Origin of the sequence: Brevundimonas sp. (genome assembly GCF_036732845.1) — a bacterium.
In the GTDB taxonomy this organism is placed as follows: Bacteria; Pseudomonadota; Alphaproteobacteria; order Caulobacterales; family Caulobacteraceae; genus Brevundimonas.
This window is the reverse complement of record NZ_DAINBO010000003.1, coordinates 1-56,665: the sequence shown is the minus strand read 5'-3', so window position 1 is coordinate 56,665 and position 56,665 is coordinate 1. Positions and strand designations below refer to the sequence as shown.

49 protein-coding genes, 1 tRNA gene and 1 pseudogene (1 of these 51 cut by a window edge) are annotated in these 56,665 nt (G+C 70.1%); 21 read left to right on the top strand and 30 right to left on the bottom strand.

Annotation, left to right across the window (positions count from 1 at the left end; genetic code table 11):
- The 10 genes from V7D63_RS02085 to V7D63_RS02040 form a co-directional block, all read right to left on the bottom strand.
- Positions 1–407 carry the beginning of a type II secretion system F family protein gene (locus V7D63_RS02085; protein ID WP_333590591.1) on the bottom strand. The gene continues 559 nt to the left of window position 1, outside the view, so the window shows 407 of its 966 coding nt (coding positions 1–407); the start codon lies at positions 405–407; its stop codon lies beyond the left edge, outside the window.
- A gap of 22 nt (positions 408–429) precedes the next feature.
- The gene (locus V7D63_RS02080; RefSeq protein ID WP_333590662.1) at positions 430–1,404 is read right to left on the bottom strand and encodes a type II secretion system F family protein; all 975 of its coding nucleotides are present in this window, start codon (positions 1,402–1,404) and stop codon (positions 430–432) included.
- A gap of 5 nt (positions 1,405–1,409) precedes the next feature.
- Entirely contained in the window at positions 1,410–3,008 is a 1,599-nt protein-coding gene (locus V7D63_RS02075; protein WP_442882106.1) for an ATPase, T2SS/T4P/T4SS family, read from the bottom strand.
- A gap of 9 nt (positions 3,009–3,017) precedes the next feature.
- A complete protein-coding gene (locus V7D63_RS02070) occupies positions 3,018–4,505 on the bottom strand; it encodes an AAA family ATPase (RefSeq protein ID WP_333590590.1) in 1,488 nt (495 codons plus the stop codon).
- A gap of 2 nt (positions 4,506–4,507) precedes the next feature.
- A complete protein-coding gene (locus V7D63_RS02065) occupies positions 4,508–5,185 on the bottom strand; it encodes a CpaD family pilus assembly protein (protein ID WP_333590589.1) in 678 nt (225 codons plus the stop codon).
- 8 nt (positions 5,186–5,193) lie between these two features.
- On the bottom strand, positions 5,194–6,732 hold the full coding sequence (locus V7D63_RS02060; protein ID WP_333590588.1) for a type II and III secretion system protein family protein: 1,539 nt from the start codon (positions 6,730–6,732) through the stop codon (positions 5,194–5,196).
- The gene (gene cpaB, locus V7D63_RS02055; protein ID WP_333590587.1) at positions 6,729–7,661 is read right to left on the bottom strand and encodes a Flp pilus assembly protein CpaB; all 933 of its coding nucleotides are present in this window, start codon (positions 7,659–7,661) and stop codon (positions 6,729–6,731) included. The genes V7D63_RS02060 and cpaB overlap by 4 nt, the downstream gene beginning before the upstream one ends.
- A gap of 112 nt (positions 7,662–7,773) precedes the next feature.
- On the bottom strand, positions 7,774–8,289 hold the full coding sequence (locus V7D63_RS02050; RefSeq protein ID WP_333590586.1) for an A24 family peptidase: 516 nt from the start codon (positions 8,287–8,289) through the stop codon (positions 7,774–7,776).
- A gap of 109 nt (positions 8,290–8,398) precedes the next feature.
- Positions 8,399–8,578 carry a Flp family type IVb pilin gene (locus tag V7D63_RS02045; protein ID WP_333590585.1) on the bottom strand — a complete coding sequence of 60 codons (180 nt, stop codon included), beginning with the start codon at positions 8,576–8,578 and terminating at the stop codon, positions 8,399–8,401.
- A 244-nt stretch (positions 8,579–8,822) separates the two neighbouring features.
- Positions 8,823–9,002: a Flp family type IVb pilin gene (locus V7D63_RS02040; protein ID WP_333590585.1), complete on the bottom strand. Its 180-nt coding sequence runs from the start codon at positions 9,000–9,002 to the stop codon at positions 8,823–8,825.
- 253 nt (positions 9,003–9,255) lie between these two features.
- Between V7D63_RS02040 and V7D63_RS02035 the strand changes: the two genes are divergently transcribed.
- From V7D63_RS02035 to V7D63_RS02025, 3 genes are read left to right on the top strand one after another with little or no spacing between them, the layout of a single operon-like run.
- Entirely contained in the window at positions 9,256–9,666 is a 411-nt protein-coding gene (locus V7D63_RS02035) for a pilus assembly protein N-terminal domain-containing protein (RefSeq protein WP_333590584.1), read from the top strand.
- Complete coding sequence (locus V7D63_RS02030) at positions 9,603–10,205, top strand: TadE/TadG family type IV pilus assembly protein (protein WP_333590583.1); 603 nt, start codon at positions 9,603–9,605, stop codon at positions 10,203–10,205. Before V7D63_RS02035 ends, V7D63_RS02030 begins: the two co-directional genes overlap by 64 nt.
- Positions 10,205–10,756: a TadE/TadG family type IV pilus assembly protein gene (locus tag V7D63_RS02025; protein ID WP_333590582.1), complete on the top strand. Its 552-nt coding sequence runs from the start codon at positions 10,205–10,207 to the stop codon at positions 10,754–10,756. Before V7D63_RS02030 ends, V7D63_RS02025 begins: the two co-directional genes overlap by 1 nt.
- Here the strand turns inward: V7D63_RS02025 and V7D63_RS02020 are convergent.
- From V7D63_RS02020 to V7D63_RS02005, 4 genes are read right to left on the bottom strand one after another with little or no spacing between them, the layout of a single operon-like run.
- Positions 10,753–12,027, bottom strand: coding sequence for an anthranilate synthase component I family protein (locus V7D63_RS02020; protein WP_333590581.1), 1,275 nt, complete (start codon positions 12,025–12,027; stop codon positions 10,753–10,755). The genes V7D63_RS02025 and V7D63_RS02020 overlap by 4 nt on opposite strands.
- Positions 12,027–12,821 (bottom strand): tyrosine-protein phosphatase, encoded by a 795-nt coding sequence (locus tag V7D63_RS02015; RefSeq protein WP_333590580.1) that lies wholly within the window; start codon positions 12,819–12,821, stop codon positions 12,027–12,029. The genes V7D63_RS02020 and V7D63_RS02015 overlap by 1 nt, the downstream gene beginning before the upstream one ends.
- A gap of 9 nt (positions 12,822–12,830) precedes the next feature.
- Positions 12,831–13,133, bottom strand: a complete 303-nt coding sequence (locus V7D63_RS02010) for a winged helix-turn-helix domain-containing protein (RefSeq protein WP_333590579.1) — start codon at positions 13,131–13,133, stop codon at positions 12,831–12,833.
- Positions 13,133–13,759, bottom strand: a complete 627-nt coding sequence (locus V7D63_RS02005; protein WP_333590578.1) for a hypothetical protein — start codon at positions 13,757–13,759, stop codon at positions 13,133–13,135. Before V7D63_RS02005 ends, V7D63_RS02010 begins: the two co-directional genes overlap by 1 nt.
- A 177-nt stretch (positions 13,760–13,936) precedes the next feature.
- Between V7D63_RS02005 and V7D63_RS02000 the strand changes: the two genes are divergently transcribed.
- Positions 13,937–14,671, top strand: coding sequence for a class I SAM-dependent methyltransferase (locus tag V7D63_RS02000; protein WP_333590577.1), 735 nt, complete (start codon positions 13,937–13,939; stop codon positions 14,669–14,671).
- A 199-nt stretch (positions 14,672–14,870) separates the two neighbouring features.
- Here the strand turns inward: V7D63_RS02000 and V7D63_RS01995 are convergent, their stop codons facing one another.
- The 5 genes from V7D63_RS01995 to V7D63_RS01975 form a co-directional block, all read right to left on the bottom strand.
- Positions 14,871–16,316 (bottom strand): AMP nucleosidase, encoded by a 1,446-nt coding sequence (locus V7D63_RS01995; protein ID WP_333590576.1) that lies wholly within the window; start codon positions 16,314–16,316, stop codon positions 14,871–14,873.
- A 66-nt stretch (positions 16,317–16,382) separates the two neighbouring features.
- Positions 16,383–17,225 carry a hypothetical protein gene (locus tag V7D63_RS01990; protein ID WP_333590575.1) on the bottom strand — a complete coding sequence of 281 codons (843 nt, stop codon included), beginning with the start codon at positions 17,223–17,225 and terminating at the stop codon, positions 16,383–16,385.
- A 30-nt stretch (positions 17,226–17,255) separates the two neighbouring features.
- Positions 17,256–18,164, bottom strand: a complete 909-nt coding sequence (locus tag V7D63_RS01985) for an alpha/beta hydrolase (RefSeq protein WP_333590574.1) — start codon at positions 18,162–18,164, stop codon at positions 17,256–17,258.
- Positions 18,165–18,182: 18 nt separating this feature from the next.
- Positions 18,183–20,321, bottom strand: a complete 2,139-nt coding sequence (locus tag V7D63_RS01980) for a S9 family peptidase (RefSeq protein WP_333590573.1) — start codon at positions 20,319–20,321, stop codon at positions 18,183–18,185.
- Positions 20,322–20,391: 70 nt separating this feature from the next.
- Entirely contained in the window at positions 20,392–22,482 is a 2,091-nt protein-coding gene (locus tag V7D63_RS01975) for a S9 family peptidase (protein ID WP_333590572.1), read from the bottom strand.
- A gap of 156 nt (positions 22,483–22,638) precedes the next feature.
- On the opposite strand from V7D63_RS01975, the gene V7D63_RS01970 reads away from it, so the two are divergent.
- The 7 genes from V7D63_RS01970 to trxA all read left to right on the top strand — a co-directional run bounded on the left by V7D63_RS01970 (position 22,639) and on the right by trxA (position 32,982).
- On the top strand, positions 22,639–23,523 hold the full coding sequence (locus V7D63_RS01970; RefSeq protein WP_333590571.1) for a GNAT family N-acetyltransferase: 885 nt from the start codon (positions 22,639–22,641) through the stop codon (positions 23,521–23,523).
- Positions 23,520–23,978, top strand: coding sequence for a tRNA (adenosine(37)-N6)-threonylcarbamoyltransferase complex ATPase subunit type 1 TsaE (tsaE, locus tag V7D63_RS01965; RefSeq protein ID WP_333590570.1), 459 nt, complete (start codon positions 23,520–23,522; stop codon positions 23,976–23,978). The genes V7D63_RS01970 and tsaE overlap by 4 nt, the downstream gene beginning before the upstream one ends.
- Positions 23,971–25,059 (top strand): N-acetylmuramate/N-acetylglucosamine kinase AmgK, encoded by a 1,089-nt coding sequence (amgK, locus tag V7D63_RS01960; protein ID WP_333590569.1) that lies wholly within the window; start codon positions 23,971–23,973, stop codon positions 25,057–25,059. Before tsaE ends, amgK begins: the two co-directional genes overlap by 8 nt.
- Before the next feature lie 29 nt (positions 25,060–25,088).
- Positions 25,089–25,793 carry an N-acetylmuramate alpha-1-phosphate uridylyltransferase MurU gene (gene murU / locus V7D63_RS01955; protein ID WP_333590660.1) on the top strand — a complete coding sequence of 235 codons (705 nt, stop codon included), beginning with the start codon at positions 25,089–25,091 and terminating at the stop codon, positions 25,791–25,793.
- 172 nt (positions 25,794–25,965) lie between these two features.
- Positions 25,966–29,064: a double-strand break repair protein AddB gene (addB, locus tag V7D63_RS01950; RefSeq protein WP_333590568.1), complete on the top strand. Its 3,099-nt coding sequence runs from the start codon at positions 25,966–25,968 to the stop codon at positions 29,062–29,064.
- Positions 29,061–32,573, top strand: a complete 3,513-nt coding sequence (gene addA, locus V7D63_RS01945) for a double-strand break repair helicase AddA (RefSeq protein ID WP_333590567.1) — start codon at positions 29,061–29,063, stop codon at positions 32,571–32,573. The genes addB and addA overlap by 4 nt, the downstream gene beginning before the upstream one ends.
- A gap of 82 nt (positions 32,574–32,655) precedes the next feature.
- Positions 32,656–32,982 carry a thioredoxin gene (gene trxA, locus V7D63_RS01940; RefSeq protein ID WP_333590566.1) on the top strand — a complete coding sequence of 109 codons (327 nt, stop codon included), beginning with the start codon at positions 32,656–32,658 and terminating at the stop codon, positions 32,980–32,982.
- On the opposite strand, the gene V7D63_RS01935 is transcribed toward trxA, so the two are convergent.
- The 5 genes from V7D63_RS01935 to V7D63_RS01915 all read right to left on the bottom strand — a co-directional run bounded on the left by V7D63_RS01935 (position 32,983) and on the right by V7D63_RS01915 (position 38,988).
- Positions 32,983–33,735: a cobaltochelatase CobT-related protein gene (locus V7D63_RS01935; protein ID WP_333590565.1), complete on the bottom strand. Its 753-nt coding sequence runs from the start codon at positions 33,733–33,735 to the stop codon at positions 32,983–32,985.
- A gap of 122 nt (positions 33,736–33,857) precedes the next feature.
- Positions 33,858–35,132 carry a bifunctional folylpolyglutamate synthase/dihydrofolate synthase gene (locus tag V7D63_RS01930; RefSeq protein WP_333590564.1) on the bottom strand — a complete coding sequence of 425 codons (1,275 nt, stop codon included), beginning with the start codon at positions 35,130–35,132 and terminating at the stop codon, positions 33,858–33,860.
- A gap of 78 nt (positions 35,133–35,210) precedes the next feature.
- Positions 35,211–35,576 (bottom strand): DUF1318 domain-containing protein, encoded by a 366-nt coding sequence (locus tag V7D63_RS01925; protein ID WP_333590563.1) that lies wholly within the window; start codon positions 35,574–35,576, stop codon positions 35,211–35,213.
- Between the two features lie 12 nt (positions 35,577–35,588).
- Positions 35,589–35,786 carry a YnbE family lipoprotein gene (locus V7D63_RS01920; protein ID WP_333590562.1) on the bottom strand — a complete coding sequence of 66 codons (198 nt, stop codon included), beginning with the start codon at positions 35,784–35,786 and terminating at the stop codon, positions 35,589–35,591.
- A gap of 64 nt (positions 35,787–35,850) precedes the next feature.
- Positions 35,851–38,988, bottom strand: coding sequence for an intermembrane phospholipid transport protein YdbH family protein (locus V7D63_RS01915; protein WP_333590561.1), 3,138 nt, complete (start codon positions 38,986–38,988; stop codon positions 35,851–35,853).
- A 395-nt stretch (positions 38,989–39,383) separates the two neighbouring features.
- Between V7D63_RS01915 and V7D63_RS01910 the strand changes: the two genes are divergently transcribed.
- On the top strand, positions 39,384–40,745 hold the full coding sequence (locus V7D63_RS01910) for a M23 family metallopeptidase (protein ID WP_333590560.1): 1,362 nt from the start codon (positions 39,384–39,386) through the stop codon (positions 40,743–40,745).
- A gap of 87 nt (positions 40,746–40,832) precedes the next feature.
- On the opposite strand, the gene V7D63_RS01905 is transcribed toward V7D63_RS01910, so the two are convergent.
- Positions 40,833–40,970 (bottom strand): entericidin A/B family lipoprotein, encoded by a 138-nt coding sequence (locus V7D63_RS01905; RefSeq protein WP_333590559.1) that lies wholly within the window; start codon positions 40,968–40,970, stop codon positions 40,833–40,835.
- Positions 40,971–41,071: 101 nt separating this feature from the next.
- Between V7D63_RS01905 and V7D63_RS01900 the strand changes: the two genes are divergently transcribed.
- Positions 41,072–42,757: a thiamine pyrophosphate-dependent enzyme gene (locus tag V7D63_RS01900; protein ID WP_333590558.1), complete on the top strand. Its 1,686-nt coding sequence runs from the start codon at positions 41,072–41,074 to the stop codon at positions 42,755–42,757.
- A 42-nt stretch (positions 42,758–42,799) separates the two neighbouring features.
- Here the strand turns inward: V7D63_RS01900 and V7D63_RS01895 are convergent, their stop codons facing one another.
- Positions 42,800–43,276: an Lrp/AsnC family transcriptional regulator gene (locus V7D63_RS01895; RefSeq protein ID WP_333590557.1), complete on the bottom strand. Its 477-nt coding sequence runs from the start codon at positions 43,274–43,276 to the stop codon at positions 42,800–42,802.
- Positions 43,277–43,421: 145 nt separating this feature from the next.
- On the opposite strand from V7D63_RS01895, the gene ald reads away from it, so the two are divergent.
- Entirely contained in the window at positions 43,422–44,540 is a 1,119-nt protein-coding gene (ald, locus tag V7D63_RS01890) for an alanine dehydrogenase (protein WP_333590556.1), read from the top strand.
- 46 nt (positions 44,541–44,586) lie between these two features.
- On the opposite strand, the gene V7D63_RS01885 is transcribed toward ald, so the two are convergent.
- Positions 44,587–45,267 (bottom strand): hypothetical protein, encoded by a 681-nt coding sequence (locus tag V7D63_RS01885; protein WP_333590555.1) that lies wholly within the window; start codon positions 45,265–45,267, stop codon positions 44,587–44,589.
- Between the two features lie 134 nt (positions 45,268–45,401).
- Between V7D63_RS01885 and V7D63_RS01880 the strand changes: the two genes are divergently transcribed.
- Genes V7D63_RS01880 through V7D63_RS01865 form a run of 4 tightly spaced genes read left to right on the top strand, consistent with a single transcriptional unit; the run spans position 45,402 to position 48,948 of the window.
- The gene (locus V7D63_RS01880; protein WP_442882105.1) at positions 45,402–46,553 is read left to right on the top strand and encodes an acyltransferase family protein; all 1,152 of its coding nucleotides are present in this window, start codon (positions 45,402–45,404) and stop codon (positions 46,551–46,553) included.
- Positions 46,554–46,590: 37 nt separating this feature from the next.
- The gene (locus V7D63_RS01875; RefSeq protein WP_333590553.1) at positions 46,591–47,124 is read left to right on the top strand and encodes a CHAP domain-containing protein; all 534 of its coding nucleotides are present in this window, start codon (positions 46,591–46,593) and stop codon (positions 47,122–47,124) included.
- 27 nt (positions 47,125–47,151) lie between these two features.
- Positions 47,152–48,120, top strand: a complete 969-nt coding sequence (locus V7D63_RS01870; RefSeq protein ID WP_333590552.1) for a magnesium transporter CorA family protein — start codon at positions 47,152–47,154, stop codon at positions 48,118–48,120.
- A gap of 24 nt (positions 48,121–48,144) precedes the next feature.
- Positions 48,145–48,948: a tryptophan 2,3-dioxygenase gene (locus V7D63_RS01865; protein ID WP_333590551.1), complete on the top strand. Its 804-nt coding sequence runs from the start codon at positions 48,145–48,147 to the stop codon at positions 48,946–48,948.
- A 1-nt stretch (position 48,949) separates the two neighbouring features.
- Here V7D63_RS01865 and V7D63_RS01860 read toward each other — a convergent pair whose 3' ends face one another.
- Positions 48,950–51,004 (bottom strand): S46 family peptidase, encoded by a 2,055-nt coding sequence (locus V7D63_RS01860; RefSeq protein ID WP_333590550.1) that lies wholly within the window; start codon positions 51,002–51,004, stop codon positions 48,950–48,952.
- A 157-nt stretch (positions 51,005–51,161) separates the two neighbouring features.
- Here V7D63_RS01860 and V7D63_RS01855 point away from each other — a divergent pair, with 157 nt between their 5' ends.
- Positions 51,162–53,921 (top strand): PAS domain-containing protein, encoded by a 2,760-nt coding sequence (locus V7D63_RS01855; RefSeq protein ID WP_333590549.1) that lies wholly within the window; start codon positions 51,162–51,164, stop codon positions 53,919–53,921.
- Positions 53,918–54,313: a response regulator transcription factor gene (locus V7D63_RS01850; protein WP_333590548.1), complete on the top strand. Its 396-nt coding sequence runs from the start codon at positions 53,918–53,920 to the stop codon at positions 54,311–54,313. Before V7D63_RS01855 ends, V7D63_RS01850 begins: the two co-directional genes overlap by 4 nt.
- A 22-nt stretch (positions 54,314–54,335) precedes the next feature.
- Here the strand turns inward: V7D63_RS01850 and V7D63_RS01845 are convergent.
- Positions 54,336–54,412, bottom strand: a tRNA-Arg gene (locus V7D63_RS01845).
- 154 nt (positions 54,413–54,566) lie between these two features.
- Here V7D63_RS01845 and V7D63_RS01840 point away from each other — a divergent pair.
- Positions 54,567–56,297, top strand: a complete 1,731-nt coding sequence (locus tag V7D63_RS01840; protein WP_333590547.1) for a gamma-glutamyltransferase family protein — start codon at positions 54,567–54,569, stop codon at positions 56,295–56,297.
- Positions 56,298–56,307: 10 nt separating this feature from the next.
- Here the strand turns inward: V7D63_RS01840 and V7D63_RS01835 are convergent.
- Positions 56,308–56,665: pseudogene (locus V7D63_RS01835) on the bottom strand (lipid A-modifier LpxR family protein); the annotation flags it as partial.

Below are 56,665 nucleotides of genomic sequence, written 5' to 3'. Positions count from 1 at the left end.
GGCAGGCCGAAATCATTGAAGACGAACAAATAAAAGGCCGCCACCCCCATGAAGATGAAGGGCGCGGCGAAGCGGAAGAAGTAGAAGGTCGTGATCGGGCGCGGCCCGCGAAAGCCCGCTTGGCTCATCTTTTCGACGACCTTGGGGTCTTCCAAGAGCTTGGTCAGGTTCAGGCGGTCGACGACCCGTTTCTTGAAACCCTCGTCGGTGTGACGCAGGCCGCCCGGCCCGGCCATGGCGGCGCGCGAGCGGCGCTTCAGCTCCTCGCGGCGCTCGCCGACGGCCTTCATGCGCTTTTCCAGGCTGACGCCGCCGCCGAAGGACCCCAGCACGGTCAACACCGTGGCGAAGGCCAGAAGGCCCACCACCATGCTGAGCAGGCTCTGCGGGTCGGTGAACAGGTCCATGATCGCTTTCATGTCCGCACCATCAGAACTTGAAGGAGATCATCTTCTTCATCATCAGGATGCCCAGCGTCATCCAGATGCCCGACCCCAGCAGCATGAACTGGCCGCGCGTGTCGGTGAAGAGAAGCATCATATAGGCGGGGGTGGTGATCATCACGAGGGTCATGACCACCGGCGGCAGCGAGCCGATGATGCCGGCCGAGGCCGTGGCCTCGGACGACAGGGCCTTGATCTTCTCGCCCATCATCCGCCGCGCGCGCAGCACGGTCGACAGATTGCCCAGCGCCTCGGCCAGATTGCCGCCGGTCTTCTGCTGAATGGCGATGACGATCGCGAAGAAGCGCAGTTCCGGCGTCGGCATGCGCTCGAACATCTTGTCCAGGGCCTGGCTGAGCGTCAGGCCGACGCCCAGACCCTCGACCAGCTTCTGGAACTCGGGACCCAGGGGGGCGGGGCTTTCGCGGGCGATGATCTTGAAACAGTCGTGGACCGGCAGGCCCGACTTGATGCCGCGCACGATGACATCGACGGCGTTGGCGAACTCGCCCGAGAATTTCTTCATCCGCCGCTTGCCCAGGAAGCCGACGACCCAACGCGGCAGGCCGAAACCGAACACCGCCCCCAGGCCCAGGGCCATGAAGAGGTTCATCCCGAACAACAGGGTCAGGCCGAAGGCGACGACGCCCATGACCACGCTGATGATGATGAAGGTCCGCAGACTGGTCGACAGCCCGGCCTGTTTCAGCTTGGCCGCCATGGTCATGCGCGCCTTGCGCTCGCGTCGTTCGGCCTCCTGAAGCTGGGTCAGGATCTGTTTGCGGCGCATCTCGGGCGTGTTGGCGGCCGGGGCGTTCTTGCGCGTCTGGGCGGCGCTGGGCTTGGCGAAGGTCTGGGCGCGCTTGACCGCCTGGGCGCCGGAATCGTCGCCGCCGACCAAGACCCAGCCGAGACCGCCGATGGTGATGAAGGCCAGAACGGCCGCGAGAATGGGCAACAGGCCGCTCATTCGGCCGCGTCCAGGGCTTCGGCCAGCTCGCGCTCCAAGCCGTAATAGCGGGCGCGGTCCCAGAAGCGGGGGCGGGCGATGCCGGTCGAACGGTGGCGGCCGATGATCTTGCCGTTCTCGTCCTCGCCGGTGATCTCGTAGATGAACAGGTCCTGGGTGACGATGACGTCGCCTTCCAGTCCCACCACCTCGGTGACGTGGGTGATGCGGCGCGAACCGTCGCGCAGGCGCGCGGCCTGGATGATGACGTCGACCGAGCCGACGATCATCTCGCGGATGGTCTTGGACGGCAGGCCGTAGCCGCCCATGGTGATCATGGACTCCATCCGGCTGATGGCCTCACGCGGGCTGTTGGCGTGCAGCGTGCCCATGGAGCCGTCGTGGCCGGTGTTCATGGCCTGGAGCAGGTCGAAGGCCTCAGGCCCGCGCACCTCGCCGACGATGATCCGTTCGGGGCGCATCCGCAGGCAGTTCTTGACCAGGTCGCGCATGGTGATCATGCCCTGGCCTTCCAGGTTCGGCGGCCGGGTCTCCAGGCGCACCACATGCGGCTGCTGGAGCTGAAGCTCGGCCGCGTCCTCGCAGGTGATGACGCGCTCGGTCGGGTCGATGAAGGCCGTCAGGGTGTTCAGCAGCGTCGTCTTGCCCGAGCCGGTGCCGCCCGAGATGACGACGTTGCACCGGCTGGCGCCGATGACGCCCAGGACCCGCGCGCCTTCGGGACTGATGGAGCTGAACTCCACCAGATTGCGCATCGTCAGCTTGTCCTTCTTGAACTTGCGGATCGTCAGGGTCGGGCCGTCGATGGCCAGCGGCGGGGCGATGACGTTGACGCGCGACCCGTCCGGCAGGCGGGCGTCGCAGATGGGGCTGCTCTCGTCCACGCGGCGGCCGACCTGCGACACGATCCGCTGGCAGATGTTCATCAACTGGGTGTTGTCGCGGAAGCGGACATTGGTCAGTTGCACCTTGCCGCCGACCTCGATGAAGACCCGCCCGGCGCCGTTGACCATGATGTCGGCGATGTCGTCGCGCGCCAGAAGCGGCTCCAGCGGACCATAGCCGAGGACGTCGTTGACGATGTCCTGGACCAGGTGCTCCTGCTCGGCCACCGACATGGAGACGTTCTTGATCGCCACCAGTTCGGCGACGATGTCGCGGATCTCCTCGGCCGCCGCCTTGGGATCGAGCTGGGCCAGTTGGGCCAGGTCGATCGTATTCATCAGGGCGTTGAAGATGGTCGTCTTGGTGGCGTGGTAATAGTCCGACTGCTCGCGGACGATCTCGGCTACGGCCTGGGCCTTCTTCAACTGCTCCAGACCGGCGGTCGGCTTGGGACCGGGACTGGGTTTGGGCGCGGCGGAGGCCTGCGGCTTGGGCCGGGCGGCCAGGGCGTCCAGGCGGTCGGCGCCGTCCGAGCGAGGGCTTTCAGCGGCCGGCGACGGTGCGGCGTCCGGCATCGGTTCGGCGCCGCCGAAGGCGAAGGCCTCGGTCTGGACGCCCGCGGGCGGCTGTTCGGGCGCGAAGGCGGGTTCGGCCGCCGGCCGCGGGACCGGGGCGTATCCGCCGGGTGCTGCTGTGCGCTTGCCGAACACGGGCTTTCGTCAGCCCTTCTTCTTGAACAGATTGGCGAAGATGGACTTGCTCTCGCCCTTGGCCTTGCCGGGCGCGGCCAGCAGCGGCATCTCGCGGCGCGAGACGATCTGGGCCAGGGTCTGGAAGGCCTCGGCGGCCTTGGTCTTGGCCCCGGCGTCCAGGATCATCTGGCCGTTGTTGGCCGCGGCGCCGAAGGTCTTGGCGTCGAACGGGATCAGGAGGCTGGGATGCACGCCCAGGGCGGCGCCGAAATCCTTGGCCGGAATCTCGGGGCGGCCCGGCATGCCGACCTGGTTCAGCACCAGGCGCGGCGGCGCGTCATTGGGGCGGCCATGGCGGATCAGGTCGATCATGTTCTTGGCGTTGCGCAAACTGGCCAGGTCGGGCGTCGCCACGATCACCACCTCGTCGGCGGAGATCAGCGTGCGGCGCATCCACGACGACCAGGTGTGCGGCAGGTCCAGCACCACGAAGGGGGCCGTGGCGCGGATGCGGGTGGTCACCTCCTCGAAGGCGTCGGGCGACACATCCCAGTCGACATCCAGGGTCGCGGGGGCGGCGAACAGGCTCAGCTTGTCGGTGCAGCGGACCATCATCCGGTCCAGCAGGGTGGCGTCCAGGCGATCCGGCTGGCCCAGGGCGTCGGCCACGCCCGACAGCGGGTCCTGGTTGAAGTCCAGCCCGGCCGTGCCGAACGGCAGGTCGTAATCGACGATCACGGTGTTAGCGCCGATCCGTTCCGACATCGCATAGGCGGTGTTGTGGGCCACCGAACTGGCGCCCGCCCCGCCGCGCGCGCCGACGAAGGCGATGGAGCGGCCGACGAAGGGCTGGGCCGGATCGGCGAACAGGCCGCCGATGGCCGAGATCAGTTGCAGCGGCTGCAACGGCGCGACCAGATATTCGCTGACCCCGCGCCGCATCAGTTCGCGGAACAGGATGATGTCGTTGGTCGGGCCGACGACGATGACCTTGGTGCCGACGTCGCAGCATTCGGCCAGACGGTCGACCTCGTGCAGCAGCGACTGGGGATCGGCCTGGCTCTCGACCACGATCAGGGGCGGGGTCGGCTCGTGGCGATAGGCTTCGATGGCGGCGGCGACGCCGCCGACGCGGATCTGGGTGGTGGCGCGCGACAGGCGGCGATCCTGACCGGCGCGCTCGGCCGCCGCCAGGGTGTCCTGACGCTCGGCGAAGACATGGATGGCGATGCGCGGAACCGAGACCTCGCCGATGGAGGGTCCGGCGGGGATCAGGGCCTGGGCCGCCCCGGCGACCAGGTCCCCGACCGGATTGAACCCGGCGACAGGCGCGGCGTCGACCGGCGCGGGCGCACCGCCCAGGGCCGTGAACTGCAGCGGCGCGCGCGCGCTGGCGTCGCCGTCGTCCATGCCCGACGCCGCAAAGGGGTCAGGCGTCGCCGGATCGGCGAAGTCCGTGTCCAGATCGAATTCGTCGAAAGCGTCGAAGGCTTCCGGCGCGTAGGCGTTGCTCATCCCTAATCCACCGCTCGCGAGACACGTCGGTTGGTCAGGAGTTCTTCCTGGGCGGCGGCCGTATGCCGGCCGGCGCGATAGTTGTCGAAGACGACCGAACGCCGGGCGGCGTCAGCCGGAGTCATGCCGCGCGGCTGTATGATGTCGCGCGGATTGGCGATCTGGGCCGCCAGATTGGCGGTCACGGCACAGCCGAAATTGATCGAGGAGGCGTTGTTGGCCGTGCGGCTGAAATTGCCCCATTGGGTCCCGCACTGCGGCACCACGGCGCGCACGGTCTCGAACCCGGCCAGGACCGGCGCGCGCGGATCGGGGGCGACATAGCTGACGATCTGGACGCGGGTTTCCGGCGCCCCGGCGGCGACCAGGGCCTGGCGGACCTTCCAGGCCATTTCGGTGGACACGGGATCGGCGCCGGCCGGGGCCTCGACCACGATGGCCGAGGCGCCCTCGACGGTGAAGCGGCTGACCAATTGGGCCAGGGCGGCGTCCTGATTGGGCGAGACGCCGGTCTCGTGCACGGCCAGGGCGATGCGGTCCAGACCCGGCTCGACCTGCAAGGTGTAGCGGCTGGTGGGCGTCAGGGGCTGCGGGCCGCCGCCGTCGACCGGCGCGCCCATGCAGGCGCTCAGGGCGGTCGTCGCGGCCAGGACCAGGATCAGACGGGAGGGACGGATCATGGGCGCGCTCATTCGATCACATAGCCGACGGGACCCTGCCATCCCGGACCCTGGGCGGTCGGGGCGGGCGAGCCGTAGGCCTGGTTCAACTGGCCGAAGAAGATGGTCTGGGCGTCGGTGGCGATGCGCAGGCCGTCGGCGGGCGTCTGCATCCGGCCCGGCGAGGTCGGGGTGACGATATAGGGTTCGACGATGACCACCAGCTCGGTCTCGCCGGACTGATAGTCGCGCGAGCGGAACAGACTGCCCAGCACCGGCACGGTCATCAGGCCGGGCAGGCTGTCGATGTTCTGACGCATCGTCTCCTGCAACAGGCCCGCGATCATCATCGAGCCGCCCGAGGGCATTTCGACGGTGTTGGTCACGCGCCGCACGTTCAGGCCCGCCAGGCTGATGGCGTTGGGCGTTCCGGCGCCGATGGTCACGGCGCCCGAATTGGTCAGTTCCGACACCTCGACCGAGATCTGCAACGAGATGCGGCCTTCCGACAGGACCACCGGCCGGAACGACAGATTGACGCCATAGGGCTTGTATTCGGTCAGGATGGTGCCGCGGTCGTCACGGCCGACGACGATGGGGAATTCACCGCCCGCCAGGAAGCTGGCCGACTCGCCGTTGACCGAGGTCAGATTGGGTTCGGCCAGGGTGCGGATCAGACCGGCGCGCTCGAACGCCTTGATCGTGGCCTCGCTCTTGTTCAGGCCGTCTGAGCCGGGACCGGTGCCGGGCTGGGCCGTGTCCCAGTTCGAGGCGTCGGCCGGGCCGCGCACGGTGAAGGGGCAGGTGGTGTCGGCCGGCAGACCCGCCGCGCAGGGACCCTGCATCTGATAGTTCCGCGTCGTGTCGCGCGAATAGCCGCCGGTCAGGCCGCCCAACAGGCCGCCGTTGACGCCGAAGGTCGCGGCCTGGCCCAGGATGAACTGGGTGTTGCCGAGCTGGCCGAACACGGCCGAGGTGTCGAAGCCCAACTGCTTGATGGCGTTGCGCTGAATCTCGACCACGCGCACGCGCAGCGTCACCTGGTCCGACCCGGCGACGTTGATCATGTTCATGACCTTCTCGGGCGCCGAGACGAAGGCGCGAGCCACCTGTTGGGCGCGGGCGGCGTCGGCCGGGCTGGCGGCGGTTCCGGTCAGGATGATGCTGTCGTTGACGGCCTCGGCGCGGATGTCGCTGCCGGGAATGACGCGGCTCAAGGTGTCCTGCAGCGCGCTGGTCCCCGCATCGACGCGCACGCGCACGGCCAGGATGGTGCGCCCGGCGGCGTCCAGGAAGACGGCGTCCGTCTCGCCCGGGGCCAGGCCGATGACGGTGATGCGGCGCGGCGAATGCAGCATGGCCTCGGCCACCTGGGGATTCGACACGATGACGTCGCGCGCATCGGCGGGCAGGTCGACGGCGAAGGAGCTGCCGCGCGGCAGATTGACCAGGCGCGGCTGTTCGCCCGCGGCCACGACCGAACGGCTCTGGGCCAGGCCGGTCGTGGGCGAAATCCCCGCCAGGGCGATCAGAGCGGCGCCGAGGGCGGCCTTGAAGGAACGGCTCATTGGACCACCACCACTTCCGGCGCGCCGCCGCGATAGACCCGAACCGCGCTGGACTGGACGCGAACCGCCTGCACCCGGCCGGACGGCCCGGCGGTGTCGGCGTAGGAGCGCAGCACCAGGCTGAGTTCGCCCTCGGACTTGGCCAGGGCCAGGGCCTCGGCGTCGCGCGGTCCCACCTCCAGCGTCGCGGTGGCGCCGACCACGGCCTGTTCGTCGTCGCCGGCGCGGGTCGACTGGTCGATGGCCAGGACCTTGATGTTCTGAAGCACGGTGGCCGAGGTGAATTTCGACCGATCCCCTTCCGAGGCGCCGACATTGCCCAGATTGGTCTCGCGCGTCAGGACCAGGTCGACCCGGTCGCCGGGCAGGATGAAGCCGCCCGCGGCCGTCTCCACGTTCACGCGAATGGCCATGGCCCGCATGCCCGGCTCCAGATAGGCGGCCATGTAGCCGCTGTCCCCGGCGCGGACGATCTTGCGGCCGATGATCGGTTCACCGGCCAGAATGGGTTCACGCACCACCGAGCCGAAATATTCGGCCTTGCCCCCGCTGGTGGCGACGTCGGCGGCGGCGCGGGCCACGGTCGCCACGGCGCCCTGCGGTCTCGCGCCTTGGGCCGGGGCGGCCTTTTCGGCGGCGGGCGCGGCGGCGGCTTGGGGAATGGCGACGGAGCCGTCGGTGATGAAGGCGGGATTGACCTCGTCCACCGGCCAGTCCTTCCAGGCCAGGTCCGCGTCGGTCAGGCGCTTGCCGGGGGCCAGGTCGCGGGCGGCGACCAGCACCTTGGCCATCGGCCGCGCGGCGACGGCGGGCGCGGCGGCGGCGGTCGACACCGCCTGACCCGACGATCCCATGGCGCGAACCACCAGCGCCAGGCCGATGGCCGAGACGGCGGCGATGCAGATGACGGCGATCTTGGCGGGCTTCATCGACACTCTCCGGCGGAGCGGCGATTCGCGCGGACGGCCCGCGCGGCTCCTACCGGTTAACGAGAGTGAGGCTCGCGGGTTAACGCGCTCCTAAACTGGGGCGCGCGGCCTCTTAAAGCCCGGAAGCGAAACCGGCCATCAGGCCGCAGGCCGGATAGGCCATCAAGGCTCCGACGGCGATGGCCACGCCGTAGGGAATGTCGCCCTTCGGCTCCATCAGCCGGGGGAACCAGCCCTCGGCGCCCATGACGTAGGGCCGGGCGTGGAAGCGCGCGAAGATCAGGGCCAGACAGAACAGGCCGCCCGCCAGGCCGGTCCACAACAGGAACAGGCCCGAGCCGCTCAGGCCCAGCCACAGGCAGGTGGCGGCCATCAGCTTGGCGTCGCCGCCGCCGATCCAGCGCAGGGCGAACATGCCCATCCCGACCAGAAGCGCGGCGAAGGCCACGCCCAGGTGGACGCCGACGGTTCCCAGGTCCAGCCCGGCGGCGAAGGCGGCCGGAAAGAAGCCGATGATCAGGGCGCCCGAAATCCAGTTGGGAATGGTCATGGTCGTCAGGTCGCGAAGACCCGCGGTGATGACCAAGGCCGGCATCACCGCCAGCAGCAGAAGCGTCAGCATGTCCATGAGCGTCACCCTGACACAGCCGCGTTAAGGCTGGGTTTCCGCCAAAGCAAAAGGGCCGGAGCGTTTCCGCTCCGGCCCCTCGCTGGTTTCAAGACGTTCCGTCGGGCGCTTAGGCGCCGGCAGTGCCGCCCATGCCGGTCACGACGGCGTTGAACTTGGTCTTGATGGTCGTGCCCAGGGCGGTCACGGCCGAGATGATCACGACGGCGATCAGGGCGGCGATCAGGCCGTACTCGATGGCCGTGGCGCCCGACTCGTCGTTCATGAAACGCGAAACAAACTTGGTCATTTTAATAGTCCTTCTCGATGAGGTTCAGAGCAACTGACTGGGGGAGAAGCCGGTCGCCCGTTGACCCCCAAAACGCACGATCACTATCGCCGCCATCGGTTAAGGCCGGGTCTTCGGGCGTGGTTACTTCGACGTTCACCACGAATATTTTAATCGGGCCGTTTTCAGACATGGCCGCACAGCGAAAGGGCCGGGGCGTTTCCGCCCCGGCCCCTTGCCGGTTTCAAGACTTTCCGTCGGGCGATTAGGCCCCGGCGGTGCCGCCCATGCCGGTCACGACGGCGTTGAACTTGGTCTTGATGGTCGTGCCCAGGGCGGTCACGGCCGAGATGATCACGACGGCGATCAGGGCGGCGATCAGGCCATATTCGATGGCCGTGGCGCCCGACTCGTCGTTCATGAAGCGCGAAACGAACTTGGTCATTGGATGTATCCTTCTGTCAGCGAGCTATTCGACTTCCACCACCGGGGTGGTCGGTTAGCCCGCCTTCCCCGTTGTAGGATCACAATGCACGGCCCAGCTTAAAACTGAGTAAAACGAAGGTAATCTAATCGTTGTCGTGAATGGTTTCCGGGGCGTTTACTTTCTGGCGGACGATTTCAGACTTTATTGAGGTTTGCAGGCGACCTTGCGCGGGTCTTCGCGCGCACGCGCCGCCTGTCAGAGAACCCGGCTCATGAAACGAACCGCCCTCATCCTCGCCCTGGCCGTCACCGCCGTCGCCACGACCGCGACCGCCCAGAGCGCGCCGTTGAACGTCGAGATCGATCGGTCGGCGCGCATCGCCCTGCGCGGCGCGGCCGCCTCGGTGATCGTCGGCAACCCGGCCATCGCCGACGTCACCGTGGTCGACGCCAACACCCTGTACATCGTCGGCAAGGGCTACGGCGTGACCGAGGTCGTGGCCGTGGACGCCATCGGCCGACCGCTGTTCCAGAACCAGGTCGTCGTCACCGGCGGCTCGACCGGCGCGGTGCGCATGTGGCGCGGCGGTCAGATGACCGAAATGGCCTGCGGCGGCTCGTGCGCGCCCAGCATCCGTTCGACCGGTCCCGGCGCCGCCGCCCCGGCCGTGACGCCGCCCTGACCGCCATGGGAAGCCGCCGCCTGAAGCGCCCGATCGACCGGCGCCGCACCCGCGAGGGTTCGGCCGCGATCGAATTCGCCATGGTGGCCCTGCCCTTCTTCTTCATGATGTTCGCCGTGCTGGAGCTGGCGCTGGTGTTCCTCATCGACTCCGTGCTGGAGAACGCCGCCATCGAGACCGGCCGCCTGGTCCGCACCGGCCAGGCCAACGCCCAGGATTTCAACGCCGCCTCCTTCAAGACCAGCCTGTGCACCCGCATGAGCATCTTCTCCAGCGACTGTTCGACGAAGGTGACGGTCGATGTGCGGCCCATTCCACAGTTCTCCAACCCGAACGTGCCCGATCCGCTGAACGGCCCGTCGTTCAATCCCAACACCCTGGGCTATGACGGCGGCGGTCCCGGCGACATCATGCTGGTGCGGGCCTGGTACCAGCACACCCTGCTGACGCCCTTCCTGGCCCAAGGCCTGTCCAAGCTGAACGACGGCAAGGCGGTGCTGACGGCCACCACCGCCTTCAGAAACGAGCCTTACGACTGATGGCCGCACCCGTTCGCCACACCGGAATCCTGATCCGCCTGGCCGGCGACCGGCGCGGCGTGTCGGCGGTGGAATTCGCCCTGCTGGCGCCGATCATGATCGCCTTCTATTTCGGCCTGGCCGAATTCTGTCAGGGCTTCATGGCCCAGAAGCGCATGGGCCACGCCTCGGCCATGGTGGCCGATCTGGTGTCGCAGACCGACATCATCACCCCGGCCCAGCTCGACGACGTCTTCGGCATCGGCGGCCTGATCATGAAACCCTTCTCGGCCACGCCCCTGAAGCTGCGGGTCAGCCAGTTGACGCGCGACAACAACGGCGTGGTCAAGGTCGCCTGGAGCCGAGGCAAGAGCTGGACCGCCCGCGTCACCGGCAGCACGGTGACCATTCCCGCCGGCCTGATCGACAACGGCGAGAGCATCATCTTCAGCGAGGCGACCTATGACTATGACTCGCCAGTCGACTATCTGATGCCCGCCATCACCCGGTTCTCGCACACCTATTATCTGCGGCCGCGCCTGACCGAACAGGTGACGCTGGATACGAACTAGGGTCCGATCAACGCCTGGCGCATCGCCGAGATCTTGACCTCGGTCTCGGCCAGTTCGGCGGCCGGGTCGCTGTCGGCCACGATCCCGGCCCCGGCCAGGGTGCGGAAGCGCCAGCCTTCCGCGTCCCGCTCGAACGCCGCCGTGCGGATCAGCACCGAGGCGGTCAGCGCCCCGCCCTCTCCCAACAGGAACAAAGACCCGCACCAGGGACCGCGCGGCGGTTCATGGCCGGCGATGACCTTCATGGCCTGATGCTTGGGCGCCCCGGTGATCGAGCCGGGCGGGAAGGCGGCGGCCAGCACCTGTCCCGGTCCCACGCCGCGCGGCGCCTGGGCCGTGACGGTCGAGACCAGATGATGCACCGTCGGCAGGGTCTCGATCTCGAACAGCCGCTCGACCCGAACCGAGCCGGGCCGGGCCGCGCGGGCCAGGTCGTTGCGCATCAGATCGACGATCATCAGATTCTCGGCCCGGTCCTTGCCGCTGGCCAGCAGTTCGTCGGCCAGGGCGGCGTCGGCGGCTGCATCGACGCCGCGCGGCCGGGTGCCCTTGATCGGCCGCGTCTCGATCCGCCGCCCGTCGAAGTCCAGGAACAGTTCCGGCGAGTTGGACACCAGCGCCCGCTCGCCCAGCCGCCAGAAGGCGCCATAGGCCGAGGCGCGGCCCGCCTGCAGCCTCAGGAAGACGTCGAACGGATCGGCGCCGGGCCGCAAACGCCCGGTCCAGGCGCGGGCGATATTGGCCTGGAACAGCTCCCCGGCCGCGATGCGGGCCACCACGTCGGCCACGGCCGCGCGATAGACGCCGGGTTCCGCTTCGGTCTCGAATGACGCGGCGGGCGGCGGAGGCGCCGGGATCGCCGCCTCGGCCCAGGCGGCGGCGCGCTCGGCGGCGGCCTGGGCGATGTCGGCCGTCTCGCCGCGTCCGACGGCCGTCAACGTCCGCTCGTGCAGATCAAAGCGCAGCAGGGCCGGATAGCGGGCCAGCATCAGATCGGGCCAGACCCTGGGTCTCGGTCCCGTGGCCGGACGGGCGCCCAGGTCATAGGCGGCCAGACCGACCGTGCCCGGCCCGAAATCATCCAGCACCCGAAAGGCGTCGTCGTCCGCCGTCTCGTCCAGGCGGACCCGATCCGGCGCGGTCCCGACCCAGGACCAACGCCCGCGCGGCCCGCCGTCCGACAGCAAGGCCAGGGCGCCGTCGCGATGCGCCAGCCCGGCGGCGACGCCCAGCGGGTCGCGCCAGGCCAACGGACGTTCGACGACCGCCATCAGGCCGACAGTCGCTCGACGATCCGCGACCGCAGGGCCGCGTCCACGCCCAGGGCCTGCTCCAGATAGGTCTCGATCGAGCCGTGACGCTGGGCCACGGCGGCGAAGGCGGCGTCCAGATAGGCGGGTTCGACCCCCAGGAAGGCGGTGACGGCGGCGTCCGAGGCGACCCGGCCGGTCATGGCGTGCAGTTGTTTGGCGATGGCCGGCGCGCGCCCGGCCAGGTCCACGGCGGCGTTGGTCAGCAGATAGTCCTGAACCACATCGTCGGGGTGCACCCCCAGCAGCCGATGGGTCAGGGCGGCCAACAGGCCCGTGCGGTCCTTGCCCGCCGCGCAATGGATGACGACCGCCCCCTGGCCCTCGTCCCCGCCTTCGCCGAGCGCCCGGAAATAACGCGCGAAGACGTCCAGGTGGCCCGGATCGAACGGCATGGACCGATAGGTGTCGATCATGAAGGCCCGGCCCGAGGACTCGGTCAGGTCGGTGGTCTTCAGAAAGGTCAGGTGCGGCGCCTCGCCGCCGTCGTCATGGGCGACCTCGATCACCCGCCCGGTGAAGCCCGCAGGCCTGCGCGACGGCTGGTGGGACCGTTCGCTGGGACGGCGCAGATCGACCACGGTCGCGACGCCCCAGGCCGCCATCCGCTCCAGATCCGCGTCGCTGGCCCGTGCGTGATGGGCGGTGCGGAACAGGACGCCCGGCCGCACGCGACGGCCCGCGGCCGTGGCGTAGTCGCCATAGTCGCGGGCGTTGTCGACGGCGTCGAGACGGAGCAGGCGGTTGGGGCGCATGCCCCCTTGTTAGCGCCCCGCGACGAGACCCGCCATGGCGTCCAGATAGGCGACCCAGGCGCGGCGGCCCGTCTCGGTCATGACCGCCTCGGTCAGGGGCTTCTTGCCCACGAACCGTTTGGAGACATCGACGAAGCCCGCCTCCTCCAGCTTCTTCAGATGCACCGACAGATTGCCGTCGGTGGCCTGGAGCCGCGCCTTCAGGGTGTTGAAGTCGGCGCTTTCGACGCCCGAAAGCACGGCCATGATCCCCAGGCGCATCCGGCCGTGAATGACGTCGTCGATGCGGCCGATGTCGAAATCGTCACCCATCAGGACCGCCCCGAGCCGCGCATCAACATGAAGCCCGGCAGCGCCATCAGCAGGATCAAACAGGCGGCGTAGGCCAGATACTGCTCGGGCCGTCCCGTCAGCAGGGCCAGGGCCGGCGCGGCCAGCAGGGAGGCGATCGCCAGGCCGCTCAACGGCCGCGACTTCTGCATGGCGCCCGTCACGCCCCAGCCGACGCCGTACAGGGCCATGATGACCGACGGGATCAGGGCCAGGCTGACCATGGCGGCCTCTTCGCCCATGCGGTAGCCGACCACGGCGATGGCGCTCATCAAGGCGAAGATGCCGTAGCCCACGCCGGTCCAGACCGCGCCGGTCGCGCGCCCGGCCCCCGTCTTCACCCCGCCGTCGCGGCCCAGCCGCATCGACAGGAAGACGACGACGATCAGGAACAGCACCGTCGCGGCCAGCCAGACGACGCCCTGGATCGGACCCGGCTCGGAGACCAGACCCGCCTGGACCGCCCAGTGGAACAGGCTGGCGGCGCCGTAGATCGTACCGGCGGCGAACAGGATGGAGGCGCCGCGCATGGGCGACTGGCCGCCCTCTTCGGCCAGTCGGCGCATCCAGGCGATATCGGCCTGGGCTTCGTTGTCGGACGTGTTCATTCGCATAACCCCTTGCATGGGCGGATCATCACCGGGCCGGAAATTCGCGCCATGGCGCGGCGGGCGTGACGGAGACTTCCCCCTTGGACATCGCCTGTCTCCCACAGTTACTTTGTGATGTAAAGTACTTTTCTCAATACGCTTGGGACGCCCCGCGCCACGGGCTAAAGCGGGACCATGCGCGCCAGTTTCCACCTCATCGCCTATCGGGCCTTGGACGTCTGCAACGCCCTGGAGATGGCGACGATCGAGGCGGCCGCGGCGCGCGCCGACCTGCCCGCCGGGGCGGCGGCGCTGGACATCGGCTGCGGCAACGGGGCGGTCGCGGCCATGCTGGCGCGGCGGTTCGGCCTGAAGGTCACGGCGGTCGAACGCGACCCGGCCATGGCCGCCCTGGCGCGCGAACGCACGGCGGGGTCGGGCGCGACGGTGGTCGAGGCGGGATCAGAGACGGTGCTGGCGGACCTGGCGCCCCAGGACCTGATCGTGGTCATCGGCGCGACCGAGGCGGCGGCGGCGGGCCTGCGCGACCCCCAGGCGGTGTTCGAGCGGCTGCGCGGCCATCTGGCGCCCGGCGGGCGGCTGTTGTGGGGCGATCTGTTCTGGAGCGCCGAACCGCCCGCGCCCCTGCGGATGCTGGTCGAGACCGCCAACACCTATCTGACCCACGAGGGCTGGCAGGCCGCCGCACGGGCCGCCGGGTTCGCGGTCGTGTCGGCGGATGTTTCGTCGCCCGAAACCTGGGACCGCTATACGGCGGCCATGGACGCCGCCGCCCACGCTTGGCTGGCCGACCATCCCGACGCGCCCGAAGCCCCCGGCGTCCGCGCCTCGGCCGGCCGGGTGAAGGCCATGTTCGACTTCGGCCGACCCTACATCGGCTTCGGCCTGTACCTGCTGAAGACGGAGTGACGGACAGCTCTCCCTCCCCTTCATGGGGAGGGTGGCTGAGCCGAAGGCGAAGTCGGGTGGGGGCGGCTTGGCAAGGCAAGCCCCGTGCTTCGTATCGCCCAGCCCTCCCCACCCGGCGCTTCGCGCCACCCTCCCCCGCGAGGGGGAGGGAGATCGGCGCCCTCAAGCAGCGAGCGCCCGCGGCGCGAGCGTTAGGGCGTCACCGGAACGGCGGCTCGTCGAACGCCCGCAGCTTCCGCGAATGCAGTTTCGACCCCTCGGCCCGCAACAGGTCGATGGCGCGGATGCCGATCTGCAGGTGTTCCGAGATCGAGCCTTCGTAGAAGCGGTTGGCCTGGCCCGGCAGTTTGATCTCGCCGTGCAGCGGCTTGTCCGAGACGCACAGCAGGGTCCCGTAGGGCACGCGGAAGCGATAGCCCTGGGCCGCGATGGTCGCGCTTTCCATGTCGATGGCCACGGCCCGGCTCTGGTTGAAGCGCAGGGCCGATTTGGAATAGCGCAGCTCCCAGTTCCGGTCGTCGGTGGTGACCACCGTGCCGGTGCGCAGGCGCCGCTTCACCTCTTCGCCCGGCGCGCCCGAGACGTCCTTGGCCGCGTCATAGAGGGCGCGCTGGACCTCGGCGATGCTCGGGATCGGAATGTCCGGCGGCAGGACGGCGTCCAGCACATGGTCGTCGCGCAGATAGGCGTGGGCCAGCACATAGTCGCCGATGGTCTGGCTGGGCCGCAGGCCGCCGCAGTGGCCGATCATCATCCAGGCGTGCGGACGAGTGACGGCCAGGTGGTCGCAGATGGTCTTGGCGTTCGACGGGCCGACGCCGATGTTGACCAGAGTCACCCCGTCCCAGCCGGGCGCGGTCAGATGATAGGCCGGCATCTGATGCTTGCGCCAAGCCTGGTCCAGGATGGCCAGCTCGGGGTCCGGGTTGTCGCGGGTGATGATGACGCCGCCCGCGCAGGACAAGGTCTCATAGGGGCTGTTCGGATCGGCCAGTTGGGCGCAGGCCCAACGCACGAACTCATCGACGTAGCGGTGATAGTTGGTGAACAGCACATAGTTCTGCGTGTCGTCGACCCGCGTGCCCGTATAGTGTTTCAGCCGCGCCAGAGAGAAGTCGGTGCGCAGACCGTCGAACTGGGCCAGGGGGAAGGCTTCGCCCGCATCCCACAGACCGTCCGAGATCTCGTCGCCGATATGGGCCAGGTCGGTGGTCGGGAAATAGCGGGCGATGGCCGCCGTCATGGAGCGGTCCAGCACCACGTCCGAGCCGTCCAGCACATAGGGGAAGGGGATTTCCTGATCCGAGGGTTCGACCTCGAACTTGGCGCCGTAGTCGCGTTCCAGCAGGTCCAACTGCTGGACCAGATAGGGTCCGAACAGGTCCGGCCGCGTGATCGTCGTCTCATAGACGCCGGGCCGCGACAGGCGGCCGAAGGCGCGCGTCTCCAGATGCGCCGGCCGCTCGCCGAACCAACTGACCCTGAGACGGGGATAGGCGAACAGGCCCCTGGCCCGCGCTTCGGCGTCGGGGCGTTCGCCGGTTTCGAGGAAGGTCTTCACCGCCCGACGCAGATCGGAGACGGAAGCGGTGTAGAGGGTTTCGAGGCGGTCCAGCGCCGCCCGTGCGTTCATCGTGTTTGTCATGGCCTCCTTTAACGGAGAAGCGTGACTTTGGCGAGACGAGGGGCGATCACACTGCGTCACCCTTCGTCACACGCCCTCCCCCGCGCGGCGCATATTGACCGAGGTCAGGGTCAGCCGGTCGTCGACGATGTCGAAATCCAGCCCCGCATCGCCGCCCTCGCCGCAGCAGTTGGCGTCCTGGGGCCGCCACAGGGGGGTCCAGGCGCTGAGTTCCGGGAAGCGCCAGCGCGGCTGGTGACGCACCTCGAACCCTTTCAGCAAGTCGCCCGCGCGGTCCTGCCAGTGGATGTCCACCGGCCGCCACTGGCCGTCGCGCCACAGCAGCATCACCGTCATGTCGCCCGAACCGGTGCCGCGCGACAGGCCCGGAACGATCAGCAGCCAGCGGCCCTCGCCGTTCGGCGTCAGCATGGGCGGGTCATAGCGCGACCCTTCGAAGGTCCAGTAGATGGGCTTGAGCGCCCCGCCTGCCTCCTGCTCGAAGATCACCACGCCGCCGCCGACGCCGTCCTCGTCGGTGAAGCCGTCCTGGATCTGGAACCACAGCCGTTTGTCGCCGCCCTGGACGAAGCCGCCCGCGCTGACCGAACAGCCCTTCAGCACGATGTCGACGCAGCCGTCCTTCAGCGCCTCGATCGTGACGCGCGCGGCGCGAGCCTTGCGGTCCTGGACGATGCGGCGTTGCAGAGCCTCGACATACCCGGTCTCGTCGCGCTGATCGGCCGGTTCGGACATCCAGTAGCGGTGAACGTTTTCGACGTCGTACGGCATGGGCGTGACCGCCAGGGCCTGGCGATAGGCGCCGTCCGCCGTGGTCGCCAGCGGTTCTTGCGCTTCGGCGGCGGGAGCCTGGCCGCAGGCCGAACCGGCCAGGGCCAGGGCGAGGATCGAAACGGTCAGCAGGCGCATGGGTCCCTCCAGTCGTCGGCCATCGTGCCCCTAGACGGCGGGTCGCGCCACTGACCGACCCTGACGAACCGCGCCCAGTTCGCGATGCAGAAAGGCCGTCACATCGGCCAGCACCGGCGCCTTGGCCCGGAACAGGGGCGAGAAGGCCGCGATCAGATCGGCGTGGTTCAGGCCGGGATAGAGCTTGGCCTCAGACCGCCCGCCGACGGCGTGCATCCGCTCGTTCAAAAGGACCGTGTCCTCGGCGTGGACCACCACGTCCGCCGTCCCGTGGCCCAGCCACAGCGGCGGGGCGTCGGCGCGCACGAAGGTGACCGGCTGGGTCATCAGGGGATCGGGCGCGCGGCCGAAGGCCTGGATCGAGGCGGGGACGTCGAACGGCAGGAAGTCGTACGGCCCGGCCAGGCCCGCCGCCGCCTTGATCAGGCCGGGTCGGCCCACGGCGGCCATGTAGCGCCGGTCCAGGGCGATCATCATGGCCAGGTGTGCGCCCGCCGAATGGCCGATCACGCCCAGCCGTTCCGGGTCGCCGCCATGGAGCGGCGCGATCTCGGCCGCCCTGGCCGTGGCCGCCGCTGCGTCCTCGACGAAGACCGGGAACAGGGCGTCGGGCGCGAGGCGATAGTCGGGCGTGGCGACAACGAACCCCTGGGCCGCCAGGGCCTGGGCGGCCCAGCCATAGAGGGCCTTGGACCCCGAATCCCAGCCGCCGCCGTAGAAGAAGACCAGCACCGGCGCGGTCTCGCCCCGCGCCAAGTCGGGGGCGTAGACGTCCATCGTCTGACGCGGTCCCGGCCCATAGGCCACGCCCTGGGCCACCCGCCGCGCGCCGCGATCGCGGGGACCGGCGGCGTTCAGCAGGCCCAGGGGCGAACAGGCCGCGGCCCAAGGGCTGAGAAGGGCGCCGAGAGCGGGGGCGAACAGGCCGCGCCGGGTCATGTCACCCCCGGTCGGCGATCAGTGCCGATCCTCGGAGCCGATGTAGTTGTACAGCCAGTTGAACACCTCATTGTGCCATTGCAGGCTGTTCTGCGGCTTCAGCACCCAGTGGTTCTCATTGGGAAAGACCAGAAGGCGGCTCTTGATCCCGCGCCGTTGCAGAGCGGTGAAGGTCGACAGGCCCTGGGCCGTCGGGATGCGGTAGTCGAGGTCGCCCTGGACCACCAGCATCGGCACGCGCCACTGATCGACGAAATGCACCGGGTTGAAGGCCTCATAGCCTTCGGGGTTTTCGTATTGCGTGCCGCCGTACTCCCATTCGGTGAACCACAGCTCTTCGGTCGCATAGCCCATGCCGCGGATGTCGAAGACGCCGTCGTGATTGACCAGGCATTTCCACGGCGTGTTCCACTTGCCCGCGATCCAGTTGACCATGTAGCCGCCGTACGAGGCGCCGAGCGCGCAGGCGCGGTCGCCGTTCAGGAAGCCGTAGGTCGACAGGGCGTAGGCCCAGCCCTTTTGCAGGTCCTCCAGCGGCCGGTCGCCCCAGTGCTGGCTGATGGAATCGGTGAAGGCCTGGCCGTAGCCGGTCGAGCCGTGGAAATCGATCATCACCACCGCATAGCCCGCACCCGCATAGGACGACGGGTTCCAGCGATAGGACCAGCTATTGCCGAACGAACCCTGCGGCCCGCCGTGGATCAGGAAGGCGACCGGATATTGGCGCCCCTCGACATAGTTGGCGGGCTTGATGACATAGCCGTGCACCGTCTCGCCGTTCCAGCCAGGGAAGCTGAACTGCTCGGCGGCGCCGAAGGTCATGGACGCCAGTTCCGGGTTCACCTCGGTCAGGCGGCGCGGCGTTTCGCGGCCGCGATAGGTCTTGAACCAGAGGTCCGAGGGCCGATCCAGGGCGTCCTGGGCGAAGACGATGCCCGTCGGCGTCAGCTCGAAGGCCGAGACATGGCCCGGCCCGGTGACCGGAACCACGCTGTCGCGCTGAATATTGACGGCGAAGATCCGCGTCTGGCCCACGTCGCCGGCGGTGACGTACAGGGTGCGGCCGTCCGCCGACCATTTCAGACTGTCGGCCGAACGGTCCCATTCGGGCGCGACCCGTCGCGTCTGGCCGGTCGCCACGTCGCGCAGCATGATGTCGTAGCGGTCGGCCTCGAAGCCCGGCCGGCTCATGGCGCGATAAGCCAGGGTCTTGCCGTCCGGCGAGAAGACCGGGCCGGTGTCCCAGGCGTCATTGGCGTCGGTCAGGTTCTCGAACCGGCCATTGCCCGACAGGTCGGCGCGGTACAGGTCGAAATTGGTGCTCCACGGCTCGGTCATGCCGGCCTGGCGGGCCGAGAAGACCACGCCCTGGCCGTCGGGGGTGAAGGTGAATTCGCCCTCGTCGCCGAACGGCTTGGACGGGGTGTCGCCGTCGAAGCCCTTGGTCACCCACACCGGATCGCCCGAGGCGCGGCCGTCGGCGCCGATAGACAGGGCGAACAGGTGGTTCTGGGTGTGGTCGTTCCACGTATCCCAGTGACGCACGAACATGCGGTTGAAGGTCATGCCGGTCGACTTGCGTTCACCGTCCCGCGCGGCTTCCTGAACCGCGGCGTTCAGGTCCGCCGCGCCCGGATAGACGGCCAGCGACACCATGACCCGGTCAGCCTGGGGGCTGAGGCGATAGGCGTTGACGTCGGTCGGCAGGTCGGTGACCTGGGCCGGGTTCGAACCGTCGGCCTCGGCGCGCCAGAGCTGGCTCGATCCCGAACGGCCCGACAGGAAATAGATGCGTCCGTCCGAACCCCAGCGGGCGGTGTTGGCGCCGCCGTCCGAGATCGCCAGGCGGCGCGGCTCGCCCGAGCCGTCGACGGCCCGCATCCAGATGTGGCCGGTGCGGCGGTTGGCGACCATGTCGGTCGTCTGGACCGAATAGAGCACCCATTTGCCGTCCGGCGAGACCTGCGGGTCCGACAGCCGGTTCAGGTCGATCATCGTCTCATAGGTGAAGGGGGTCCCCGCCTGTGCGGCCTGCGCGGCCGGGGCGGCGGGCTGGATGTCCGGGGCGGCGGCCGGGACCGCGGTCTCGGCCCAGGCGGGCGCGGCGGACATCAGCGCCAGGACGGCGCAGGCGGAAAGCAGGGAACGATGACGCATCGGACGGCTCCTGGAACTTCGACGGTGCTGGGGTAGCACCGTGCACGGCCCGTAGGAAGCGGCGGCCCGGTCAGGGCGTCGGCGTGGTCCAGCGTGCGGTCCAGGTCAGAATTTCGTTCTGCCAGTCGACCCAGTTGCGGGGCTTTGAGACCCAGTGGTTCTCGTCCGGCACAAGGACGAAACGGCTGGGCACGCCCTGGCGCTGAAGGGCCGAAAAGGTCGCTAGGCCCTGTTCGATCGGCACACGGAAGTCGCGCGCGCCGTGCAGGACCAGCATGGGCTTGCTCCAGTCCCCCGCGAAATCGCCGGGCGAGAAGGCGCGATACAAATCCATCCGCTCCCACGTCGGACCACCGAACTCCCAGATGAAATTGCCGATGTCCGTGGCGTTCATCAGTTGCGGCACGTCGAAGACCCCGGCGTGGTTGACCAGGCAGGCCCAGGGTCCGTTCCACTTGCCCGCGATCAGATTGACCATATAGCCGCCATAGGAGCCGCCCAGGGCGCAGGCGCGGCCGCCGTCGATGAAGCGGTTTTCGGCTAGGGCGGCGGCCCAGCCCTTTTGCAGGTCTTCCAGCGGCCGGTCGCCCCAGTGATCATTGATGGAATCGGTGAAGGCCTGGCCGTAGCCGGGCGAGCCATGAAAATTGATCATCACCACGGCGTATCCGGCCGAGGTGTAGATCTGGGGGTTCCAGCGATAGGACCAGCTCTCGGTCCAGGGCGATTTCGGCCCGCCGTGGATCAGATAGACGGCCGGATAGGTGCGGCCCTCGACATAGCCGACCGGCTTGAACACCCAACCGCGCACCGGCTCGCCGTTCCAGCCGGCGAAGGTGAAGGCCTGGGCGTCCGGCAAGTTCAGCCCGGCCAGAGTCTCGGCGTTATGATCGGTCAGGGCGCGGGCGGCGTCGCCGCCGCCGGTCACGATCTGGGTCGGGCCGTCGAAGCCGTCGCGGGCATAGACCAGGACCCCAGCCCGGCTCTCCACCCCCGAGATCGCGCCCCGCCCGGTCAAGGGGGCGACGGCGCCGGTGCGGGCGTCGATGCTGAACAACCGATTTTGGCCGTCGTCGGCGGCGGTGGCCAGCAGCGTCCGCCCGTCCGAAGACCAGGTCAGGGAGGCCGGACCTCGATCCCAGTTCGGGGCCAGGGGGCGGGGATTGGACCCGTCGGCGTCGGCCACCATGATCACGGCCTGGTCGCCGCGGAGGTTCTCACGCTTTCCCGCCAGCCAGGCCAGGCGGCGGCCGTCGGGAGAAAAGGCGGGCGAGCCGTCAGGGGCGGGATTGGCCGGGGTCAGATTGACCGCCACCCCGCCGTCGATGGAGACGCGGAACAGGTCGGTGTTGTCGGTGAAGGTCTCTCCGACGCCCTGGGTCTGGGTCGAATAGACGATGGCGCGCCCATCGGGTGAGATGACGAATTCGCCCTCGACGCCCTGGGGCTGGGACGGCGTGTCGGCGTCCAGACCGGCCATCAGGTCGCGCGGCGGGCCGTCGGCCAGGCCCGAGCCGTTCAAGGGCTGGACGAACAGGTGCTGGCGCCGTCCGTCGTTCCAGTGATCGAACTGGCGCAGCGGCATCCGGTCATAGCCGGTCACGGTCGAGGGCGAACGGGCGTCGGCGTCGATCCGGTCCTTGGTGCACTGAAGCGTGTCGCAGTCGATGAAGACCGGCAACGACAGGATCAGGCCGCGCCCGTCCGGCGAGACGCGGAAGGCGACGACATCGACCGGCAGGGCGGTGACCTGGACTGCCGCCTGGCCCTGGGCGTCGGCGCGCCAGACCTGGCTGGAGCCGCCGCGCGACGACAGGAAATAGACCGCCTGACCGTCCGCCGCCCAGCGCCCGGACGCGGCGCCGCCGGCCGATATGTCCAGCTTGCGCGGCTCGCCGCCGTTCAGATCGGCGACCCACAGGGCCGAGACGCCGCGATTGCCGTCCCAGTCGGTCGAGCGGACGCCGTACAGGACGCGCCGCCCGTCCGGCGAGACGCGCGGGTCCGAGACCCGGTCCATCATGGCCAGCGTCCGCAACGACAGGCCGCCCGGCAGGGCCGCGACATCCGCGCCCGACGGCGAGGCCGACTGCGCCGAAACGCTGGCGGGAACGGCCGCGAGCATGAGGGCCGCGACGGCGGCGGCGAGGTTGAATCTCATCGAAGTCCCCCCAGGACGTTTCGCCCGCACCGTGCACCCCGGCCCGGGTCGCGGTCCAGTCGGAAAACGGCGGTATGAGGCCTGCCCAGACGCCGGGACCGAGGGCGCCTGCCTGTCACTTGCCTGTCTCTGGCGCAGCGGCGACAAGGGGGTCGGATGACCGCTTCGCCCCCCGTCCCGCTCGACGCCCCGCCCGCCGCCCGCACGCGACGGGCCGATCACGTCGTCGACGTGCTGATCGCCGAACGGGCGCCGCGTCTGACCGGCTCGCCGCTGTGGCCGCTGGTCCGGCCGCCGCTGTACGCCCTGCTGGGCTATAGCGAGGCGCGCGCCATGGCCGACGCCATCGCCCCCCTGTCGGGCCAGGCCGCGCTGGACCACGTCGCTGATCTGCTGGACCTGAGGGTCTCGGCCCTGAACCTGGACCGCGTGCCCGCGACCGGGCGCTGCGTCGTCGTGGCCAACCACCCGACCGGCATCGCCGACGGCGTGGCCGTGTTCGACGCCCTGAGACAGCGTCGCCAGGACAGCATCTATTTCGCCAACGCCGACGCCCTGCGCGTCTCGCCGCGTCTGGGCGAGGCCGTCATTCCGGTCGAATGGGTGGTCGAAAAGCGCACCCGCGAAAAGACCCGCGCCACCCTGGAGGCGGCCAAGGCCGCCTTTCAGGCCGAACGCTGCGTCGTCCTGTTCCCCGCCGGCCGCCTGGCGCGGGTGGGCCGGGACGGTTCTCTGACCGACCCGGAGTGGGCCGCCACCGCCGCCTCGCTGGCGCGCAAATACGACGCCCCCATCGTGCCGATCCACGTCAGCGGTCCCTATTCCCGCCTGTTCCACCTGTTCGACCGCATCTCGCCCGAGCTGCGCGACGTGACCCTGTTCCACGAGATGCTGAACAAGAAGAAGCAGGCCTTCCGCCTGACCGTGGGCCTGCCGATCCCGCCATCGCGGCTGGACATCGACGCGGCGCGCGCCACCTATGCGTTGAAGGCCTTCACCGAGCGGGTCCTGCCCAGCCAGCCGGACGCCGAATTCGCATGATCCTGGACCTGACCGACGCGGACGCCACGACCCGGCTGGGCGCGGCCCTGGCGCCCCTGCTGGGCGTCGGCGACGCAGTGCTGTTGCGCGGGCCGCTGGGCATGGGCAAGTCGACCCTGGCGCGCGGCCTGATCCGCGCCCTGACCCGACCGGACGAGGACGTGCCCAGCCCGACCTTCACCCTGGTCCAATTCTATGAGGCCGAGCCGCCCGTCGCCCATTTCGACCTGTACCGCCTGACCCAGCCGCAAGAGGCGGTCGAAGTGGGGCTGGACGAAGCGCTGGACCGGGGCGCCGTCCTGATTGAATGGCCCGAACGGCTGGGCGACGACCCCGCCGCCTGGCTGGGGGTCGAGCCGCTGACGATCGATCTGGCCGAGCACGGCGAGGGTCGTCGTGCGACCGTTTCCGGCGCGGGCGGCTGGAAGGCGCGACTGAGGGATCTGAATGTCTGACCGCGAAACCTTGCGTCTAAGCTTCCTGGCCGCCGCCGGTCTGGCCGAGGCGGCGCGCGCCCCCTTGCCCGGCGACGCCTCGACGCGGCGGTACGAGCGGCTGACCACGGCCGACGGCCGCTCGTTGATGCTGATGGACCAGGCGCCGGCGGCCGAAAGCCCGCCGTGCGACCCCGCCTGGCCGCCCGAGGAACGCCACGCCCAGGGCTGGAACGCCGTCGCCCGCCTGTCGGCCGGACGGATCGAGGCCTTCGCCGCCGTCGCCGCCCATCTGAAATCCCTGGGCCTGTCGGCGCCCGAGGTGATCGCCCTGGACGCCCCGAACGGCCTGGCCGTGCTGGAGGATTTCGGCGACGCCCTGTTCGCCCGCGTGATCGAGGCGGGGGCCGACGAGACGCCGCTGTACCTGGCCGCCGTCGAGGCCCTGGCCGTCATCCACGACGCGCCGACGCCGGAGGTGCTGCACGGTCCCGGAGGCGACTGGCCGCTGCTGGCCTATGATCAGACGGCCTTGCAGGGCGGGGCCGACCTGTTCGTCGACTGGCTGCCGAGGCTGAAGCCCGAACTCGATTTCGACGACGACGCCGTCTCCGCCTGGCGCGCGGCCTGGGCGCCGGTGGTCGAGCGCGCAGCCCAGGGCGCGACCGTCATGGCCCATCGCGACTATCACGCCGAGAACCTGATCTGGCTGCCGGATCGCGCGGGCGCCGCCCGTGTCGGCATGATCGACTTCCAGGACGCGGTGCGCGCCCATCCGAGCTGGGACCTGCACTCGCTGCTGCAAGACGCCCGGCGCGACGTCTCGCCCGAGCTGGAGCAGGCCGCGCTGGACCGCTATTTCGCCTTGCGCCCCCAGGTCGGCCGCGACGCCTTCATGCGCGACTACGCCGGTCTGGCGGCCCTGAACGAGGCGCGCATACTGGGCATCTTCGCCCGGCTGATCGTGCGCGACGGCAAGCCGCGATACGGCGCCTTCATGCCGCGCATGTGGACGCATCTGGAACGGAACCTGGCCCAACCGGGGCTGGAGCCGGTCGCCGACTGGTTCGCCCGCCATGTTCCGCAGGAGGCGCGGCGATGACCGGCCCGACGACCGCCCCAAAGACCGCCATGGTGCTGGCCGCCGGTCTGGGCACCCGGATGCGCCCCCTGACCGACGACCGGCCCAAGGCCCTGGTCGAGGTCGGCGGCAAGGCCCTGATCGACCATGTGCTGGACCGGCTGGCCGAGGCCGGGATCGAACGGGCCGTGGTCAATGTGCATTGGTTCGCCGACCGGCTGGAGGCGCATCTGGCGGGCCGGACGCGCCCGGCCGTGGTCATTTCAGATGAGCGCGCCGAACTGCTGGAGACCGGCGGCGGCCTGAAGAAGGCGCGCCCCCTGCTGGGCGACGATCCGGTGTTCGTGGCCAATATCGACAGCGTCTGGATCGACCGGAGCGATACGCCAGGCGGGGCCTTGGGCGATCTCGTGAAACTGTGGGATCCCGAGCGGATGGACGCGGCCCTGCTGCTGGCCCGGCGCGAAGGCTCCATCGGCTTCGAGGGCGACGGCGACTTCTTCCTGGACGAACAGGGACGTCTGACCTTCCGAGGTCAGGCGGCCAGCGCGCCCTATGCCTATATGGGCGTGCACATCACCCGGCCCGACTATGTCGCCGACGGTCCCGAGGGGCCTTTCTCTCTGGCGACCCTGTGGCGCGGGTCGGCCGCCCAGGGGCGTCTGTTCGGCTGCGTGTTGGACGGCGACTGGATGCACGTCGGCGACCCCCGGTCCCGCGACGAGGCCGAGGCGCGGCTGAAGGTCGCTCGGTGATCGACCCTGGCGCGACACGATCGGCGCGCGTCCTTAGATCCTCCCCCGTGCTTCACGGGGGAGGGGGACCGCGAAGCGGTGGAGGGGGCGACCCCGCGCACCGGCCGTGGCCCTCGCCCCCTCCACCATGCCATGCATGGTCCCCCTCCCCCGCTTCGCAGGGGAGGATCTGATGACCCGCTTCGATCCTTTCGCCGGGCCTGCGCCGCGCTGGTTCGCCATACCGGCGCACCGCCCGTTCCTGGAGGATCTGGCGGCGGGCGTTCTGGACTGGCTGGGCGACCATGCGCCCGAGACGCTGAGCGATGCGGTCATCCTGTTGCCCAACCGCCGGGCGGCGCGCGACTTCACCCGCGCCCTGGCCAAGACCGCGGGGGACCGGCCGGTGCTGCTGCCCCAGGTGCGGCCGCTGGGCGATCTGGAGGAGGACGAGCCGCCCTTCGCGCCCGGCGAACTGGGCCTGGACCTGCCGCCCGCCATCGCCCCCCTGACGCGGCGGTTCGAAATGGCCCGGCTGGTGGCCGAACACCATGACGCCGATCTGACGCCGCTTCAGGCCTTGGCCCTGGCCGACGCCCTGGGCGGCTTTCTGGACTCCTGCCAGTTGGAAGAGGTTCCCGCGCCCGAGCGTGTTCTGACCCTGGTCGAGGGCGAACTGGCCGAACACTGGACGCGGGCGGCCGAATTCCTGGCCGTCGGGGTCGAGACCTGGCCGAAACGGCTGGCCGAACTGGGTCTGGTCGATCCGGCCTGGCGCCGCGCGACCCTGCTGCGCCGCCTGGCCGAACAGTGGGACGCCCATCCGCCGAGCCAGCCGGTCATCGCCGCCGGTTCGACCGGCTCGGTCCCCGCCGCCGCCGACGTTCTGGGCGCCGTGGCCCGCGCGCCCCAGGGCTGTGTCGTCCTGCCCGGTCTCGACCTCGACCTGGACGACGCCGTCTGGCGCCAGATCGACGACGACAATGAACAGCATCCCCAACGCGCGCTGAAACGCCTGTTGGACCGCCACGGCGTCGCCCGCGACACGGTGCGGCCCTGGTTTCGTCCGCCCGCCGATCCCGCCGCCGACAGCCGGGGCCGCGCCCGCCAGCGGCTGCTGAACGAGGCCCTGCGTCCCGCCGACGCCACCGGCGACTGGCGCGAGGCCATCCGCGACATCCGCGTCCGCGCCGCCGAGGCGGGCCAGGCCGTCGATCCCATCGCCCAGGGGACGCACGGCCTGTCCGTCCTGAGCCTGCGTCACGAGGAAGAGGCTGCCGCCGCCATCGCCCTGATGATGCGCGAGACGCTGGAGACGCCCCATGCCGATGGAACGCCCCGGACCTGCGCCCTGGTCACGCCCGACCAGGGGCTGGGCCGCCGCGTCGCCGCGCGGCTGGAACGCTGGGGGATCGTCGCCGACGTCTCGGCCGGGCGGCCGCTGAACCGCACGCCCGCCGGGCGGCTGGTCGATCTGTGCGCGCGCTGGCTGGCCGAACCGGCCGATCCGCAGGTGTTGTTAGGCCTGTTGAAACATCCGCTGGTCCGGCTCGACCTGGGCGAGACCGACGTCGCCCGCGCGGTCTCGGCCTTGGAGCGCCTGGCCCTGCGCGGGCCGCGCCCGTCCGGTTTCGACCGCATCCGTCGCCGCCTGGACCGCGCCGCCGCGGCGAGACGCGACGGAACGCCGCCGTCCGAAGGCGCCCTGGCCCAGGTCGATATGGCCCGCGCCCTGACCCAGCACCTGGCGCGCCTGCACGCCGACGCCGCCTTCGCGCCCGAGGCGCCGCTGGACGCCGCCGCCCGCGCCCTGACGATCCTGATCGAATCCCTGGCCGGCCAGAACGCCTGGGCCGGGGCGGACGGAGAGGCGGCGGCCGCCTTGTTGTCGGGCCTGATCGAGGGCGGCGCATCCTTGGGCGCGGTCGCGCCCGCCGACCTGGCCGAACTGATCCAGGATCTGCTGGCCGAGGCGGTCGTGCGCACAGGCGGGGCGACCCATCCGTCCTTGCGCATCCTGGGGGCCATCGAGGCGCGGCTGACGCGGGCCGACCGCATGATCCTGGCGGGGCTGGAGGAGGGCGTCTGGCCGCAGGGACCGCCGGTCGATCCCTTCCTGTCGCGGCCGATGCGCAAGGCCCTGGGCCTGCCGCCGCCGGAACGCCGCACCGGCCAGAGCGCCCAGGACTTCGTCCAGGCGGCCTGCGCCGAGGAGGTCGTGCTGATCCACACCGAGCGCCGGGGCGGCCAGCCCGCCGTGCGATCGCGCTGGCTGTGGCGGCTGGACATGCTGACGCGCGGCGCCGACGGCGAGACCACGCCCGTGGCCCTGAACGCGCCCGACCGTCTGGCCGACTGGACCCGCGCCCTGGACGCGCCCGCCCGGACCACGCCCGACTACGCCAGACGTCCCGCGCCGACCCCGCCGGTCGATCGGCGCCCGCGCACCCTGCCGGTGACCAGCGTCCAGAACTGGGTGCGCGACCCCTATTCGGTCTATGCCGACCGCATCCTGGGCCTGAGATCGATGGAGCGGCCCGGCGCCTCGGCCGAGGTGCTGGCGCGCGGCACGGCCGTGCACGACGCCATCGAACGCATCGTCGAGACCTGGCCCGACGCCCTGCCCGAAGACAGCGCCGACCGGATCGAGGGCTTTCTGATCGAGGCCCTGATCGAGGCGGGGTTCGAGGACGCCGCCCTGGCCCGCGAACGGCCGCTGGCCCGCAACGCCGCCCGCTGGCTGGAACAGTTCGAGCGTGAGCGGCGTGCGCGCGGCGTCGAACTGCTGATCGAACAGTCGGGCGCCCTGGCCGTCGACGCTCCGTTCGCGCCCTTCACCGTCACGGCCAAGGCCGACCGCATCGAGCTGGACGCCTCTGGCGCGGCCGTAATGGACTTCAAGACCGGCCGCACGCCCAGCCAGAAGGAGGTTCTGGCCGGTTTCGCCCCTCAATTGACCCTGACCGCCGCCATCCTGGCCGCCGGAGGCTTCAAGGCAGAGCCGACCGAGGCGGTCGAGCTGCTGTATGTGAAAATCACCGGCCGCAAGGCGCCGGGCGAGGTGACGGACGTCGCCCGCATCGGCCGCAACAACGCCCTGACCGCCGCCGAACTGGCCGAGCGCGAGCTGGAGCGGCTGAAGGTCGGGGTCGCCCGCTTCGACGATCCGGCCACGCCCTATCCATCCTGGGCCGCCCCCCAGTTCATGGGCAATTTCGGCGGCAACTACGACCACCTGGCCCGCGTCTGGGAATGGCATGTGGCCGGGGCGGACGAGGAGGCGTCGGAATGACCGACCTGTCTCCCGTCGATCAGGCCAAGGCGCATCAGGCGACCGCCGCCGATCCCGCCCTGTCGGTCTTCGTCACCGCCAACGCCGGGTCAGGCAAGACCACCACCCTGGTCAATCGCGTGGCGCGTCTGCTGCTGAAGAAGGTCCCGCCCGGGGCCATTCTGTGCGTCACCTACACCAAGGCGGCCGCCGCCGAGATGCAGGCCCGGCTGTTCGACAAGCTGGGCCGGTGGGCGGTCGCCGACAACGATGCGCTGACCCGCGAACTGGCCGAACTGGACGGCCGCGATCCCAAGACCCTGACTGATCTAGAGCTGTCCGAGGCCCGGCGCCTGTTCGCCCGCGCCCTGGAGACGCCGGGCGGGCTGAAGATCCAGACCATCCACGCCTTCTGCGAAAAGCTGTTGCGGCGCTTTCCGCTGGAGGCCGGGGTCCAGCCGGGATTCGAGGTGCTGGAGGATCAGGCGGCCCTGGCCCTGTCGCGGGCCGCGCGCGAAGATCTGGCCCGCGCCGCCCTGGTCGACGGTGACGGACGGCTGGGGTCAGCCTACGCCTATTTCGCGGTCGAGATGGCCTTCGACGCCTTCAAGGGCCTGCTGGACGAAATCGAGGCGAAGCGCGAGCCGCTGCTCGATTATCTGAACCGCATCGACGCCGGGACCGCGCCCGACCCGCACGCCCTGGTCGGCCTGGCGCCCGATGAACGGGCCGAGGACATCGAGACCGGCTTCATGGCCTGGCTGAACGCCGCCGACTGGCTGGCCGCCGCCGACGGGTTCGCGAGCGGAAGCGCCAACGATCAGAAGCTGGCCGCCCAGATGCGGGACGCGACGCCGCCCGCCACGACGTTGAGCGCCATGGCGCCGATCTTCACCGATTCCAAGGGCGTCCCGCGTGACAAGTTCGGCACCGCCAAGGCCCCGCCGGGCGCGGCCGCCTATCTGGCCGAGGTCTCGCTGAAATATCTGGCGGTGCTGGACCGCGTCCGCGCCGCCCACGTGGCCGACGAGACGCAAAAGGCCCTGACCCTGGCCCGCGTCCACGCGGCCTTCTATGACGCCGCCAAGCGTCGGCGCGGCGCGCTGGACTTCACCGATCTGGTGGCGCGCACGGTGGCGCTGTTGACCCGCAACGCCTCGGCCGCCTGGGTGCTGTACAAGCTGGACGGCGGCGTCGATCACGTGCTGATCGACGAGGCTCAGGACACGGCCCCGGATCAATGGGCCATCGTCCGCGCCCTGACCGAACCCTTCTTCGCCGGCGCAGGGGCCGAGCGGCGCGGCCCGGCCATCGACCGCACCGTCTTCGCCGTCGGCGACGAGAAACAGTCGATCTACTCCTTCCAGGGCGCCCGGCCGGAACGCCTGCGCGAGGAACGGCGCGACTATCTGGCCCTGGTCGAGAACGCGGGCCTGGCCTTCGCCGGGCCGGACCTGAACACCTCCTTCCGCTCGACCGAAGAGGTGCTGGCCTTCGTCGATGAAGCCTTCGCCACGCCCGAGCGGACCCGCGCCCTGGTCGGGGCGACCGGCGACCGCCTGCCTCATCTGCCCGCCCGCGCGGGCCAGCATGGTTCGGTCGATTTGTGGCCGCTGTTCCAGGACCCGGAAAAGGTCGAGCGCGAGGCCTTTGATCCGGTCGACAAGGAAGACGCCAGAAGCGCCCGCAAGCAACTGGCCCAGGCCCTGGCCCAGGACATCAGACGCCAGGTCGAGACCGGCGTCGCCGTTTGGACCGTCGATAAGGACAAGCAGCCCGTCCATCGCCCCGTGCGCTGGGGCGATTTCCTGATCCTGGTGCGACGCCGCGACGCCACCTTCGAGGAGATCATCCGCGCCCTGAAGACCGAGGGCGTGCCCGTGGCCGGGGCCGACCGGCTGAAGCTGAAGGCCCATATCGTCTTCGACGACCTGGCGGTCCTGGCCCGGTTCGCCCTGTTTCCCGAAGACGACCTGTCCCTGGCGGAAATCCTGCGCGGCCCGTTCTGCGACGTCTCCGATTTCGGCGCGCCGGACAGCCTGTTCCCCCTGGCCGACAGACAGGTCCGCCAGGGCGGCCTATGGTCCGAACTGCGTCGCCGCGCGGACGAGCATCCGGCCTGGGCCGAGGCGCGCGACCTGATGAACGCCCTGATCGCCGCGCGCGACCGCGATCCCTTCGGCTTCTTCTCGCTAGCCCTGAACCGGGTCGGCGCCGACGGCCGCTCGGGTCGGGCGCGCATCCTGAACCGGCTGGGCCGCGAGGCCGAGGAGGCGATCGACGAGACCCTGGCCCAGGTTCTGGCCGCCGAGGAGCGGGGCGGCCGCGACCTGGAGACCTGTCTGGCCCTGTTGGAGCAGGCCGACGTCACGGTGAAGCGCGAGATGGAAGGCGCCCGCGACGAGGTCCGCGTCATGACCGTGCACGGCGCCAAGGGGCTGGAGGCGCCGATCGTCATCCTGCCCGACACCACCGGCAAGGCGAAGGGCCAGGGCGCGCCCCTGATGCCTGTCGCGCTGGATGAAGGCGGCGAGGCCTGGCTGATGGCGCCGTCCAGCAGGAAGGAAGACTGCCGCGCGTCGGCCCAGGCGCGTCAGGCGCGCCAGGACCGGGCCGACGCCGAATACCTGCGTCTGCTCTATGTCGCCCTGACCCGCGCGCGCGACCGGCTGGTGGTCATGGGCCGCGCGATGAAGACGCCCAAGGAGGGCTTCGAGATCGGAAGCTGGTGGGACGTGATCGCCCAGACCTTCGAGCGGCTGAGGGCCGCCGACGCCGGAAAGGACCCGCCGCGCGTGCGCGACAGCGGCGACGGCCGCATCCGTTTCGGGGTCGATCCCGGCGTCGCGCCCCTGACCGCCGACGCGTCCGTCACGGCCGCCGCCCTGCCCGGCTGGATCGCGCGGACGCCCGCGCCGGATCGAGCCGCCGGGATCGCCTCTCCATCCCAGATGCAGGGTGCGATCCGCATCCCCGCCCCCTCGCCGCTGGCCCGCTCGGGTCCCGGGGCGGCCCTGGGCCGGTTCCGGCGCGGCGACCTGATCCACCGGCTGCTGGAGCGCCTGCCCGACGCCCCGCCGGAGTTGTGGCCCGATCTGGCGCCGCGTCTTCTGGCCCGCGAGCGCGACCTGGACGAGGCCCAGCGCGCCGAGATGATCGCGGCGGCGCTGGGCGTGTTGACCGACGCCCGTTTCGCCCCGGTCTTCGGTCCCGGCTCACGGCCCGAGGCGGCGGTGACCGGCGGCGGCGGCGACCTGCCGCCCGGCGTGGTGGTGTCGGGCCGCATCGACCGGCTGGTGGTGACGCCCGAGCGCGTGCTGGTCGTCGACTACAAGACCAACCGCCCCGCCCCCGACCAGATCGAGGACGCCGACCCGGCCTATGTGCTGCAACTGGCGACCTATGCGGCGGTGCTGCGCCGCCTCTATCCCGACCGCCCGGTCGAGGCGGCCCTGGTCTGGACCGACGGGCCGAAGCTGATGGCCGTGCCGCGCGAGATGATGGACGCCGCGCTGGACCCCTTGCGTTGAAACCGGCGCCCTGGCCGCCCACATCCAACGCGAACACCGGCCGAATCGCCTATGCTGGGCGGCCGATCAGGAGACGAAGACCATGGCCACCGTGAAGGTCACCGACGACAGTTTTGATGGCGACGTGCTGAAGGCGTCCACCCCCGTGCTGGTGGATTTCTGGGCCGAATGGTGCGGTCCCTGCAAACAGATCGGCCCGGCCCTGGAACAGATCGCCGACGAACTGTCGGGCAAGGTCGTCATCGCCAAGGTCAATATCGACGACAGCCCCATGGTCCCGTCGAAACTGGGCGTGAAGGGCATCCCCACCCTGATGCTGTTCAAGGACGGCCAGATGACCTCGATGAAGGTCGGCGCCATGCCCAAGGGCAAGATCCTGGAATGGCTGGCCGAGGCGGGGGTTTCCTGACTACGTCTCACCGGCCGCGATAAGTTCTGTCAGAAAATCTGTAAGGCCCTTCTGTAGGTCTGCTGGCGAGTTGATCTTCGAGGATCTCGGATACCAACCGCTGACATCGTGGCCGACGCCGAGGGCGGCCAGTTCAATGCGGCCATCGACGGCGATGGCCGCGATGACCTCCCTCAGATGGACATCGAGGAAGAGCGGACCATTGGCCTGTTGCGAGGAATCGTCCACCGGCGAACCGTCCGAGATCACGACCAATATCCGCCGCGCCGCATCGCGCGCCAACAGCCGGTCGGCGGCCCACAACAGAGCCTCGCCGTCGATGTTCTCCTTGGGAAGGTCGGGCCGCAGCATGGCCCGGACCACGCCCTCGGCCAGGTCGGGCGAAATCTCGTCCGTATCGCGGTAGAGGATGTGCAACAGCTCGCACAGCCGCCCCGGACGCGCGGGTTGCAGCAACCGCTTCCACAAACGCCGCGGACGGCCGCCCCGCCATGAGGCGGTGGTGAAACCCAGCACCTCGACCCCGACGCCCCGGGTCGTCAGCAGACGTACGGCGCACATGATCGCCGCCGCCGCCAGGGCCATGGGCTGTCCGCGCATCGAGCCGGATTGATCAAGCAGCAGGGTCACGACCGTGGCCCCGGCGCGGCGCGGCTTGACCCGTCTCGTCGCCGGAACAATCAGGGCGTCACGAACCGTCGCCCAGGAGGCGTCCTGTTCCTCCAACATCTGTGTCGAAAGCGGGCCGAGCACGGCGTTGAGTTCATCCGCTCGAACTTCACGGTCGAACCAGGGCGTAAAGATGCGATAGGCGCTCCGTCTCGGGGCAAGGCTGGAGACCGGCTTTCGCCAGAGACCGTGCAGGATCGCCCCGATCATCCCGGCCACGTCTCGCGGCTGGCGCTCAGCACCTCGCCGGCCAGATACAGCGAACCGCAGATGACCACCCGGCCCGCGCCCCAGGCCAGGGCGCGGTCCAGGGCCTCCTCAACCGATCCCGCCGCCATGGCCCCCAGTCCATGGCCCCGCGCCACCGCCGCCAGGGCCGCCGGTTCGGCCGCCGCGCCGTCGAAGCCGACGGTCAGGACGTGGGCGCCGGTTCCGCGCAGCGCCTCGAAGAAGCCGCCCGCGTCCTTGTTGGCCAGCATCCCGGTGATCAGGGCCAGCGGCATCGGCGCCCGCGCCTGGCGCGCCGCCAGGAAGGCCGCCAGCGCCCGCCCGGCGTGGGGGTTGTGCCCGCCGTCCAGCCACAGCTCGGCCCCCGCCGCCCTGGCCGTCGCGCCATAGGGTCCCGTCGTCAGCCGCTGCAGCCGGGCGGGCCAGGCCGCCGTCTTCAGCCCCTCGGCGATGGCCGCCTCGGGCAGGTCCAGCTCCAGCGCCGTCGCCACGGCCAGACCGGCGTTGTCGTATTGATGCTCGCCCGCCAGGGCCGGGGCGGGCAGGTCCAGGAACCGTTCGGTCGATTGGAAGGCCAGGCCGCCGATCTCGGGCCAGGCGTCGAAATCCGTTCCCATGACCGTCAGGGGCGCGCCCACCGTCGCCGCCGTCCGTTCGATGACCGCCATGGCCGCGGGGTCCTGGCGCGCGATGACGCCCGGCGCCCCGGCCTTCAGCACCCCGGCCTTTTCCCCGGCGATGGCCGCCAGGTCCGTGCCCAGGAACTCCGCATGGTCCAGATCGACCGGGGCGATCACGCTGACCAGCGGCCGTTCGATGACATTGGTGGCGTCCAGCACTCCGCCCAGGCCGACCTCTATGATCGCCAGGTCGGCGGGGGTCTCGCTCATGGCCAGGAAGGCGGCGGCTGTGGTGCTTTCAAACACCGTCGCCTGGCCCGAGACCGCCTCGATCCGGTCGAGGATCTCGTTCAGTTGATCGTCTTCAATGAGCCGCCCGGCCAGGCGGATGCGTTCGTTGAACCGCACCAGATGCGGCGAGGTGTAGGCGTGGACCCGCAGGCCCGCCGCCTCGGCCATGGCGCGCAGAAAGGCCACGGTCGACCCCTTGCCGTTGGTCCCCGCGACATGGACCACCGGCGGCAGCCTGTCTTGCGGATCGCCCAGCGCCGCACACAGGGCGCGCATCCGATCCAGCGACAGGTCGATGCGCTGGGGGTGGCGCGCGCGCAGCCGAGCGGAGATCGGGTCCATCTGGGCTTTCGAGCCTATGGACGAGACCAGCGCAAGGGCCGCCGTAGCCCTTCTCCCCCGGAGGGGAGAAGGATGGGGTTATCTCTGCACCCACTGGCCCTGGGCGTTGCGGTACCATTGGCCCGTGGCGATGCGCGGGAACAACTGGGCCTCGAACATTCGGGCGGCGGCCACGTCGGCCGTGGTCCCGGCGTCGGCGGCGCCCTGGGCGTACACCCGGCGGCGGCCGTCGTTGGTGGCGGTCACGGCGGCGCGCAGGTCGGCCGAGGCCGAAGCCGGGGTGCGCACGCCCAGATAGCCGTCGGCCTGTTCGCCGACCACGCCCTCGACCTTGGCGGCGTCGATCATCGACTTCTGCTGGGCGGTCTGGGCGAAGGCCGCGCCGGCGGCGACGCCCAGGGCGGCGATGGCGGCGGCGGCGACGAAACTCTTGCGGAACTGCATGATCCTATCCCCTCAGAACAGGTTGGGGTTTTCCTGCAGCAACTGCTGCAGTTCGCGGTCCAGGCGGATGCGCACGTCGGCGTCCAGCTTGGCGTATATCTGAATCGGCGCGACCTCGACCCGCACCGTCGGCGTGCAGGCGGCGACCGAACCGGCCGCAGCCGCGATCAGGGCCAGGCCCGTCAGGGTGGTCGCTCTGGTTCGGCTCATGGGTCGACTCTCCGAAAGGTTCGCGGCGATTTAACGTCGCAGTGGGTGAACGGGTCCTGAACGATCATTCCGGGTCGGCCTCTCCGGCGCGGGCGCGGTTCAGGGCCAGAAGGTCGTTGACCAGTTGATCGGCGTTCAGCGTCGTATCCAGCGTCAGGTCCACCCCCGTGCCCGACGGCAGGGGCAGGTCGCGTTTCAGGAAGTCGCGGCTGATCAGCTCAGACAGGCTGAGCCGCAACTCCTGCCGTTGGGGCGGATCATGGCGGCCCTTGATGTGGAACAGCACGCCCAGCCGCCCCGCCTCCAGGCTGTTCACATCGGCGGTCAGCGTGTCGAAGGCCAGGTTCTCCATCGCCTGATAGGCCATGTCCTGAACCGTATTGGGCGGAACCTCGGTCCCGCCGCCGCCGGTCTGGACCGCGCTCAGGGTCTCGCGTTGGATCGACAGGCGCCCCGGCTGCACGGCCCGCAGGGCGCCGCCCGAGATCCGCACCCCGCGCCCCGGCGTCGAGGTGAAGGGCAGCCGCCCTGACACCACGGCGTCCAGGCTGGCCTTGTCGCCGAAACCCGATCCCGCCAGCAGTTCGCCCAACTGCACATTCTCCAGCTCGATCACGCCCGAGAAGCCCTGGGTCGGGTCCAGCGGCACGACGAACGGCAGCACCCGCACCACTCCGCCCGCCACATGGATGTCAGCCGCCGCGACCGAAACGCCCGCCTTGTCGATGGCGAACTGGACCTGGGCGTCGGTCAGGGGCGTCAGGCTTTCCAGACGGTCGGCGCCCAGTCTTTGGTCCGGCGCCGTGACCAGGGGGATCAGACTGGTGAAGTCGATCCGGCCCTTCAGCCCCTTCACCGGCCCGGCCGGGCTGACGAAGTCCAGCCCCGGCACGATCAGACGACCGCCGCTGGTCCCCTCGCCGTCGGCGCGCCAGTCGATCCGGCCGCTGAACTGAGCCGCGCCGGTCGCGGGCGGCTGGACGAAGCTCTGGACCAGGGGGCTGAGACCGCCCGGCTGCAAGCCCCCCTCGGCGAATTGCAGCATCGGCGTTTCGATCGCCATCCCGCCCAGGCCCGTGCGCCCGTCGTGCGCCAGGGTCAGACGGCCCACCGGCGTCTCGCCGGACTTCAGGTCGAAGCCGCCGCTCCAGGTCTCGTTCGCCAGCGCCGCCTCGCCCGAGACCATGAGAGGATTGAACCGGCGCGGCGTGGTGGCGTCCAGCGCCCGCGCCGCATCCATCCGCGCGTTCAGCGCCACGCCGCCCGGCCCGCCGGAGACCCGCAAGGCCCCTTCCGCCTCGCTGAACCGCATGGCCAGGAAGGGCGCCGAGGCCTCCACCCCCGCCAACCGCCCCCGCGCGCGCCAGCCGCCGTTCTCGACCGTCACCAGGGGCGCGCCTTCGGGGCAGAACCGGCCCGACAGGTCGGTCACGTCGTTCTGATCCAGCTCCAGCCGTTCGACCGCCACGGCGACGCAGTCCGAGACCGCATAGGTCAGCCGTCCGTTGGATGAGACCAGCAGCCCCGCCGTCCGCGCCGTCACGCCCCGGAACAGGTCGAAGTCCAGCGCCCCGCGTCCGTCGATCCGCGCCTGGAACCCGCCCGGCGTCAGCCGCCAGTCGGGCACGTCGACGGCCAGTTCCGGCAGGCCGCGCCCGCGCTGGGCCGTCAGCACCGCCGCCCCGCCGCCCGCCTCGCCCGGCCGGGCCGCGAACACCGGTCGGGCGCCCATGCGCGCGATACGCAGCACCCCGCCGTTGTCGGGCCGCAGTTCGACCGGCTGGTCCAGGGCGACGGTCGCGCCGGGGCTGCCGGTCGTCAGGCGGAAGGCCGGGACCGACAGGCGGAAATCGCCCAACGCCTGTTTCATCGCCGCCAGATCGGCGGGATCGTCGCGGCCCGTCGCCCCGAACAGCGGCCAGCGTCCGTTCGCGGCCTCCAGCGCGCCGCGCGCCTGGATCAGGGCCGCCCCCTCGAACCGCGCGTCCAGCGCCGCCTGTCCGGCCACATCGGTCAGCGCCAGATCGCCCAGGCCGAAACGCCGCGCCCCCAGGGTCACGGGACCGACCGCCTCGGCCGCCGCGCCGCGTCCGCCGACCGTCAGGGCCGAAGACGCCAGCCGCAGCCCCTCGACCGTCGTCTCACCCGCCGCCAGCCGTTCGGCCGAGACCGTCGTCGGCCCGTCCAGACGCCAGCCCAGGCCGTCCGGGCCGCGTTCCAAATTCAAGCGCCCGCCCGCGACCGCCAGGTTCAGGCCCGCGCCGCGCGCGCCCGCCGCGTCCAGCCCGGTCGCGCGCAGCGTCAGGTCGGAGCGCCCGGCGATGCGGAAAGCCTCGATCCAGCCGCCGACCGTTCCGTCGAACGCCCCGTCCGCCGCCAAGCCGCGCAGCCGCGTTCCGCCGGTTCCCAGGGCCGCCGCCGTCGCCTTCAGGGACAGCGCCGCCCGCCCGTCGCCCCGGCGGCGTTTCAAATCGGGATAAGGCAGGTCGCCGGTCAGGGTCGCCGCGACGCCCGACAGGTCCAGACCCGGCGCCGTCGCCTGATCGGCCGCGACATCCAGCCGCACCCGGATGCGGTCGCCGACGGTCGCCGCCGTCGCCGATCCGGCCAGATTCCGCGCCGATCCGTCACGTCCCTGAAGCCGCGTTTCGGGCAGACGCGCGTCCAGCCGCATCAGTTTTCCGTCGTCGACGCGGGCGTCCGCCGTCGCCGCCAGCCGCCCATAATCCGTGTCCAGACGGACACGCCCCCCCTCGACCAGCACCAGGGGCGAGCGGCTGTCGGGGCGGGGCGGACGGCGGGTGAACTCTTCGACGATCGGGTCCAGCGCACCCAGACTCAGTTTTCCGTCGGCCCAGCGCGCCTTCAGAACCGGGCGGACCAGCCGCACCCGGCTGGGCGTCACGCCCAGGCCGCGCGCCGACCAGGGCGCGCCGATCACATAGTCGACCTCGACCCGTTCGACGGCGAAGTCGGGGTCGCGCGGGTCGCCCGCCCGCACCCTGGCGACCAGGCCGTCCAGCTCGATACGCTCGATCTCGACCTCGGACGGAACGCCGCGCCGCTCCAGCCAGCCGGTCAGCAGCTCCCGCGCCGCCGCCCGCCGGTTCAGATACGCCAGGCCGACCAGCAGCAGGGCCAGCACCGCCAGCGCGGCCAGACCCAGCCCGATCCCGCGCGCGACACGGCGGGCGCGGCTCAAGCGCGCCTCGTACAGCGATGGGGGACGACCGAATTGACCTGCATGTTGAGAAACCTGAACGGCACACAGCGTTGCACAATGAACACTGCGTCGTGTCGTGGGGGACACTTACAGCTTTTTGTGGCGCTGTCACGGCCATGTCGGACACCAGCAGCCAAGCATAACGCCGCGATGCTTGAGCCTAGACTTTGAGAACCCGTCGCAGACATCATCATCGCCCAGCCGATGTCGTGATCGTTACGGCGCCGGTTAACGGTTTATATCCCTCATGCTTCCCATAAGGGGTGCGACGGGTTATAGGCGTGACCTTCGCGGCTCGGGGGGACCTTGGGCGCGATCCTTGCTTATGTGAGTGGTCAGGCGCCGGTTGGGCGTCGTTGTTTGTTCGGGGACAGATGGCTCAGTTCGATCCACGTCGCCAGCCGATGCGTCTCGCGCCGCACGCCTTCACGGCGCTGGCGGCCGTTTCGGTGGCCTTGCTGGCCGGGCGCGTCTATCAACCCGCGCGGGCCGAAGAGGTTCCCGCCCTGACCGCCGCCCAGATCGAATCCCTCGAAGTCCAGGCCTTCGCCGCCGCCGCCGCGCCCGCGGGCCTGACCGCGCCCGAAGCCGTCCCGGTTCAGATCCGTCGCGGCGAGACCTTTGAACAGGCCGTGCGCCGCACCGGTGTCTCGGATCAGGACGCCTCGGCCGTGGCCGCCACCGTCGCCAACGCCCTGGACGTCGATCAGATGCGCGCCGGTCTGCGTTTCGAGACCGCCATTTCGCGGCCCCGCGCCGGTCGCGGCGACGCCCGGCTGATCGGCCTGACAATGCGCACCGGCCCGGCCAGCCAACTGACCGTCTCGCGCAGCTTCGACGGCGCCCTGCGCCTGCGCGCGCTGGAGGAGAAGGTCACCCACGAGACCATGGTGCTGAAGGGCGACGTCGAGCGCTCCCTGTCGGCCAGCGCCCGCGAACTGGGGGCCACCGCCTCCATCGTCCGCGCCGCCAGCCGCCTGTTCGCCAGCAAGTTCGACATGCAGCGCGATGTGCGCGCCGACGACGAATTCACCCTGGTGTTCGACCGCCAGGTGACCGAGGCCGGCCGCACCGTCGATGTGGGCGAGCTGCTGTACGCCCAGTTGCGCGGCCAGACCTTCTATCGCTTCACCCCCAAGGGGTCGCGCACGGCCCAGTATTTCGATTCCAACGGCAAGAACCTGCGCTCGGCCATGATGCGCACGCCGTTGCAGAGCTTCCGCCGCGTCTCCTCGGGCTTCGGCTTCCGTCGCCATCCGATCGCCGGCTATCGCAAGATGCACCAGGGCATCGACTTCGCCGCCGGCACCGGCACGCCGGTCGTGGCCCCCGCCGACGGCGTGGTGGTCGAGGCGCGTCGTTGGGGCGGTTACGGCAACTGGCTGCGCATCCGCCACGCCAACGGGCTGGATTCGGGCTATGGCCACCTGTCGCGCTACGCCTCGGGCGTCCGCGCCGGTCAGCGCGTCAGCCAGGGCCAGGTGGTCGCCTATGTCGGTTCGACCGGCGCCTCGACCGGCCCGCACCTGCACTATGAGATCTGGCGCGGCGGCCAACGGATCAATCCGGCGGGCATCCGCACCACCGAGGGCACCGAGCTGACCGGCGCCGACCTGGCCGCCTTCCGCGCCGAAAAGGCCCGCATCGACCGCATCATCGCCGCCGGAGGCGAGCGCAAGCCCGCCCTGCAACAGGCGTCGGTCGAAGGCCTGCGCCCGGCCCAGACGGCCGAATAGGGGCCTTGGACATCAAACGACGAAGGCCCGCCGAGCGTTCGGCGGGCCTTTTTCATTCGCACCGGTTCAGGCGCGCCGGAAGCGGCTTTAGTTCTTGGCCTGTTCGGCGCCGCTGGTGACGGCCGAACCGGCGGCCGAGACGTCGCGGCCCAGGCCCGAAATGGTGTTGCAGGCCGAAACGGCCAGGGCGGCGGCGACGGCGGCCAGGGCGATGATCTTGCGCATGAGAACTCCCTCGGGGGTGAATTGAAACCTGGGCCGTAAACGCCAAGCGTGGCCGTTCGGTTGCATGGTCAAGGCCCGGAGGGTCTGCTAACGGCCACGCCATGACCCAAGCGCCCAAAAACCAGCCTGAAGGCACCGCCGCCCGCCGCCTCGTCGAAACCCTGGTGATGAACGGCGTCGACCGCGTCTTCTGCGTGCCGGGCGAAAGCTATCTGGCCGTGCTGGACGCCCTGGCCGACGTTCCCGACCGCATCCAGGTGATCACCTGCCGGCACGAAGCGGGCGCCGCCAACATGGCCGAGGCCTATGGCAAGCTGACCGGCAAGCCGGGCGTCTGCATGGTCACGCGCGGGCCTGGCGCGACCCATGCCTCGATCGGGGTGCATACGGCGCACCAGGACTCCACGCCGATGATCCTGTTCGTCGGCCAGATCGCCCTGACCGACCGCGGCCGGGGCGCCTTTCAAGAGGTCGACTACCGCGAGGTGTTCGGCGGCCTGGCCAAGTGGGCGACCGAGATCGAAAGCCCCGAACGCACCGTCGAGATCGTCGAACGCGCCTTCGCCACGGCCTTGCAGGGCCGCATGGGACCGGTCGTGGTGGCCCTGCCTGAAGACCTGCTGCACGCCCCTGGCGGCGCGGCGCCCATCCGTCCGGTGACGCCCGCCAAGGCCGGTCTGGACCCGGCTTTCGCCGATCAGGTGCGCGAGGCCCTGTCCAAGGCCGAACGCCCCCTGGTGGTGCTGGGCGGTTCGGGCTGGACCGAACAGGCGGCGACCGCCTTCGGCGACTGGGCCGAGCGCCTGGGCCTGCCGGTCGCCCTGTCCTTCCGCCGCAAGGACCTGATCTCCAACGACCGGACCAACTATGCCGGGGACCTGGGCCTGGGCTGCAATCCCAAGCTGACGGCGCGGGTCAAGGCCGCCGATCTGATCCTGGCCGTCGGCGCCCGCCTGGGCGAGAACCCGACCCAGGGCTACACCCTCTTGGACCGCGCCAAGACGGCCGAGACCCTGATCCACATCCATCCGGGCGCGGAGGAGCTGGGCCGCGTCTGGACGCCCCGGCTCAGCGCCGCGGCCGACAATTCCCTGGCCGCCCTGGCCCTGTCGAGCCTCGACCCCGGCCGGACCTGGCATGATCAGGCCCAGGCCGCCCACGCCGACTATCAGGCCTTCACGACCCCGGTTCAGGTCACCGGCGCGGTGAACATGAGCCAGTGCATGGCCCATCTGGCCGAGGTCCTGCCCGCCGACGCCGTGATCACCAACGGCGCGGGCAATTTCGCCGCCTGGCTGCATCGCTTTTATCGTCACCGCGCGCGCCACACCCAATTGGCCCCGACCTCGGGCGCCATGGGCTACGGCTATCCGGCCGCCGTCGCCGCCAAGGCGGTCCATCCAGAACGCGAGGTGATCTGCATCGCCGGGGACGGCGACTTCATGATGACCGGACAAGAGATCGCCACCGCGGCCCAGCACGGCCTGGGCGTCGTGGTGGTGGTGGTCGACAACGGAACCTACGGCACCATCCGCATGCACCAGGAAACCCACTATCCGGGCGCGCCCAGGGTCATCGCCACCGACCTGAAGAACCCCGACTTCGTGATGTACGCCCAGGCCTTCGGCGCCTTCGCCGTGCGCTGCGAAACGACCGAGGCCTTCCCGGCGGCCCTGGCGGCCGCGCGCGAGGCGGCCAGGGGCGGCCGCCCGGCCCTGGTGCACCTGATCACCTCGGCCGAGGACATCGCCCCCGGACGCACGATCAGCGGCCTGCGCCAGGCCTAGACGGGCCACGACCGGCCCGCGCCGTCGCGACGCGCCTCAGGCTCACACCGGCAGGGCCACGCGCTTGACCACCGTGCGCATGGCGATGCTGGACGAGACCCGCGTCACGCCGGGCAGGCGGGTCAGTTCGCGCGCGTGAATCCGCTCCAGATCGTCGATGTCGCGCACCACCAGCCGCAGCAGATAGTCGCTGGACCCGGTCATCAGATAGCATTCGACCACTTCGGGCGCCGTCGCCACCGCCGTCTCGAAGGCCGTCAGCACGCCCTCCGCCTGGGACGACAGGGTCACGGTGACGAAGACGCTGATCGGCAGGCCCACGGCCCGTTCATTGACCACGGCGGCGTAGCGGCTGATGACGTGTTCGGTCTCCAGCGCCCGCAGGCGGCGCAGGCAGGCGCTCTCGGACAGGTTCACCGTGCGGGCCAGGTCGGCGTTGGTCATGCGCCCGTCAGCCTGAAGCGCCCGCAGCATCTTCCGATCGATATCATCCAAGGCTACGGCGGAAACCGTCTTCATTCGACGCCTCATTCACAGATTCTGCGACTGTATGCCGATCAGTCAGCAAAAAGAACAGGAACCTGCGATCCGACCGCCGCTAGATTGCGCCGCGAAAAGGCGACCGTCCGACAGAGGCGGCGCTTCGGAACATAGGAAACGTCCCATGCGCGTCGGCGTCCCCAAGGAAATCAAGAAGAACGAGCACCGCGTCGGCCTGACTCCGACCGCCGTGCGCGAATATGTGGCCCACGGCCACACCGTCTCGGTCCAGACCGGCGCGGGCCTGGGCGCCGGCTTCACCGACCAGGACTTCAAGCGCGCGGGGGCCAAGATCGTGCCGACGGCGGCCGAGGTCTTCGCCGAGAACGACATGATCGTGAAGGTCAAGGAGCCGCAGAAGGTCGAGTGGGAGATGCTCCGCGAAGACCAGATCCTGTTCACCTATCTGCACCTGGCGCCCGATCCCGAACAGACCAAGGGGTTGATCGCCTCCAAATGCGCCGCCGTGGCCTATGAGACGGTCACCGACGCGCGCGGCGGCCTGCCGCTGCTGGCGCCGATGTCGGAAGTGGCCGGACGCATCGCCGTCTTCTCGGCCGCCGAGACCCTGCTGAAGCACAACGGCGGCATGGGCCTGCTGTTCTGCGGCGTGCCGGGCGTGGCCCCGGCGCGGGTGCTGGTGCTGGGCGGCGGCGTGGTCGGGCTGAACGCGGCGCGCATGGCCGCGGGCCTGGGCGCCGAGGTGGTGGTGATGGAACGCTCCATCCCGCGCATGGCCTATATCGACGAAGTCACCGGCGGCCGGGTCATCACCCGCTATTCCTCGATCGGCGCGATCGAAGAGGAACTGGTCAAGGCCGACGTCATCATCGGCGCCGTGCTGGTGCCGGGGGCCGAGGCGCCCAAGCTGATCAAGCGCGAGCATCTGAAGCAGATGAAGCCCGGCTCGGTGCTGGTCGACGTGGCCATCGACCAGGGCGGCTGTTTCGAGACCTCCAAGCCGACCACCCACGAAGACCCGACCTATGTCGTCGACGGCGTGGTCCACTACTGCGTCGCCAATATGCCGGGCGCGGCGCCGCGCACTAGCTCCGAGGCCCTGAACAACGCCACCCTGCCGTTCGGCCTGGCCCTGGCCGACCACGGCCTGGAGGCGCTGAAGAAGGACCCGCACCTGGCGCGCGGCCTGAACGTGCTGAAGGGCGAACTGACCTATCCGGCCGTGGCCGAGGCCTTGGGCCTGAGCTGGTCCGACCCGTTCGGCGTCTGGGCCAAGGGCTAAACTGAACGCTCTCCTCCCTGTCGCGGGGCGATGGGGAGGATAAGGATCAGATCGCGCCGTCCACCGCGCGTTCCAGCTCCTGCTGGGCCTTGTCCGAATCCTTCCACTCGTCGTCAGATGGCGGGTTCAGGTTCAGATGCGCCTCGCCGCGCACCTTTTCGCGCGCCTTGCGCAGGTCGCCGACCATGATCTTCACCAGATCGAAGAAGCCCTTGTCGGCGACCATGTCGGTTTCTTTCGCGGCCAGGGCCGACAACCGGTCTTCGGCCAGGGCCGAGGCGGCGGCGCCATAGGCCTGACGCCCCGCCCGTTCCGCTTCCGACGCGGCGGGGGCGGCGGCGGTCTCGGCCTGTTTGGCCTGGGCGTCGCGCGCCTGTTCGGCCTCGCGCCGGATCATGGCCAGATCGCCCTGGCTGACGTTACGGCCGCCCGCGTCCTTATAGGCCTCGACCGCCGCCTTCAGCTCACGCGCCAGCCCGGCGGCCATCTTCAGGGCCGCGCGCCCATCCAGCTTCAACATCATGCCCAACGTCTGCATCCGCTGCCAGACGGCCTGCATCTGCTGATAGGCCATGGCCTTCTTCTGCTCGCGGGCGGCGCGGCGCGTGTCCTGGACCGAGGGCAGGACGGCCGAGGCGGTTTCGCGAGCCTCCGCGCGCGGCCGCGAGGCGGCGATGATCGGGGGCGCGGCCGATGCGGCCGTCGTCAGCTTGGCGTTCGAGATCATTCTGATCTCCCGTGTTTCACGCGCCAGCCTAGGCGGCGGGGCTTTCGATCCGCTTAAGCCCCCGACCGGCCGTCCCCGACGCGGACAGGCGCCCGCTTAACGCGAAAAAAACGCGGCGCGTTCATCCTGCGAAGATGGACACGCCCTCACACGCCTCGAAACACGTCGGTCCCGCGGACCTCAAGCCGTTGACCGCGCTGCGATTCCTGGCCGCCCTGTGGGTGGTGCTCTACACCTTCTGGCCCAACCTCGACGTCGGCTTCATGCCCAATCTGGCGGCCAAGGGCTATCTGGGGGTCGAGCTGTTCTTCGTCCTGTCGGGCTTCATCCTCAGCCACGTCTATCTCGAAGCCGTGGGAGAGAGGCGCTACCGCTACGGCGGCTTCCTGTGGGCGCGGATCGCGCGGGTCTATCCGCTGCATTTGGCGACCCTAGCGGGCGTAGGCGCCCTGGGCGTGGCCGCCACGGTCGCGGGCATGAGCATCGACGCCCGCATCCTGAGCTGGGAGACGCTGCCGGCCAATCTGCTCATGGTCCACGCCTGGGGCGTGACGGACGTGGCGGGCTGGAACCATCCGTCCTGGTCGATCTCGGCCGAATGGTTCGCCTATCTGACCTTTCCGCTGTTCGCCGCCGTCGCCTGGCGGCTGCGGAACCGGGCCGTCGGCGCGGCGGTCGGGGCGGGGCTGCTGTTGTGCGCGGCCTATCTGGCGTTCGAACGGCTGGCGGGCTTTCCGCTGACGCAGGCGACCTATCACTGGGGCGCGCTGAGGATCGTGCCCTGCTTCGCCTACGGCTGCGCCCTTTATCTGATTCACCGCCGAGGCGGCGTGCGGCACGGCGCCCTGATGGCGACGGCGGCGGCCCTGGGCATGGCGGTCTCAGCCTCGCTTCTGGCCTGGGACGGGATCACCGTGCTGCTGGGCGGCCTGGTCATTCTCGGCCTGGGTTCGACGGCCAATGCGCGTGCGGGCGTCATGGCGTCGCGGCCCGCCGTCTATCTGGGCGAGGTCTCCTACGCCCTCTACATGGTCTGCGCCCCGTGGCAGCTTCTGGCCGTCAACCTGGCCGCCAAGGCGACCGGCGCGGCCGACAACCGCCTGCCGCCGTGGGCCTGGATCGCGGTGGTCGCCGCCCTGCCCCTGGTCGCCATGATCGCCCACCACCTGGTCGAGCGTCCGGCGCGGACCTGGCTGAAACGTCTGGCCGAACGGCGCGCGGGCGCGACGAAATCGCGCACGAATTCGCCTGAAAGGGTTCTTCAACCCTCGGAAACTATCGTCTAAGGCTTGGCCCGGACGTAACAGTCGGAAACAAACCGATATGATGAAACGGCTCTCGGCCGCGATGGTTGCGGCGACCCTGGGCTTCTTCGCCCTCGGCGCCCCTGCGGCCCAGGCCGACCAGCCCTATTGGCAGTGCGTGACCTTCGCGCGCATGTTCTCGGGCATCAACATCTTCGGCGACGCCTGGACCTGGTGGCGCCAGGCCGTGAACACCCTGCCTACCGGCCATGCGCCCGAGACCGGCTCGGTCCTGGTGTTCCAGCCCTATGGCGCCATGACCCGCGGCCACGTCGCCGTGGTCTCCGACATCCTGACCGAGCGGGTGATCCGCGTGACCCACGCCAACTGGGGCGGCAGCCGCGGCCGGGTCGAGGAGAACGTCACCGTCGTGGACGTTTCCGACGAAGGCGATTGGTCTCGGGTCAAGGTCTGGTACAACCCCATTCGTGACCTGGGCACGACCGTCTATCCGACCTACGGCTTCATCTACAAGGAAGCCGGGAACGCCGCCGTCGGCGCGTTCGAGAACGGCCGTCGCATGGCCCAGGCGGGCGCCCCGGGCGCCCAATAAGGCTCCAGCCTCTTTCGGGAGGCGTCCTTGATCCGCATCTTCCGCACCGGCGGCGCGACCTGCCAGATCGTCGACGTCGTCGATGACGCCTTCCAACTGCCGCCCGACCTGGTCTGGCTGGACCTGATCGCCCCCACGCGCGACGAAGAGCTGGTGCTGGAAGACCGGCTGGGCCTGTCCCTGCCCACGCGCGAGGAGATGGTCGAGTTGGAGGCCTCCAGCCGCCTGTACCGCGAGAACGGCGCCACCTACGCCACCGCCGACCTGATCCACAACGGCGACGCCGACATCCCGGCCATCGACCCGGTGACCTTCGTGCTGACGCAAGGGCCGCTGGTGACGATCCGCTATTTCAACCCGCGTCCCTTCGCCATGGTGGACGACCGGTTCGCGCGCGAGCCGGGGCTGTGCACGGGTCCGGCCACGATTTTCCTGCAATTGATGGAGGCGTCGATCGACCGGACCTCGGACGTGCTGGCGACCAACGCCGCGCGGGTCGAGACTATCGCCACGAACGTCTTCACCGGCGCCCACGCCTCCAGCGCCAGCTATGAGAAGCTGATCGGCAAACTGGGCCGCGCCCATATCGCCAACGCCCGCATCGAACAGAGCCTGTCGGGCCTGGCCCGCATCTTCGCCTTCGTCAGCCTGGACGACCGCATCGAACGCGCGGCCGATCCGCGCGAGCACCTGAAGAGCCTGAACCGCGACGCCGCCAGCCTGTTGGCCCACGCCCAGGCGGTGGCGCAGAGCATCAATTTCCAACTGTCGGCGGCCCTGGGCCTGATCAACATCCAGCAGTCCTCGATCATCAAGATCGTCTCGGTGGCCTCGGTCGCCTTCCTGCCGCCGACCCTGGTGGCCTCGATCTACGGCATGAATTTCCGCCACATGCCCGAGCTGGCGCAGATGTGGGGCTATCCCTTCGCCCTGGCGCTGATGCTGTTGGCCGGGGTCGGGCCGTTGCTGTGGTTCCGCAAGAAGGGTTGGCTCTGACCGCCTGACGGGCGATACCGGGCCATGAGCGAAACCACCCCCTCCGACATCACCTACGCCGGTTATCTGGCGCTGGACGATCTGCTGGCGACCCAACACCCGATCTCGGACGAGCACGACGAGATGCTGTTCGTCGTCATCCACCAGACCAAGGAGCTGTGGCTGAAGCAGATCCTGCACGAGGTGGCGCTGGCCCAGAGCCTGGTGCGGGCCGGTGATCTGGTCCCCGCCTACAAGAGCCTGGCGCGGGTCAGCCGCATCCAGGCGGTGATGACCCAGAGCTGGGACATCCTGGCCACCATGACCCCGGCCGACTATCTGCGGTTTCGCGGGGTGCTGGGGTCCTCGTCAGGCTTCCAGAGCGACCAGTTCCGCCGGTTCGAGGCCGCCCTGGGCCTGAAGGACGAACGTTTCCTGCGCCATCATGAGGGCCGGCCCGAGGCCCATGCGGCGCTGAAGGCCGCCATCGCGGCGCCCAGCCTTTACGACGACGCCCTGTCGCAACTGGCCGCCGCCGGCCTGCCGGTGCCGGCCGAGGTGCTGAACCGCGACGTCAGCCGCCCTTATGAACCGTCCGAGGCCGTCGAGGCGGCCTGGCTGATCGTCTATCGCGACCCGGAACGGTGGTGGCCGCTGTACCAACTGGCCGAAAAGCTGATGGACTTGGACGACGCGCTTCTGACCTGGCGGCACAAGCATGTGGTCACCGTCGAGCGGATCATCGGCCGTCGCCGCGGCACCGGCGGCACCGAGGGCGTCGGCTATCTGACCGAGACGCTGAAGCGCCGCTGCTTCCCCGAGCTGTGGTCGCTGCGGACGGCGCTGTAGGTCAGCGCCCTTCCAGCTCGGCGACCAGGCCGGGCATGTCGTAGATCTTGGTCAGCACCTCGGTGACGATCTGGGCCGAGACGGCCACGGCGCGGTTGGCCGAACCGTCGTACAGATAGGCCCCGCCCAGCGACGGCAGATTGCCGTCGAACACCGCCGCGATCACCTCGCCGTCCGCGTTCAGCAGGGGCGAGCCGGAGTTGCCGCCGACGATGTCGTTGGTGGTCGCCACGGTGAAGACGGTGTCGCGGTTCAACCGCTCGCCGCGCGCCTGCAGATCGTCGGACAGGACGAAGGGAACCGCGCCGGTGGCGCGTTCGTACAGGCCCGCCACCGTCGTGCGCGACGGGACCTCGCGGCCGTTGTCGTTCCAGCCCGCCACCCGGCCGTAGGAGAAGCGCAGGGTGCCGGTGGCGTCGGGCGCGTCGACCGCGCCATAGACGGCGAAGCGGGCGCGGGCCAGGGCCTCGCCGGCGCGGCCGGACGGGCCGGAAACCTCGGCGCGCCAGGCCTGGGCCATGTCGCGCGCGGCGGCGTCATTGGCCAGGACAAAGCGGATCATCGGGTCCTGCGAGGCCCGGATCGCCTCCATGCCGCCCTGGAACAGGGCCGTGCGCGCCGCCGGATCGGCCAGGGTCGATCCCTCGGCCAGGGCCTCGCCCAGGGCCTCGGGGCTTTGGCGGCCCAGCATGGCCTGGACCGCGGGCGCGTCGGTTCCCAGCGCCTCGCGCGTCTTGTTCAGCCAGAACTGGAGATAGAGGCTCTCCAGCGGCCGGTCGATGTTGCGGGCCTGGGCCAGGGTGCGGCCCATGGCGGCCAAGGCCGCGTCGGAATAGCCGGGCAGACGTTCGCCCTCGGGCTTGGCCCGTTCGGCCGCGGCCCGCACCAGTTGGCGTGCATAGCCGTACAGCGCCGAACCGCCGCCCGCCCCGCTCTCCAGGAAGCTGTAGCGGTCCAACAGGCGCGCCTGGGCGGCCTGGGACCGGGCCATCTCGTCGAAGGCGGCGCCGACCGAGGGATCGCGGGCCACGGCGGCGGCGCGGAACTCGGCCTCGGCCGCCTCCAGCCTGGCCCAGGTCGCCGTGTCGGCCAGCGCGCGGTGCATGCCGTACGACCGCTTCAGATTGTTCTCGGTCCCGCGCAGCACATCGCGCGTCATGCGGGCGTTTTCGTCACTGAGACCGGCGAAGAAGATCAGCCGCCCGCGCAGCTCGGACAGCCGCTTGATGTTGGCCGGCAGACCGAAGTCGCGGTCCTGGCGCAGTTCGGCGATGGTCTGCAGACGCTGGGTCGAGCCGGGATTGCCCGACACGAACACCGGCTGTCCGTCCTGGATCGGCGCCGGGTTCCAGTGCAGATGATTGGGCGTCTCGGCCGGGCGGTCGCCGTCGTAGGCGCGCAGGAAGGCCGCATCCAGGGCGAAGCGCGGGAAGTTGAAATTGTCCGGGTCGCCGCCGAAGATCACCGCCTGGTGTTCGGGCGCATAGACCAGCCGCACGTCCGAATAGCGGCGGTAGCGATACAGCTTGTACTGACCGCCCGCATAAAAGCGCACCACCTGACAGCGATGCGCCGCATCGTCGCCGCAGCCCTCGCGTTCGATGGCCGTGGTCTCGGCAGTCAGGGCGCGGCTGAAGTCGCCGCCCGACTTGCCCGCCGTGGCCGCCATGACCCGTTCGGTCACGTCGGTGATCGACAGCAGGACCGAGGCGGTCGATCCGGGGCAGCGCAGCTCTTCCTCGCGCGACTTGGCCCGCACGCCGTCCGACAGCAGGTCCTGACCCGGCCGGGCGTTGGCCTGCACACACGACCGGATGCAGTGCTGGTTGGTCAGGATCAACCCCTGGTCCGACACCAACGAGGCCGAGCAGCCGCCCAGATTGACGGAACCCAGCCGCACCTTGTCCAGCCAGGCCTGGTCGATGGCCGTGCCCAGGGCGGCGTTGACCTGTGCCAGGGGCACGGCGTCGTACATCCACATGCCTTCCTCGGCGCGGGCGGGAACGGCGGCGAGCGTCAGGGCGGCGGCGGCGGCGATCAGGGCGGCGGATTTCATCGACGAGGTCTCATCACTTGAACGACGGCTCTCGATTGCCACGCCGGGACCGCCACGTCCAATGCCGGGCGAGATTCGGCCGGTAACCAAATCTTCGCGCGCGAATGCTCTGATGACACCGGTGACGCGGGCTTCGACCCGATAGGACAACGCCCATATGCCCCGGCCATCGCCCGACGATCCCGCCCAGAGATTGATCGCCTTGGCCTGCACCGTGCTGGACGCGCCGGTCGGCCTGTTGTCGCTTCATGGCGACGACCGCACGATGTTCCGCGCCGTTCACGGCCTGGACGTCAAGACCATCCACAGCGACGTCAGCGTCACCCGAATGCTGATCGAACGCGGTCCCGACGGCCTGATCGTCATCCCGGACGGCCGCCAAGACCCGAGGGTTCGGGACCATCCGCTGGTCGCCGGGCCGACGGGCCTGCGGTTCTACGCCGGGACCACGGTGTGCGACCGAAATGGGCGGCCGGTCGGGTCGATCGGGGTGATGGACCAGAAGGCCCGGTCGGGGCTGGACACGGCCCAGACGGCCCTATTGCGCGACCTGGCCCGGATGGCGGGCGACCTGATCGACCGTCAGGCCGACGACCGCGCCGCCGCCAAGACCGCCGAGACCCTGGACATGGCCGAATCCATGGCCGGCGTCGGTCACTGGCGGCTGGACTTCACCACCGGCAAGGTCACCTGGTCGGACGAGGTGTTCCGCATTCACGGCCTGGAACGCGGCACGGTCGATCCGACCGACTACACCACCATCGGCCGTTATCACCCCGACGATCTCGCCACGCTCAACCAGCTCGTCGCCCGCGCCAAGGCGACCGGCGAGGGCTATGACGCCCGACTGCGAATCTCGCGCTACGACGGCGAGCGCGTCACCCGCGCCCGCGCCCGCTGCGAGCGCGACGAGACCGGCGCCGTCGTCACGCTGTTCGGCATCTTTCAGGACATCACCGACAGCGCCCGCGCCCTGGAGCAGCAAGAAGAGCTTCTGAGCACGCTGAAGATGGCCGAGCGCGTCGCCGGCCTGGGCCACTGGCGGTTCGAGGTCGCGACCGGAAAGGTGAGCTGGTCCGACGAGGTCTATCGCATCCACGGCGTCGATCCGGCCGTCTTCGACCCCAGCTATGACGACGCCATCGCCTTCTATCACCCCGACGACCGTCAGGCGGTGCGCGACTGGGTGGCCGCGGCCCTGGAGACCGGCGCCTGCTCCGACTTCCGCCTGCGGCTGATCCGGGCCGACGGCGAGCAACGCACCGTGATCTCGCAATGCGTGCCCGAGCGCGGCGTCGACGGCCGGATCGCGGCCCTGTTCGGCGTGTTCCAGGACGTCACCGAGACCGAGCGCGCCGTCGAGAAGGTGCGCCGCAGCGAGGCGCGCTATCGCCTTCTCGCCGACAATGTCGGCGACGTCATCGCCCGCATCCAGCCGGGCGGACGCAGCAACTACATCTCGCCCGCCATCCACGCCCTGTTGGGTTACACCGCCGAGCAGATGGCGGGCATGAAGGCCCAGGACTTCGTCCACCCCGAGGACCGCCGCGCCGTTCTGGCGGCCATCGAACGCGGCCTGGCCGGAAAGGGCAGCCAGCGACTGCAACACCGCGCCGTGCACAGGGACGGCGCGACCGTCTGGGTCGAAAGCCATTTCCAGGCCGTGCCTGACGGCCGCGGCGGCGTGCGCGAACTGGTGGTGGTGATCCGCGACGTCAGCAAGCGCAAGGCGCTGGAAGAGGAACTGGTCGAGGCGCGCAACACCGCCGAGGCCGGCGCCCGGGCCAAGTCGGAATTTCTGGCCAATATGAGCCACGAACTGCGCACGCCGCTGACGGCCGTGATCGGTTTCGCGGGCCTGCTGAAGGGCAGCGACGCCCTGGGCGCGCAGGAACAGCGCTTCGCCGACCGCATCGGCGTGGCCAGCGAGGCCCTGCTGTCGGTCATCAACGACATTCTGGACGTCTCCAAACTGGACGCCGGCGGGGTCGAGCTGGAGGCCCGCGCCTTCTCGCCGCGCGACCTGGCCGAAGGCGTGACCGGCATCATCGAGGCCCAATGTCAGGCCAAGGGGCTGGCGCTGGACTGCGTGATCGCCCAGGACGCGCCCGAGGCCCTGGTCGGCGACGAGGGACGGCTGCGTCAGGTGCTGCTGAACTTCCTGTCCAATGCGATGAAATTCACCGAGCACGGCACGGTGCGGCTGGACCTCGGCGTCCAGGACGGACGCTTGCGCGCCGCCGTCAGCGACACCGGCGTCGGCATCGCCCCCGACAAGATCGACCGCCTGTTTGAACGCTTCACCCAGGCCGACGCCTCCACCAGCCGCACGCACGGCGGCACGGGCCTGGGCCTGGCCATCTCCAAGCGGCTGATCGAGATGATGGGCGGCGAGATCGGCGCCTTCAGCCGACCGGGCCGAGGCTCCACCTTCTGGTTCGAGGTCCCCCTGGCCGCCGCCGACGGCGTGGCGGCCGCGCCCCAGGCTTTCGAGGACGACGCCCAGGCGCAGCCCCTGCGCATCCTGATGGCCGACGACGCCGCCGCCAACCGCGAGCTGGTCACCCTGATGCTGGGCCAGGCGGGCGGCCTGATGGTCGATACGGTCGAGAACGGGCAAGAGGCGGTCGCCGCCATGCGGGCCGGGGGCTACGACCTGGTGCTGATGGACGTGCACATGCCGGTGATGGACGGCCTGGCGGCGACGCGCGCCATCCGCGCCGAGGACGGGCCGTGGGCCGACACGCCGATCATCGCCCTGACCGCCAACGTCGACGCGCCCCAGATCGAGGAGACCCGACGCGCCGGAATGGACGCCCATGTCGGCAAACCCATCCAGATCGCCGAACTTCTGTCGTGCATCCGCCGGGTGACGGCGGCGGCCGACACCGAGCAGAGACAGGAAGCCGCCGGATGAAGCGCAGCATCTTGGTCGTCGACGACGACGCCTTCATTCGTGAACTGGTCGATGTGACCCTGACCCAGGCGGGCTTTCACGTCGTCACGGCTTCGTCCGGCCAGACGGCGCTGGGGGTTCTGGGTCAGGTGCGGATCGATCTGGTGCTGCTGGACATCCACATGCCGGGCATGGACGGTTTGGCGGTGCTCGACGCGGCGGCCCGCCGACACGGCGCGCGCATCCCCATCGTCATGATGACCGCCGACAGCGGCGAGGACAAAGTCCGCGAGGCCCGCCGGATGGGCTGCGCCGGCTATGTGGTCAAACCCTTCACGCCGCAGAACCTGTGCGCCCGCGTTCAGGCCTGCCTGGACGCGCCGCGACCCACCCACACCCGCTGGGTGGCCTGAGGTCGATCAGATCAAGGGAAAATGGCGCACCCGAAGAGATTCGAACTCCTGACCCCCAGATTCGTAGTCTGGTGCTCTATCCAGCTGAGCTACGGGTGCGCACGCCTTTCGGCGAGGGCGGGTCTTTAGCCGCTGACGCGCGGGCGCGCAAGCGGGCGACGGCGGATTCTGCATCCGGGGTTGGCGAGGGCCTGCGCAACGCCTAGGTCGGAGGGGCCGCGCCCTCCCCGTCGCGGCGCGTCCGGGATCGTCCATGTCTTTTCGCCGCAGCCTGATCGCCCTTGTGCTCGTCGTCGCCACGGCGGCGTCGGGGTGTGCGGCCGGAGCGGCGCGCGCGCCGAATATTCCGCCTGTCGCCGCCCCGGCTCCGGCGCCCGCGCGCGGGCCGTTCGTGGCGGCGGCCAATCCCCTGGCGGTCGAGGCGGGGATGAAGGTGCTGCGCGACGGCGGCTCGGCCGTCGATGCGGCGGTGGCGGTGCAGGCGGTGCTGGGCCTGGTGGAGCCGCAGTCCTCGGGCCTGGGCGGCGGCGCCTTCATGATGCTGTACGACGCCGCGACCGGAGAGGTCACCAGCTATGACGGGCGCGAGACGGCGCCGTCGGCGGCGACGCCCGAACTCTTCTATGAAAACGGCCGCCCCCTGTCGTTCGGCGACGCCGTGCTGTCGGGTCGGTCGACCGGGGCGCCGGGCGTCGTGGCCATGCTGGGCATGGCGCATCACGCGCACGGCAAACGGGCCTGGAGCGGCCTGTTCGGCGAGGCCGAGCGCCTGGCGCGCAACGGCTTCGTGGTCAGTCCGCGCCTGGCCGGCTTCATCGCCGCGACGCGCGGACAGGCCCGCACCCGCTGGGCCGACGCCTATTTCACCAAGCCGGACGGCGGCCGCTATCAGGCGGGCGACGTGCTGAGGAACCCCGAATACGCCCGCACCCTGCGCGAACTGGCGGCGGGCGGAGCCGAGGCCTTCTACAACGGCCGCATCGCCCTTGAGATCGCGGCCGTGGTCGCCGAACAGCCGCGCCCCGGCCTGCTGAGCGCCGACGACATCGCCGCCTATGCGCCGATCGAGCGCGGCGCCCTGTGCCGTCCGTATCGCGTCGTCTGGATCATCTGCGTGCCGCCGCCGCCGTCCAGCGGCGTGGCCGTGCTGCAATTCCTGGCCATGGCCGAGGCGACGCCGGCCATCACGGGCGGGCCGAACGATCCCGGCGCCTGGGCCGCCTTCGCCCAGCTTCAGCGGCTGATGTACGCCGACCGCGACCGCTATGTCGGGGACCCGGCCTTCGTCGGCGTGCCGGTTCAGGGCCTGTTGGACCCCGGCTATGTCGCCGCCCGCGCGGCCCTGGCGCCCGGCCTGACCGGCGCGGCCCAGGCGGGCGCGCCCCCGGGCGGGATCATCACCGGTCCCGACGCCACGCGCGAACCGGCGGGCACGTCGCATTTCGTCGTCATCGACGCCGCCGGAAACGCCGTCAGCATGACCACCACGGTCGAAAGCGTCTTCGGCTCGGGCCGGATGGCGGCGGGCTTCTTCCTGAACAACCAACTGACCGACTTCAGCTTCGCGCCGACCCGGCCCGACGGCGGCCCGGCCGCCAACGCCGCGGCGGCGGGCAAGCGGCCCCGCTCGTCAATGTCGCCGATCCTGATCCTGGACCGGAACGGCCGGTTCGTCGGGGCGCTGGGTTCGCCGGGCGGGTCGTCGATCCTGGCCTATAACGCCAAGGCCCTGATCGGTGTGCTGGACTGGAATCTGTCGATGCAGGCGGCCATCGATCTGCCGAACCTGGTGGCCAAGGGCGACGGCTTCGGCGCCGACACGGCCCTGTTCAGCCCCGAGATGCGCGCGGCCTTGGCCCAACGCGGCGTCGTGCTGGGCCAGAACACGTCCGAGAATTCGGGCCTGCACGGGGCGATCTGGCGCGACGGACGCTGGGACGGCGGAGCCGATCCCCGGCGCGAGGGCGTGGCGCGGACTCAGTGAGCCGAACCGCTCACCACTCCGGCTTGATCGACAACTGGAAGGCCACCAGGCCTTCGGTCACGTCATTGTCCAGGCCCCGGCCGCTGCGCAGGCCCTCGGCCTCGATCTCGCGATAGACCAGGCCGAACGAGCCTTGCAGGTCACCCCGGCGATAGGCCACCCCCAGGGAGGCGTCGCCCAGGAAGGAGCCGGCGTCGTGGCTGTAGCCCGAGCGGGCGAAGTCGCCGTCGCGGGTGCGGGCGAAATTATAGCCCACCGCTCGGCCCGAACCGGCGGCATAGACATACCAGCGGGCGCGCTCGCCGAAGGCCGCGCCGTCGCGCACCTCGGCCGAACCGATGCGCACCGTGGCCCCGGCCTCGGCCGAG

Coding starts and splice junctions, on each gene's coding strand:
- V7D63_RS02045 (WP_333590585.1), bottom strand. CDS start 8,578: ATGACCAAGTTTGTTTCGCGTTTCATGAACGACGAGTCGGGCGCCACG.
- V7D63_RS01860 (WP_333590550.1), bottom strand. CDS start 51,004: ATGAAATCCGCCGCCCTGATCGCCGCCGCCGCCGCCCTGACGCTCGCC.
- V7D63_RS01875 (WP_333590553.1), top strand. CDS start 46,591: ATGATGAAACGGCTCTCGGCCGCGATGGTTGCGGCGACCCTGGGCTTC.
- cpaB (WP_333590587.1), bottom strand. CDS start 7,661: ATGAAGCCCGCCAAGATCGCCGTCATCTGCATCGCCGCCGTCTCGGCC.
- V7D63_RS01855 (WP_333590549.1), top strand. CDS start 51,162: ATGCCCCGGCCATCGCCCGACGATCCCGCCCAGAGATTGATCGCCTTG.
- addB (WP_333590568.1), top strand. CDS start 25,966: ATGACCCGCTTCGATCCTTTCGCCGGGCCTGCGCCGCGCTGGTTCGCC.
- V7D63_RS01995 (WP_333590576.1), bottom strand. CDS start 16,316: ATGACAAACACGATGAACGCACGGGCGGCGCTGGACCGCCTCGAAACC.
- V7D63_RS02040 (WP_333590585.1), bottom strand. CDS start 9,002: ATGACCAAGTTCGTTTCGCGCTTCATGAACGACGAGTCGGGCGCCACG.
- V7D63_RS01850 (WP_333590548.1), top strand. CDS start 53,918: ATGAAGCGCAGCATCTTGGTCGTCGACGACGACGCCTTCATTCGTGAA.
- V7D63_RS02070 (WP_333590590.1), bottom strand. CDS start 4,505: ATGAGCAACGCCTACGCGCCGGAAGCCTTCGACGCTTTCGACGAATTC.
- V7D63_RS01895 (WP_333590557.1), bottom strand. CDS start 43,276: ATGAAGACGGTTTCCGCCGTAGCCTTGGATGATATCGATCGGAAGATG.
- V7D63_RS01990 (WP_333590575.1), bottom strand. CDS start 17,225: ATGCGCCTGCTGACCGTTTCGATCCTCGCCCTGGCCCTGGCCGGTTCG.
- V7D63_RS01900 (WP_333590558.1), top strand. CDS start 41,072: ATGACCCAAGCGCCCAAAAACCAGCCTGAAGGCACCGCCGCCCGCCGC.
- V7D63_RS01865 (WP_333590551.1), top strand. CDS start 48,145: ATGAGCGAAACCACCCCCTCCGACATCACCTACGCCGGTTATCTGGCG.
- V7D63_RS01970 (WP_333590571.1), top strand. CDS start 22,639: ATGACCGCTTCGCCCCCCGTCCCGCTCGACGCCCCGCCCGCCGCCCGC.
- V7D63_RS02065 (WP_333590589.1), bottom strand. CDS start 5,185: ATGATCCGTCCCTCCCGTCTGATCCTGGTCCTGGCCGCGACGACCGCC.
- V7D63_RS01925 (WP_333590563.1), bottom strand. CDS start 35,576: ATGCAGTTCCGCAAGAGTTTCGTCGCCGCCGCCGCCATCGCCGCCCTG.
- V7D63_RS01930 (WP_333590564.1), bottom strand. CDS start 35,132: ATGGACCCGATCTCCGCTCGGCTGCGCGCGCGCCACCCCCAGCGCATC.
- V7D63_RS02020 (WP_333590581.1), bottom strand. CDS start 12,027: ATGGCGGTCGTCGAACGTCCGTTGGCCTGGCGCGACCCGCTGGGCGTC.
- V7D63_RS02010 (WP_333590579.1), bottom strand. CDS start 13,133: ATGGGTGACGATTTCGACATCGGCCGCATCGACGACGTCATTCACGGC.
- V7D63_RS02015 (WP_333590580.1), bottom strand. CDS start 12,821: ATGCGCCCCAACCGCCTGCTCCGTCTCGACGCCGTCGACAACGCCCGC.
- tsaE (WP_333590570.1), top strand. CDS start 23,520: ATGATCCTGGACCTGACCGACGCGGACGCCACGACCCGGCTGGGCGCG.
- addA (WP_333590567.1), top strand. CDS start 29,061: ATGACCGACCTGTCTCCCGTCGATCAGGCCAAGGCGCATCAGGCGACC.
- V7D63_RS01840 (WP_333590547.1), top strand. CDS start 54,567: ATGTCTTTTCGCCGCAGCCTGATCGCCCTTGTGCTCGTCGTCGCCACG.
- trxA (WP_333590566.1), top strand. CDS start 32,656: ATGGCCACCGTGAAGGTCACCGACGACAGTTTTGATGGCGACGTGCTG.
- V7D63_RS01910 (WP_333590560.1), top strand. CDS start 39,384: ATGGCTCAGTTCGATCCACGTCGCCAGCCGATGCGTCTCGCGCCGCAC.
- amgK (WP_333590569.1), top strand. CDS start 23,971: ATGTCTGACCGCGAAACCTTGCGTCTAAGCTTCCTGGCCGCCGCCGGT.
- murU (WP_333590660.1), top strand. CDS start 25,089: ATGGTGCTGGCCGCCGGTCTGGGCACCCGGATGCGCCCCCTGACCGAC.
- V7D63_RS02000 (WP_333590577.1), top strand. CDS start 13,937: ATGCGCGCCAGTTTCCACCTCATCGCCTATCGGGCCTTGGACGTCTGC.
- V7D63_RS01920 (WP_333590562.1), bottom strand. CDS start 35,786: ATGAGCCGAACCAGAGCGACCACCCTGACGGGCCTGGCCCTGATCGCG.
- V7D63_RS01885 (WP_333590555.1), bottom strand. CDS start 45,267: ATGATCTCGAACGCCAAGCTGACGACGGCCGCATCGGCCGCGCCCCCG.
- V7D63_RS02005 (WP_333590578.1), bottom strand. CDS start 13,759: ATGAACACGTCCGACAACGAAGCCCAGGCCGATATCGCCTGGATGCGC.
- V7D63_RS02050 (WP_333590586.1), bottom strand. CDS start 8,289: ATGGACATGCTGACGCTTCTGCTGCTGGCGGTGATGCCGGCCTTGGTC.
- V7D63_RS02035 (WP_333590584.1), top strand. CDS start 9,256: ATGAAACGAACCGCCCTCATCCTCGCCCTGGCCGTCACCGCCGTCGCC.
- V7D63_RS01975 (WP_333590572.1), bottom strand. CDS start 22,482: ATGAGATTCAACCTCGCCGCCGCCGTCGCGGCCCTCATGCTCGCGGCC.
- V7D63_RS01980 (WP_333590573.1), bottom strand. CDS start 20,321: ATGCGTCATCGTTCCCTGCTTTCCGCCTGCGCCGTCCTGGCGCTGATG.
- V7D63_RS01905 (WP_333590559.1), bottom strand. CDS start 40,970: ATGCGCAAGATCATCGCCCTGGCCGCCGTCGCCGCCGCCCTGGCCGTT.
- V7D63_RS02025 (WP_333590582.1), top strand. CDS start 10,205: ATGGCCGCACCCGTTCGCCACACCGGAATCCTGATCCGCCTGGCCGGC.
- V7D63_RS02060 (WP_333590588.1), bottom strand. CDS start 6,732: ATGAGCCGTTCCTTCAAGGCCGCCCTCGGCGCCGCTCTGATCGCCCTG.
- V7D63_RS01985 (WP_333590574.1), bottom strand. CDS start 18,164: ATGACCCGGCGCGGCCTGTTCGCCCCCGCTCTCGGCGCCCTTCTCAGC.
- ald (WP_333590556.1), top strand. CDS start 43,422: ATGCGCGTCGGCGTCCCCAAGGAAATCAAGAAGAACGAGCACCGCGTC.
- V7D63_RS01880 (WP_442882105.1), top strand. CDS start 45,402: ATGGACACGCCCTCACACGCCTCGAAACACGTCGGTCCCGCGGACCTC.